Source organism: Streptomyces sp. NPDC018045 (assembly GCF_044327445.1).
Lineage (GTDB): Bacteria > Actinomycetota > Actinomycetes > Streptomycetales > Streptomycetaceae > Streptomyces.
In genome coordinates this window covers 223,512-280,090 of sequence record NZ_JBIRFL010000007.1, presented here as the reverse complement: position 1 = coordinate 280,090, position 56,579 = coordinate 223,512, and the positions used below count along the sequence as shown (strand labels likewise).

The 56,579-nt window shown below is 69.3% G+C and carries 50 protein-coding genes, 1 tRNA gene and 4 pseudogenes (2 of these 55 cut by a window edge); 26 read left to right on the top strand and 29 right to left on the bottom strand.

The annotated features are described in order from the left end of the window. Window positions 1-34, top strand: partial view of an NUDIX hydrolase gene (locus ACH4EB_RS19630; RefSeq protein WP_398348795.1) — the 3' end only. 410 nt of this gene lie to the left of the window's left edge; only the last 34 of its 444 coding nucleotides appear in the window; the start codon falls outside the window, past its left edge; it ends in the stop codon at window positions 32-34. Window positions 35-254: 220 nt separating this feature from the next. Continuing rightward, window positions 255-677, top strand: coding sequence for an Hsp20/alpha crystallin family protein (locus ACH4EB_RS19625; RefSeq protein WP_398348794.1), 423 nt, complete (start codon window positions 255-257; stop codon window positions 675-677). Between the two features lie 123 nt (window positions 678-800). Here the strand turns inward: ACH4EB_RS19625 and ACH4EB_RS19620 are convergent, their stop codons facing one another. Then, window positions 801-1,622 carry a class I SAM-dependent methyltransferase gene (locus ACH4EB_RS19620; protein WP_398348793.1) on the bottom strand — a complete coding sequence of 274 codons (822 nt, stop codon included), beginning with the start codon at window positions 1,620-1,622 and terminating at the stop codon, window positions 801-803. Between the two features lie 310 nt (window positions 1,623-1,932). Between ACH4EB_RS19620 and ACH4EB_RS19615 the strand changes: the two genes are divergently transcribed. Beyond that, window positions 1,933-3,381 (top strand): glycosyltransferase, encoded by a 1,449-nt coding sequence (locus ACH4EB_RS19615; RefSeq protein ID WP_398348792.1) that lies wholly within the window; start codon window positions 1,933-1,935, stop codon window positions 3,379-3,381. After that, complete coding sequence (locus ACH4EB_RS19610) at window positions 3,374-3,874, top strand: YbjN domain-containing protein (protein WP_398348791.1); 501 nt, start codon at window positions 3,374-3,376, stop codon at window positions 3,872-3,874. Before ACH4EB_RS19615 ends, ACH4EB_RS19610 begins: the two co-directional genes overlap by 8 nt. A 277-nt stretch (window positions 3,875-4,151) precedes the next feature. On the opposite strand, the gene ACH4EB_RS19605 is transcribed toward ACH4EB_RS19610, so the two are convergent. Further along, window positions 4,152-5,405 (bottom strand): alpha/beta hydrolase family protein, encoded by a 1,254-nt coding sequence (locus ACH4EB_RS19605; RefSeq protein WP_398348871.1) that lies wholly within the window; start codon window positions 5,403-5,405, stop codon window positions 4,152-4,154. A 221-nt stretch (window positions 5,406-5,626) separates the two neighbouring features. Between ACH4EB_RS19605 and ACH4EB_RS19600 the strand changes: the two genes are divergently transcribed. Then, on the top strand, window positions 5,627-6,388 hold the full coding sequence (locus ACH4EB_RS19600) for a phosphoglyceromutase (protein WP_398348790.1): 762 nt from the start codon (window positions 5,627-5,629) through the stop codon (window positions 6,386-6,388). Window positions 6,389-6,562: 174 nt separating this feature from the next. Here ACH4EB_RS19600 and ACH4EB_RS19595 read toward each other — a convergent pair whose 3' ends face one another. Next, window positions 6,563-6,691, bottom strand: coding sequence for a hypothetical protein (locus tag ACH4EB_RS19595; RefSeq protein ID WP_398348789.1), 129 nt, complete (start codon window positions 6,689-6,691; stop codon window positions 6,563-6,565). A gap of 154 nt (window positions 6,692-6,845) precedes the next feature. Continuing rightward, complete coding sequence (gene phoU, locus ACH4EB_RS19590; protein WP_398348788.1) at window positions 6,846-7,523, bottom strand: phosphate signaling complex protein PhoU; 678 nt, start codon at window positions 7,521-7,523, stop codon at window positions 6,846-6,848. 235 nt (window positions 7,524-7,758) lie between these two features. On the opposite strand from phoU, the gene ACH4EB_RS19585 reads away from it, so the two are divergent. Then, a complete protein-coding gene (locus tag ACH4EB_RS19585; RefSeq protein WP_398348787.1) occupies window positions 7,759-9,063 on the top strand; it encodes a sensor histidine kinase in 1,305 nt (434 codons plus the stop codon). Then, on the top strand, window positions 9,060-9,740 hold the full coding sequence (locus tag ACH4EB_RS19580) for a response regulator transcription factor (protein ID WP_018540121.1): 681 nt from the start codon (window positions 9,060-9,062) through the stop codon (window positions 9,738-9,740). The genes ACH4EB_RS19585 and ACH4EB_RS19580 overlap by 4 nt, the downstream gene beginning before the upstream one ends. 442 nt (window positions 9,741-10,182) lie before the next feature. Here the strand turns inward: ACH4EB_RS19580 and ACH4EB_RS19575 are convergent, their stop codons facing one another. After that, entirely contained in the window at window positions 10,183-10,851 is a 669-nt protein-coding gene (locus ACH4EB_RS19575) for a DUF461 domain-containing protein (protein WP_398348786.1), read from the bottom strand. A 794-nt stretch (window positions 10,852-11,645) separates the two neighbouring features. Here ACH4EB_RS19575 and ACH4EB_RS19570 point away from each other — a divergent pair. The 6 genes from ACH4EB_RS19570 (at window position 11,646) to ACH4EB_RS19545 (ending at window position 19,090) form a co-directional block, all read left to right on the top strand. Further along, a complete protein-coding gene (locus ACH4EB_RS19570) occupies window positions 11,646-12,128 on the top strand; it encodes a CarD family transcriptional regulator (protein WP_003953493.1) in 483 nt (160 codons plus the stop codon). Between the two features lie 418 nt (window positions 12,129-12,546). Then, window positions 12,547-13,332: a 2-C-methyl-D-erythritol 4-phosphate cytidylyltransferase gene (gene ispD, locus ACH4EB_RS19565; RefSeq protein ID WP_398348785.1), complete on the top strand. Its 786-nt coding sequence runs from the start codon at window positions 12,547-12,549 to the stop codon at window positions 13,330-13,332. Further along, window positions 13,325-13,825: a 2-C-methyl-D-erythritol 2,4-cyclodiphosphate synthase gene (gene ispF / locus ACH4EB_RS19560; RefSeq protein WP_398348870.1), complete on the top strand. Its 501-nt coding sequence runs from the start codon at window positions 13,325-13,327 to the stop codon at window positions 13,823-13,825. Before ispD ends, ispF begins: the two co-directional genes overlap by 8 nt. Window positions 13,826-14,260: 435 nt before the next feature. Then, window positions 14,261-15,655: a cysteine--tRNA ligase gene (gene cysS, locus ACH4EB_RS19555; protein WP_398348784.1), complete on the top strand. Its 1,395-nt coding sequence runs from the start codon at window positions 14,261-14,263 to the stop codon at window positions 15,653-15,655. 380 nt (window positions 15,656-16,035) lie between these two features. After that, window positions 16,036-16,992: a 23S rRNA (guanosine(2251)-2'-O)-methyltransferase RlmB gene (gene rlmB / locus ACH4EB_RS19550; RefSeq protein WP_398348783.1), complete on the top strand. Its 957-nt coding sequence runs from the start codon at window positions 16,036-16,038 to the stop codon at window positions 16,990-16,992. 442 nt (window positions 16,993-17,434) lie between these two features. After that, on the top strand, window positions 17,435-19,090 hold the full coding sequence (locus ACH4EB_RS19545) for a DoxX family membrane protein (protein ID WP_398348782.1): 1,656 nt from the start codon (window positions 17,435-17,437) through the stop codon (window positions 19,088-19,090). A gap of 340 nt (window positions 19,091-19,430) precedes the next feature. Here ACH4EB_RS19545 and ACH4EB_RS19540 read toward each other — a convergent pair whose 3' ends face one another. From ACH4EB_RS19540 to ACH4EB_RS19530, 3 genes are all read right to left on the bottom strand, one after another. Continuing rightward, window positions 19,431-20,159, bottom strand: coding sequence for an NDP-sugar synthase (locus tag ACH4EB_RS19540; RefSeq protein WP_398348781.1), 729 nt, complete (start codon window positions 20,157-20,159; stop codon window positions 19,431-19,433). A 30-nt stretch (window positions 20,160-20,189) separates the two neighbouring features. Further along, window positions 20,190-20,609: a hypothetical protein gene (locus tag ACH4EB_RS19535; protein ID WP_031004864.1), complete on the bottom strand. Its 420-nt coding sequence runs from the start codon at window positions 20,607-20,609 to the stop codon at window positions 20,190-20,192. A 294-nt stretch (window positions 20,610-20,903) separates the two neighbouring features. After that, a complete protein-coding gene (locus ACH4EB_RS19530; RefSeq protein ID WP_398348780.1) occupies window positions 20,904-22,040 on the bottom strand; it encodes an ABC transporter ATP-binding protein in 1,137 nt (378 codons plus the stop codon). A 177-nt stretch (window positions 22,041-22,217) separates the two neighbouring features. Here ACH4EB_RS19530 and ACH4EB_RS19525 point away from each other — a divergent pair. Then, window positions 22,218-22,291 (top strand) — tRNA-Thr (locus ACH4EB_RS19525). Window positions 22,292-22,342: 51 nt separating this feature from the next. Here ACH4EB_RS19525 and ACH4EB_RS19520 read toward each other — a convergent pair. The 10 genes and pseudogenes from ACH4EB_RS19520 to ACH4EB_RS19475 all read right to left on the bottom strand — a co-directional run bounded on the left by ACH4EB_RS19520 (window position 22,343) and on the right by ACH4EB_RS19475 (window position 31,682). Beyond that, window positions 22,343-23,452, bottom strand: a pseudogene (locus ACH4EB_RS19520) (tyrosine-type recombinase/integrase). A gap of 68 nt (window positions 23,453-23,520) precedes the next feature. Then, a complete protein-coding gene (locus ACH4EB_RS19515) occupies window positions 23,521-23,721 on the bottom strand; it encodes a helix-turn-helix domain-containing protein (protein ID WP_398348779.1) in 201 nt (66 codons plus the stop codon). A 416-nt stretch (window positions 23,722-24,137) separates the two neighbouring features. Then, window positions 24,138-25,990 (bottom strand): annotated as a pseudogene (locus ACH4EB_RS19510) (DUF3987 domain-containing protein). 227 nt (window positions 25,991-26,217) lie between these two features. Next, window positions 26,218-26,619 (bottom strand): hypothetical protein, encoded by a 402-nt coding sequence (locus tag ACH4EB_RS19505; RefSeq protein WP_398348778.1) that lies wholly within the window; start codon window positions 26,617-26,619, stop codon window positions 26,218-26,220. A 4-nt stretch (window positions 26,620-26,623) separates the two neighbouring features. Continuing rightward, window positions 26,624-27,229 carry a hypothetical protein gene (locus tag ACH4EB_RS19500; protein WP_398348777.1) on the bottom strand — a complete coding sequence of 202 codons (606 nt, stop codon included), beginning with the start codon at window positions 27,227-27,229 and terminating at the stop codon, window positions 26,624-26,626. 8 nt (window positions 27,230-27,237) lie between these two features. After that, window positions 27,238-27,422: pseudogene (locus tag ACH4EB_RS19495) on the bottom strand (hypothetical protein). A 30-nt stretch (window positions 27,423-27,452) separates the two neighbouring features. Next, the gene (locus tag ACH4EB_RS19490) at window positions 27,453-27,704 is read right to left on the bottom strand and encodes a hypothetical protein (RefSeq protein ID WP_398348776.1); all 252 of its coding nucleotides are present in this window, start codon (window positions 27,702-27,704) and stop codon (window positions 27,453-27,455) included. A gap of 99 nt (window positions 27,705-27,803) precedes the next feature. Continuing rightward, a pseudogene (locus tag ACH4EB_RS19485) lies at window positions 27,804-30,001 on the bottom strand (cell division protein FtsK). A gap of 531 nt (window positions 30,002-30,532) precedes the next feature. Further along, a complete protein-coding gene (locus ACH4EB_RS19480) occupies window positions 30,533-31,435 on the bottom strand; it encodes a hypothetical protein (RefSeq protein ID WP_398348775.1) in 903 nt (300 codons plus the stop codon). A 13-nt stretch (window positions 31,436-31,448) separates the two neighbouring features. Beyond that, window positions 31,449-31,682, bottom strand: coding sequence for a hypothetical protein (locus tag ACH4EB_RS19475; protein ID WP_398348774.1), 234 nt, complete (start codon window positions 31,680-31,682; stop codon window positions 31,449-31,451). Window positions 31,683-32,482: 800 nt separating this feature from the next. Here ACH4EB_RS19475 and ACH4EB_RS19470 point away from each other — a divergent pair. From ACH4EB_RS19470 to ACH4EB_RS19450, 5 genes are all read left to right on the top strand, one after another. Further along, entirely contained in the window at window positions 32,483-33,271 is a 789-nt protein-coding gene (locus ACH4EB_RS19470; RefSeq protein ID WP_398348773.1) for a GntR family transcriptional regulator, read from the top strand. A gap of 2 nt (window positions 33,272-33,273) precedes the next feature. Further along, window positions 33,274-34,032 (top strand): glycosyltransferase family 2 protein, encoded by a 759-nt coding sequence (locus ACH4EB_RS19465; RefSeq protein WP_398348772.1) that lies wholly within the window; start codon window positions 33,274-33,276, stop codon window positions 34,030-34,032. A gap of 656 nt (window positions 34,033-34,688) precedes the next feature. Further along, complete coding sequence (locus ACH4EB_RS19460) at window positions 34,689-35,906, top strand: putative T7SS-secreted protein (protein WP_398348771.1); 1,218 nt, start codon at window positions 34,689-34,691, stop codon at window positions 35,904-35,906. Then, window positions 35,903-36,574: a hypothetical protein gene (locus ACH4EB_RS19455; protein WP_398348770.1), complete on the top strand. Its 672-nt coding sequence runs from the start codon at window positions 35,903-35,905 to the stop codon at window positions 36,572-36,574. The genes ACH4EB_RS19460 and ACH4EB_RS19455 overlap by 4 nt, the downstream gene beginning before the upstream one ends. A gap of 2 nt (window positions 36,575-36,576) precedes the next feature. Continuing rightward, entirely contained in the window at window positions 36,577-37,302 is a 726-nt protein-coding gene (locus tag ACH4EB_RS19450; RefSeq protein ID WP_398348769.1) for a hypothetical protein, read from the top strand. Between the two features lie 69 nt (window positions 37,303-37,371). Here the strand turns inward: ACH4EB_RS19450 and ACH4EB_RS19445 are convergent, their stop codons facing one another. After that, complete coding sequence (locus ACH4EB_RS19445; RefSeq protein ID WP_398348768.1) at window positions 37,372-38,295, bottom strand: FkbM family methyltransferase; 924 nt, start codon at window positions 38,293-38,295, stop codon at window positions 37,372-37,374. 45 nt (window positions 38,296-38,340) lie between these two features. Beyond that, a complete protein-coding gene (locus tag ACH4EB_RS19440) occupies window positions 38,341-39,102 on the bottom strand; it encodes a GntR family transcriptional regulator (protein WP_398348767.1) in 762 nt (253 codons plus the stop codon). A 412-nt stretch (window positions 39,103-39,514) separates the two neighbouring features. Between ACH4EB_RS19440 and ACH4EB_RS19435 the strand changes: the two genes are divergently transcribed. After that, on the top strand, window positions 39,515-39,670 hold the full coding sequence (locus ACH4EB_RS19435; protein ID WP_398348766.1) for a GntR family transcriptional regulator: 156 nt from the start codon (window positions 39,515-39,517) through the stop codon (window positions 39,668-39,670). 276 nt (window positions 39,671-39,946) lie between these two features. Here the strand turns inward: ACH4EB_RS19435 and ACH4EB_RS19430 are convergent, their stop codons facing one another. After that, complete coding sequence (locus ACH4EB_RS19430) at window positions 39,947-41,176, bottom strand: amidohydrolase family protein (RefSeq protein WP_398348765.1); 1,230 nt, start codon at window positions 41,174-41,176, stop codon at window positions 39,947-39,949. A 1,076-nt stretch (window positions 41,177-42,252) separates the two neighbouring features. Here ACH4EB_RS19430 and ACH4EB_RS19425 point away from each other — a divergent pair. Together ACH4EB_RS19425 and ACH4EB_RS19420 are read left to right on the top strand one after the other, a co-directional pair. Continuing rightward, window positions 42,253-42,492: a hypothetical protein gene (locus ACH4EB_RS19425; protein WP_398348764.1), complete on the top strand. Its 240-nt coding sequence runs from the start codon at window positions 42,253-42,255 to the stop codon at window positions 42,490-42,492. Window positions 42,493-42,841: 349 nt separating this feature from the next. Beyond that, complete coding sequence (locus tag ACH4EB_RS19420) at window positions 42,842-43,387, top strand: hypothetical protein (protein ID WP_398348763.1); 546 nt, start codon at window positions 42,842-42,844, stop codon at window positions 43,385-43,387. A gap of 754 nt (window positions 43,388-44,141) precedes the next feature. Here the strand turns inward: ACH4EB_RS19420 and ACH4EB_RS19415 are convergent. From ACH4EB_RS19415 to ACH4EB_RS19400, 4 genes are all read right to left on the bottom strand, one after another. Then, complete coding sequence (locus tag ACH4EB_RS19415; protein ID WP_398348762.1) at window positions 44,142-45,884, bottom strand: hypothetical protein; 1,743 nt, start codon at window positions 45,882-45,884, stop codon at window positions 44,142-44,144. Between the two features lie 47 nt (window positions 45,885-45,931). Then, window positions 45,932-46,768: a nucleic acid/nucleotide deaminase domain-containing protein gene (locus ACH4EB_RS19410; protein ID WP_398348761.1), complete on the bottom strand. Its 837-nt coding sequence runs from the start codon at window positions 46,766-46,768 to the stop codon at window positions 45,932-45,934. A gap of 44 nt (window positions 46,769-46,812) precedes the next feature. Continuing rightward, window positions 46,813-47,391 (bottom strand): SUKH-4 family immunity protein, encoded by a 579-nt coding sequence (locus ACH4EB_RS19405; protein WP_398348760.1) that lies wholly within the window; start codon window positions 47,389-47,391, stop codon window positions 46,813-46,815. Window positions 47,392-47,484: 93 nt separating this feature from the next. After that, complete coding sequence (locus ACH4EB_RS19400) at window positions 47,485-49,167, bottom strand: nucleic acid/nucleotide deaminase domain-containing protein (protein WP_398348759.1); 1,683 nt, start codon at window positions 49,165-49,167, stop codon at window positions 47,485-47,487. Window positions 49,168-49,903: 736 nt separating this feature from the next. On the opposite strand from ACH4EB_RS19400, the gene ACH4EB_RS19395 reads away from it, so the two are divergent. Together ACH4EB_RS19395 and ACH4EB_RS19390 are read left to right on the top strand one after the other, a co-directional pair. Next, a complete protein-coding gene (locus ACH4EB_RS19395) occupies window positions 49,904-50,296 on the top strand; it encodes a nuclear transport factor 2 family protein (RefSeq protein WP_398348758.1) in 393 nt (130 codons plus the stop codon). Next, window positions 50,293-51,180 carry a proline iminopeptidase-family hydrolase gene (locus ACH4EB_RS19390; RefSeq protein ID WP_398348757.1) on the top strand — a complete coding sequence of 296 codons (888 nt, stop codon included), beginning with the start codon at window positions 50,293-50,295 and terminating at the stop codon, window positions 51,178-51,180. Before ACH4EB_RS19395 ends, ACH4EB_RS19390 begins: the two co-directional genes overlap by 4 nt. A gap of 318 nt (window positions 51,181-51,498) precedes the next feature. Here ACH4EB_RS19390 and ACH4EB_RS19385 read toward each other — a convergent pair whose 3' ends face one another. After that, window positions 51,499-52,026, bottom strand: a complete 528-nt coding sequence (locus ACH4EB_RS19385; protein ID WP_398348756.1) for a YcxB family protein — start codon at window positions 52,024-52,026, stop codon at window positions 51,499-51,501. A gap of 118 nt (window positions 52,027-52,144) precedes the next feature. On the opposite strand from ACH4EB_RS19385, the gene ACH4EB_RS19380 reads away from it, so the two are divergent. Then, a complete protein-coding gene (locus tag ACH4EB_RS19380) occupies window positions 52,145-52,654 on the top strand; it encodes a hypothetical protein (protein ID WP_398348755.1) in 510 nt (169 codons plus the stop codon). A 590-nt stretch (window positions 52,655-53,244) separates the two neighbouring features. Here the strand turns inward: ACH4EB_RS19380 and ACH4EB_RS19375 are convergent. After that, window positions 53,245-53,763 carry a phenolic acid decarboxylase gene (locus ACH4EB_RS19375; RefSeq protein WP_398348754.1) on the bottom strand — a complete coding sequence of 173 codons (519 nt, stop codon included), beginning with the start codon at window positions 53,761-53,763 and terminating at the stop codon, window positions 53,245-53,247. A gap of 92 nt (window positions 53,764-53,855) precedes the next feature. Here ACH4EB_RS19375 and ACH4EB_RS19370 point away from each other — a divergent pair, with 92 nt between their 5' ends. Further along, complete coding sequence (locus tag ACH4EB_RS19370; protein WP_398348753.1) at window positions 53,856-54,305, top strand: MarR family winged helix-turn-helix transcriptional regulator; 450 nt, start codon at window positions 53,856-53,858, stop codon at window positions 54,303-54,305. An 8-nt stretch (window positions 54,306-54,313) separates the two neighbouring features. Here the strand turns inward: ACH4EB_RS19370 and ACH4EB_RS19365 are convergent, their stop codons facing one another. Beyond that, entirely contained in the window at window positions 54,314-55,708 is a 1,395-nt protein-coding gene (locus ACH4EB_RS19365; protein ID WP_398348752.1) for a hypothetical protein, read from the bottom strand. A gap of 179 nt (window positions 55,709-55,887) precedes the next feature. Then, window positions 55,888-56,579, bottom strand: the 3' portion of a protein-coding gene (locus tag ACH4EB_RS19360) for an MFS transporter (protein WP_398348751.1). Its footprint extends 640 nt past the window's final position; 692 of the gene's 1,332 nt are visible here — the last part of the coding sequence; its start codon lies off the right edge, out of view; it ends in the stop codon at window positions 55,888-55,890.

Sequence of the window (56,579 nt, the reverse complement as noted above, 5' to 3'; positions counted from 1 at the left end):
GGGGGTGGGGAGGGACAGCGAGGCAGCGGGATAGCAGGGGGAGTGAGGTGGCGGGTCGGCGGGAGTGGCGGGCCGGCAGGGCGAGGGACTGTGGGGGCCGGGAGCTGTGGGCTGCGGATCGAGGGGCCCTGACCTGGCCTTTCTCCTGCTCCCGCAACTGTCTTGAGTCGGGGCTTGTCAATTTTCCTTCGCGGGGATATACCAGAGGGCGAAGGGGCATCGCACCCACTGCCTTCGGAAGGAGATGACCCGTGATGCTCATGCGTACCGACCCGTTCCGCGAGTTCGACCGTCTCACCCAGCAGGTGCTCGGGACGACGGCGCGTCCGGCGGCGCTGCCGATGGACGCCTACCGGTCCGGGGACGAGTTCGTGATCCACTTCGATCTGCCGGGGGTCGACCCGGAGACCATCGACCTGGACATCGAGCGCAACGTGCTGACCGTCCGCGCCGAGCGCTCCTCCACCGCCCCCGAGGGCGCCGAGCTGATCGCGAGCGAGCGTACGGCGGGCAAGTTCAGCCGGCAGCTCTTCCTCGGTGACTCGCTCGACAGCGAGCGGGTGGACGCGGCGTACGAGAACGGCGTGCTGACGCTGCGCATCCCGATCGCGGAACGGGCCAAGCCGCGCAAGATCGAGATCGCGGGCGGGAGCTCGCGGAAGCAGATCTCCCACTGAGGCCGACGCCTGCCGGGCGCCGGACGGGCGCCCGGCAGGCAGGGGGCCGGGCCGCGGGCATCCGTCGACGGTGTGGCGCTGGAGCGCGGTGGCCCGGCAGGTGCGGGACCACCTCCCCGCCGCTCACACCGGCGCGACCGCCTCCCACCGGACCGTGACCTCGCCCTGCCGCCACCGCCGGGGCCCGTCGGCCAGCGGCCACGCCGTGCTCAGGGCGAGTACGCTGCGCATCCACCGCTGCCGCGCGCCCAATGACGCATACGGGGCGGCCGCCGCCCACGCCCGGTCGAACTCGCGCAGGAACGTGTGCACGGGCTGGCCCGGCACATTGCGGTGGATCAGTGCTTTCGGCAGGCGTTCGGCCAGGTCGGACGGTGTTTCCAGGGCGCTGAGCCGGGCCGCGAAGGTGACCGTGCGCGGGCCTTCGGGGCCCAGTGCGACCCACACGTGCCGCCGCCCGATCTCGTCGCAGGTGCCCTCCACCAGCAGCCCGTCCGGCGCCAGCCGCGCGCACAGCCGCTCCCACACGGCGGCCACCTCGTCCTCCGCGTACTGGCGCAGCACGTTCGCCGCCCGGATCAGCACCGGCGCCCGCCGCCCCGGCAGCGGCACCTCGAACCCGCCGTGGGCGAAGGTCAGTCCCGGGCACGTGTACGGTGCCGCGGCGGCGACCCGCGCCGGGTCGATCTCGATGCCGACCACCTGCGCGTCGGCCCGGACGGTACGCAGCCGGGCCAGCAGTTCCACGGCGGTCCAGGGCGCGGCGCCGTAGCCGAGGTCCACGGCGACGGGGGCGGGGCCGCGGCGCAGCGCGGCGGCGTGGGTGGCGGCGATCCAGCGGTCCATGCGGCGCAGGCGGTTCGGGTTGGTGGTGCCGCGGGTCGCGTTCCCGAGGGGACGGGAGGACGGGGGAGAGGTGGGAGAGACGGACGCGCTGCGGACCATGTCCTGACCTTATGCGCCCACCGGCCCCAGTCGTCCCGCCGGACCACGGATACCCATCGGCCCCCCCGGCCGCCCCGCCAGACCACGGATACCCATCTGTCTCCCGGCCGCCCCGCCAGGCCCGGCCGCCCGCGCCGCACCCACCCCGCACCCGCCTTGTTCCACCCAAGGGGACGCCCCAAGGTCACGCTTTGGCAAAGTGCCGGGCGGGCGGGCTCGCCGGGAAATGCATGCGCGGGTTCGGTTGTTACGGGCTTCGGAGGCGCCGCACGCCCCGGCCCAGGCCGTACCGGCTAGGAGGTAGCCCGCAGTGAGCCAATACGTGTCCAGGCTCCGCAGCCGTTCCCACGGCCCGTTCCCGGGCCGGTCCGGGCTGCGCCTGCCGGGTGCGGCGCGCCGCCCGCGCCGGGTCGCCATGCTGAGCGTGCACACCTCCCCGCTGCACCAGCCGGGCACCGGCGACGCCGGCGGCATGAACGTCTACATCGTCGAGCTGGCCAAGAAGCTCGCCTCCCTCAACATCGAGGTGGAGATCTTCACCCGTGCCACGACCGGCACGCTGCCGCCCGCCGTCGAGCTGGCCCCCGGCGTCCTCGTACGGCACGTGGACGCGGGCCCGTACGAGGGCCTGGCCAAGGAGGAGCTGCCGGCCCAGCTCTGCGCCTTCACGCACGGCGTGATGCAGGCGTGGGCGGGCCACCGCCCCGGCCACTACGACCTGGTGCACTCCCATTACTGGCTCTCCGGGCACGTCGGCTGGCTCGCCGCCGAGCGCTGGGGCGTCCCGCTCGTCCACGCCATGCACACCATGGCCAAGGTCAAGAACGCCGCCCTGGCCGCCGGCGACACCCCCGAACCCGCCGCGCGCGTCATCGGCGAGACGCAGATCGTGCGCGCCGCCGACCGGCTGATCGCGAACACGGAGGAGGAAGCCGGCGAGCTGATACGCCACTACGAGGCCGAGCCGGACAAGGTCGCCGTCGTACACCCGGGCGTCAACCTGGACCGCTTCCGCCCCACGGGAGGCCCCGGCCGTACGGACGCCGCCACCGCCCCCGGCCGTACGGACGCGATCACCGAACCCGGTGCCCCCGGCACCGACCAGGACACCTCTGCCTCGCGCTCCGCCGCCCGCGCCCGTCTCGGTCTGCCGCAGGACGCCCTGATCCCGCTCTTCGCCGGCCGCATCCAGCCGCTGAAGGCCCCCGACATCCTGCTGCGCGCCGTCGCCGTCCTGCTCGACGAGGACCCGTCCCTGCGGTCGCGCCTGGTCGTCCCGGTCGTCGGCGGCCCCAGCGGCAGCGGCCTGGCCAAGCCCGAGGGGCTGCAGAAGCTGGCCGCCCGCCTGGGCATCGCCGACGTCGTCCGCTTCCGCCCGCCGGTCGGCCAGGAACAGCTCGCCGACTGGTACCGCGCCGCGTCCGTGCTGGTCATGCCGTCCTACAGTGAATCGTTCGGCCTGGTCGCGATCGAGGCCCAGGCGTGCGGCACCCCGGTGATCGCCGCCGCCGTCGGCGGGCTCCCGGTGGCCGTACGCGACGGCGTCAGCGGATTCCTCATATCCGGCCACGACCCGGCCGACTACGCCCGCGCCCTCGGCCGCTTCGCCCGCGACACGTCGCTGGCCGGCCGGATGGGCGGGGCCGCCGCCCGGCACGCCCGGTCCTTCGGCTGGGACACCGCGGCCGCCGCGACCGCCGAGGTGTACACCGCCGCGATGCAGGAGCGACGCCGTCACCTACGATCACCTCATGGCTGACGACGACGCGGCACGACAGGTGATCGAGGCGGCTCTCGACGATGCCGGCCTGACGTGGGATTCGCCCACCGACGGCACGTACGTGGTGACCCTGCCCGGCACCCGCAAGCTCTCCACGACCTGCTCCCTGGTCGTCGGCAAGCACTCCCTGTCCATCAACGCCTTCGTCGTCCGCCACCCGGACGAGAACCACGAAGCCGTGCACCGCTGGCTCCTGGAGCGCAACACCCGCCTGTACGGGGTGAGTTACGCGATCGACAAGCTGGGCGACATCTACCTCGTCGGCAAACTGCCGCTCGCCGCCGTCACACCGGACGAGCTGGACCGCATCCTCGGCACGGTCCTGGAGAACGCGGACGGCAGCTTCAACACCCTTCTGGAAATGGGCTTCGCCTCCGCCATCCGCAAGGAGTACGAGTGGCGGGTGGCGCGCGGCGAGTCGACGCGCAACCTGGAGGCATTCAGCCATCTGACCCAGCGCCCGTCGGCCTAACCGCCTGGCCGCCCGGCGCCTTCCCGGGCTGTTCGCGGGGCGTCGGCGTCCGCACGGGCGCCCACGGGGCGTCACCGTACGCATGAGTGCCCCGAGGGCGTCACCGTACGCGGTGGCGCCCTCGGGCCCGGCACCGTAATCGGTAGCCCCTCGCGCTCGTCACCGTCCGCGATGACTCCCTAGGGCCCGTCGTCGTCCGCGATAGCTTTTTGGGGCCCGTCGTCGTCCGCGACAGCTCCCTGGGGCCCGTCACCATCCGCGATGGCCCCTCGGCCCGTCACCACACGAACCGCACCTCGGGAAAGCGGGCGGACGGCCCGTCCAGCAACCCGCTGTCCCGCCCCCGCAGCCACCGGTCGAAGAACGCCGTCACATACGCCCGCTGCGCGGCCACCGAGCGGTCCGGCGCGACCGTACCCACCAGCTTCTCGACGGTCGCACGCGGCAGCCCGGCCTCACGGGCCAACTGCGGGACCAGCGACTGCGCGTCCGTGAAGCTCGCGTGCCCGGCACCGGTGAGGGTGAGGTCCAGGTGCCACCCCGAACTGCGCTCCCACACCGCCTTCCAGGACGCGACCGTGTGGTGATCGTCGCCCTCCTTGCCCATGAGGAGCAGCGGGCGGTCCAGTCCGTCCGTGCCGACCGTGGACGGGTTGGCCGGATCGTCGTCCCGCTGGGTGTAGCCCATCACGCCGTCCATGTTCACCGCGGCCCTGATCCGACGGTCGTCATGCATCGCCTGCGCCGCGGTGAACCCGCCACCGGAGTGCCCGAACATCCCGACCGCCCGCAAGTCCAGCACCCCTCTCAGCATCCGCGGCAGCATCACCGACCGCCCCAACTCGTCCAGCACGAAACGGGTGTCGGCCACCCGTACCGCCGTCAGCTTCTTCAGCAGCGCGACGACCTGCTCCGGGCGCTGCGCTTTCCCGGCCTCCTCCCGCATCCGGCTGTACTCGACCCGCCCGCCCGGGAACTGCACCCCGGGCGCCTCATACGTGTGGTCGATGCTCACGACGACGTACCCACGGGACGCCAACTCGTCGCAGAGCGTGCTGCCGAGCGCGCGCGGATCCGCCGCACCCGGCGAATAAAGAACCACCGGAAAGCCCCGCCGACCTGGCTGCGCGACCGGCGCGCCCAGCCACGCATGCGTACGGGTGGCCCCCCAGTCGGCCGTCCCCTCCGGAATGACCTCCGAGAAGTTGCTCCAATCCGCAAACGCAGCCGCCTCCCCGGGCAACATCTGCGGCGCCCGCGCATACCCACCCGCCGCCCTAGCCGGATAGCGCACACTCACCATCAGCTCCCGGTGGGGCCGGTCCGCCACCCAGGGGTCGCGCCGCCCACCGTCCACCAAGTGCAGGTTCGTCATGCCGACCTGATACGGCCCGGTCGGCGCCGGCAGCGTCATCCGCACCGGAGTCATCCGCGCCGGGGCCCCGCCGCCGGCGCCGGCCTCGGCACGCGCACCTCCCGCGGCCGCCGGAGCCCCGAGGGACAGCGCCCCCACGGCCCCCAGCCCCGCCATCACACAGACACGTCGTGTGTACGTCGTCGTCATCCCGTCTCTCCCCGCTCCGACTCTCCGACCAGCTTTCCGGAGCCGCCCGCGCCGCGCGATGGTGCCGGCACCCCCATCACCGTCCCGGCCCACACGAAGATCCCCGCCTCCCTTGCCCAGCCGCCCCCTCAGCCCCTGAGCGCGGGCCGTGGCGAGCCCATGGCCGGAAGTCGATTACGCTCGAAGGCATGGCCGACGCACCGTACAAGCTGATCCTCCTTCGCCACGGCGAGAGCGAGTGGAACGCGAAGAACCTGTTCACCGGCTGGGTGGACGTCAATCTGAACGAGAAGGGCGAGAAGGAGGCGGTCCGCGGCGGTGAGCTGCTCAAGGACGCCGGCCTGCTCCCCGACGTCGTGCACACCTCCGTCCAGAAGCGCGCCATCCGCACCGCGCAGCTCGCCCTGGAGGCCGCCGACCGGCACTGGATCCCGGTCCACCGTAGCTGGCGCCTGAACGAGCGCCACTACGGAGCGCTCCAGGGCAAGGACAAGGCCCAGACCCTCGCCGAGTTCGGCGAGGAGCAGTTCATGCTCTGGCGCCGCTCGTACGACACCCCGCCGCCCGCCCTCGCGGACGACGCCGAGTACTCCCAGATCGACGACCCGCGCTACGCGGTCATCCCCAGCGAGCTGCGCCCGCGCACCGAGTGCCTCAAGGACGTCGTCGTCCGCATGCTGCCGTACTGGTACGACAGCATCGTCCCGGACCTGGCCACCGGCCGCACCGTCCTGGTCGCCGCCCACGGCAACTCGCTCCGCGCCCTGGTCAAGCACCTCGACGGCATCTCCGACGCCGACATCGCGGGCCTGAACATCCCCACCGGCATCCCGCTCTCCTACGAACTCGACGCCGACTTCCACCCGGTCAACCCGGGCGGCACCTACCTCGACCCGGACGCCGCCAAGGCCGCCATCGAGGCCGTGAAGAACCAGGGCAAGAAGAAGTAAGCCCGCACGCGTAAGCCCCCCCGCACGGCTCTTCACGGAGTCGGCAGCGTGGGGTCTCAGCGTGTATCGACGCAGGTCAAGGTCCCGTCCGGCAGATTGCCGGGCGGGACCTTGGGTGTGCTGCGGTGCGGCCTTGGCGGCCGCCGGGAGTGGGCCGCAACCGCTGCCGGAGGTTCAGCCGCAGCCGCCACCGCACTGGCAGGGGCCGCCGGACTGGCAGCCGCAGGAGCAGCCGGGGCCGCAGGCGCAGTCGCTCAGGCCGGGCTCATGGCCGGTGGGGGTGGGGGCAGTGGAACGCGTCATGACTTGCCTCCTCGGGAGAGGGCATCCGAATGTCGTCCGCTGTCCATTGGATGCCCGCGTGCCGAGGCGCATCAACGGCGCGCGGTGGCACGGCGCGCCGCCGTACGGCTCCTGGCCGGGGCGTACGTGCCGTGCCGTGCGCGGCCGGGTGCTGCTACGCGCCCTCCACCGGGGCAGGCGGGGCGATCTCGTCCGCGTGCTCGCCGGTGACGAGGTAGACGACGCGCTTGGCGACCGACACGGCGTGGTCGGCGAACCGCTCGTAGTAGCGGCCCAGCAGCGTCACGTCCACGGCCGTCTCAATGCCGTGCTTCCAGCGGTCGTCCATCAGGTGCTGGAAAAGGGCGCGGTGGAGGAGGTCCATCGCGTCGTCGTCCTGTTCCAACTGGAGGGCGAGGTCGACGTCCTTGGTGATGATGACCTCGGCGGCCTTGGCCATCAGGCGCTGCGCCAACTGGCCCATCTCCAGGATCGTGGCGTGCAGGTCCCGTGGCACGGCCGTGTCCGGGAAGCGCAGCCGGGCCAGCTTGGCCACGTGCTGGGCCAGGTCGCCGGAGCGTTCCAGGTCGGCGCTCATGCGCAGGGAGGTGACGACGATCCGCAGGTCGGTGGCGACCGGCTGCTGGCGCGCCAGCAGGGCTATCGCCCGGGCCTCCAGGTCACGCTGGAGGTCGTCGACCTTCTCGTCGGCGGCGATGACGGCCTCGGCCAGCTTCAGGTCCGCGTCGAGTATCGCCGTGGTGGCGCGCCCGATCGCGGAGCCGACGAGCCTGGCCATCTCGACGAGGCTCTCGCCGATCGAATCCAGCTCCTCGTGGTACGCGTCCCGCATCAGTGACCTTCTCTCGGTTCGGGTGGTGACGTGTCGCTCGGGGTGGTGAAGTGCCATTCGGCTTGACGGAGTGGGGGCCGGAATCCCCACGCTCCCACGTTCCGGCCGGAACGCGACCGGTTCTGACCTCCGGAATGAACCAGTGCCGACACCGAGGTGAACTCTGGGCGACGTATGTTCGAGCAGGCCCTCGAACGGCTGGGGAAGTGTCACAGGCGACGCATAACCTGGAGTCATGAACGTGGACGCGGCCGTTGCCGCAGTGGCAGCGATCGCCGGACTGTGCACCGGCGTCTTCGCCATGCTGGCGTTCCGCTGGAGCGAGCGGGAGCAGGCCAAGCCCACGCGTACGTCCCTGCACACCGACGCCGTCCTGCCGCCCGGCGTGGACACGGTCCTGTCGGTGCTGCGCTCCTCGGCCGTCGTCCTGGACGAGGCCGACGCCGTGGTCAAGGCCAGCTCGGCCGCGTACGCGCTGGGCTTGGTGCGCGGCGGGAAGCTGGCCGTCGAGCCGATGCTCCAGATGGCCCGCGACACCCGCCGCGACGGCGAGATACGCCAGGTCGAGCTGGACCTGCCGCGCCGGGGGACGGGCCGGGGCGGCGACGCCCTGGCGGTCTCGGCCCGGGTCGCGCCCCTCGGCTCGCGGCTGGTCCTGCTGCTGGTCGAGGACCTGACCGAGGCCCGGCGCATAGAAGCGGTACGGCGCGACTTCGTCGCCAACGTCAGCCATGAGCTGAAGACCCCGGTCGGCGCCCTGTCCCTGCTGTCCGAGGCCGTCATGGACGCCAGCGACGACCCCGAGGCGGTCGAGCGCTTCGCCGGCCGTATGCAGAACGAGGCGACCCGCCTGACCAACCTCGTCCAGGAGCTCATCGACCTCTCCCGGGTGCAGAACGACGACCCGCTGGAGGACGCCGAGCCGGTCCGGGTGGACGAGCTGGTCGCGGAGGCGATCGACCGCTGCCGCCAGCAGGCGGGCAGCAAACAGATCACCATGGCCGCCGCCGGCACCGCCGACCTGCACGTCTGGGGCAACCGCGGCCAGCTCGCCGCCGCCCTCGGCAACCTCGTCGAGAACGCCGTCAACTACTCACCGGCCCGTACCCGGGTCGGCATCGCGGGCCGCCGTGTCCCGGCACATGGTGGCGGGGGTACCTCCCAGGCTTTCGGCACGGGGGCACTGATCGAGATCGCGGTGACCGACCAGGGCATCGGGATATCGGAGAAGGACCGGGACCGCGTCTTCGAGCGGTTCTACCGCGTGGACCCGGCGCGCTCGCGCGCCACCGGCGGGACCGGCCTCGGCCTCGCCATCGTCAAACACGTGGCCGCCTCGCACGGCGGGGAGGTCACGGTATGGAGCGCTGAGGGACAGGGCTCCACCTTCACCCTGCGTCTCCCGGAGGCGGGTGCCGTGCGCGACCGCGCGCGTACCGGCTCCGGCTCATCGGCGGAGGGCCTCGACGACGAGGACCGCCCGTACGAGACCTTCAACGATCCGCTCCCTGCTCACCCTGCCCCGGAGGTCCTTCCGTGACCCGAGTGCTCGTCGTCGAGGACGAGGAATCGTTCAGTGACGCCCTGTCGTACATGCTCCGCAAGGAGGGCTTCGAGGTCGCCGTCGCGGCCACCGGCCCCGACGGCCTGGACGAGTTCGAGCGCAACGGCGCCGACCTGGTCCTGCTGGACCTGATGCTGCCGGGCCTGCCCGGCACCGAGGTCTGCCGTCAGCTACGCGGCCGCTCCAACGTCCCGGTCATCATGGTGACCGCCAAGGACAGCGAGATCGACAAGGTGGTCGGCCTGGAAATAGGAGCCGACGATTACGTCACCAAGCCCTTCTCCTCCCGCGAGCTGGTCGCCCGGATCCGCGCGGTGCTGCGCCGCCGCGGGGAGCCCGAGGAGGTCACGCCGCAGGCCCTGGAGGCCGGCCCGGTCCGGATGGACGTGGACCGACACGTCGTCACGGTCTCCGGCGGCAAGGTCGACCTGCCGCTGAAGGAGTTCGACCTCCTGGAGATGCTGCTGCGCAACGCGGGCCGGGTCCTGACCCGTATGCAGTTGATCGACCGGGTCTGGGGCGCCGACTACGTGGGGGACACCAAAACGCTGGACGTCCACGTGAAGCGCCTGCGCGCCAAGATCGAACCGGACCCGGGCGCGCCGCGGTACCTGGTCACGGTCCGTGGCCTGGGGTACAAGTTCGAGCCGTAAGCCGTATGCCGTGCCCCTTGAGCCGTGATCCGTGATCCGTGATCCGCGTTCCTCGGGCCGTGAGCCGTACGGCCAAGCCGCCGATCCGTGGCAGGTGCCGACGCCTGGGCGCATAGGCACCGGAGGGCGAGCGGTGCGAGGTGCGTGCCGTACGAGAGCGCGCCGTTGCGCCGTACGGCCTGCGAGGCGGGCGTACGGCGTACGGGGCGCGGCTTACGAGCCACCGGGCCCCGTCGGCCCGGCCGGTGCATGGCGCCGGTCCGGCCGGCGGGGCCCAAGCCGTCGGCCGGACCGGCATACGCGAGCGACGCGGTGTACGCCGACGGCGCGGTCCACACCGACGACATGGCATGCGTGAGCGCCGTGCGGCCGGATCACTCCGGTCCTCCGCACGGCGCTCACGGTGGTGCTGCGCTGGTGCTCTGCTGCGCCGCTACGGGCGTCAGCGGCCCGCCTCGGGCGACTGCGGCGTGCCGCTGTTCGGCGTGCCGCTGGCGCCGGCACCGGCCGTGCCGCTCGGCGTGGCCGTCGCCGACGGGCTGCCGGACGGCGCGGAGGGGCTGCCGGACGGGCGGGCCGAGCCGGACGGCGACGGCACCTCGCTCGGGCCGTAGTCCTTGAAGTAGCTCTTGGCCGGGACGACGAACGCCCGCAGGGTGACCTTGCCGGCGGCGCTGAAGTCGAAGGTCACGGACTGCGCGTCGCCGTTCTTCACGGACTCGCGGCCGCTGTCCAGTACGGCGGACGCGTTGTCCTTGCCGCCGATCACGACCGAACCGCCGGCCGGGACCACGATCGGTCCGGAGCCCTTGGCGGGCGCCAGCTTGGCTTCCTTGTTCGTACCGTTGACCTTGATGGACTCCAGCGTCTGGTCCTTGCTGCCGTTGTTGAAGACGGTCGCGGTCACCACGGCCGGGCCCTGGGCCTCCGGGTCGGGCTGGGTGACGACGGCGGCGTTCTGGATCTTGAGGTCGCCGACGCTGGTTGCGGCGTGGTCCGGCTTGACCTGGAGCGTCTGGGCGTCGTTCCCGGCTCCGCACGCGGAGAGCGTGGCGATCGAGAGCGTGAGAACGGTGGCGGCGAGGACGCCGCGTCGAAGGCTGCGGCTCACGGCGGCGGCATCTCCTTGGACGAACTACGGCGGCCGAACTTCGAGCCCGGTCGCGGATGGGCGGCTGGGCGGCCGTGCGCGGTCGCCGTACCGGCATCCGCGTAAAGCCGCCCTAAGGGTGTGTCAGCGCCGCTAGGTTACCGAGCCGTCCCCGGGCCGCCGCACCCGACCCGCCCCCAGGACGATCACACCCTCCTCACATCCCGCTCCGGCCGGTCCTGACGGGCCGCGGCGGTCCGTCGCCGTACGTCCGATTGCCGCACTTCATCCGCCGGCACGGAAGTTCCCGGACCCGCACCGCGGAAGATCATGACCGGGCTCCTGGAAGAAACCCGAATATCCGGCAAGCGGCTGTTCGGGTGAAGCCCGGCCGGTTTCCCCGGAGGTAAATCGGCATTCGCAGGGAATGCGCCGGCTTCCCGGAATTGATCACGTGTGGCGGCCGACGCGCGACGGCCGTACGGTGTTCGCGAGGCGATCACCCGGTGATCAATTCATGAAACGGTGGACACTTGCTCTCCGGAACCGAACGGAGTAGCGGAACTGTGGCATCCGGATTCCGGCAAAACAGGACGTAAGGTCACCGCTTCGGGTGCTTCCGGGCGTGTGACGTACGCGTTTCAGGCTGCGCGCGAAGCCCCTCCGACCTGCGAATTCCTGCACCCGGAGGGCTGTCGAAGCACGATCCGGCCGCTGTTGTCAAGCCCCGAGATATGCCCTGACCTGCGAAAACGCCATTCAGAACGGCCCGTTCCCGTGTTAGCATGGATAGCCACGGAAGGGGTACCTGTCACATGACGTTCAAGGTTGGCGACACCGTGGTCTATCCCCATCACGGGGCCGCGCTGATCGAGGCCATCGAAACTCGCCAGATCAAAGGCGTGGACAAGACCTACTTGGTGCTGAAGGTCGCCCAGGGCGACTTGACTGTTCGTGTGCCAGCGGACAATGCGGAGTTCGTCGGCGTACGCGATGTGGTCGGCCAGGACGGGCTGGACCGGGTCTTCGAGGTGCTGCGCGCACCGTATGCCGAAGAGCCGACGAACTGGTCCCGTCGTTACAAGGCAAATCTGGAGAAGCTCGCCTCGGGTGACGTGATCAAGGTCGCCGAGGTCGTGCGAGACCTGTGGCGCCGTGAGCGGGAGCGCGGCCTCTCCGCCGGTGAGAAGCGCATGCTCGCCAAGGCCCGCCAGATCCTGGTGAGCGAACTCGCCCTCGCGGAGAACACCAACGAGGACAAGGCCGAGGCTCTGCTGGACGAGGTCCTCGCGTCCTGACGACGTACGAATGCCGCGGCGCCCGAGTGGCGGCCGACTCCGGCCAGGAGCGGTCAGTTGCCGGGCGCTGCGGCATATCTGCGGCGACATGTCCGATGTGCCTGCACGATTTGCGCGCGGTGCCCGCACGACACGTGTACGGCGCACGCTCGTGCGCAGGCACACGTGCGGAAGCCGCGTACCACTACCGAACCTTGTGATCGTTCCCCGTGGTGACCGCCCCCGTGCTCGTCCCCGAAAAGATCCGCCGTCGCGCCCGCCTGTGGCGTGCCGGGCCCGGGCATCTGTCCCGACCGGTGTCACGGAAGGGTCCGGATCGGGGCGTCGCGCCCGGCACACTGCGGCCATACCCATGTCGGCTCAGGAAACAAACCTGTCTGCGCTAATTCCGGGGTCTCCCCGGGCTTCGGAGCGACCGATGTCAGACGTATCCCCAGATTCCGCCAACCCCTCCGGCCCGCCCCGGCTCCGTACCGCGGCCGTGATTCCGGCCGCCGGACGCGGCGTACGGCTGGGCCCGGGCGCCCCCAAGGCACTCCGTGCGCTGGGTGGCACTCCCATGCTCGTCCACGCCGTCCGCGCGATGGCCGCCTCCCGCGCCGTCTCCGTCGTCGTGGTCGTCGCCCCGCCGGACGGCGCCACCGAGGTCCGCAACCTGCTGGACCAGTACCCGCTGCCCGAACGCACCGACCTGCTGGTCGTCCCCGGCGGCGAGACCCGCCAGGAGTCCGTCCGCCGTGGCCTGGAGGCGCTGCCCGAGGCCATCGACGTGGTGCTGGTGCACGACGCCGCCCGGCCCCTGGTGCCCGCCGACACGGTGGACTCGGTGGTCGCCGCCGTACGGGACGGCGCCCCGGCCGTGGTCCCGGCGCTGCCGCTCGCGGACACCGTCAAGCAGGTCGAGCCGCGCACCGGCGAGCGGGCCGGCGAGCCGGAGCCCGTGGTGGGCACACCGGAGCGTGCCCGGCTGCGCGCCGTACAGACGCCGCAAGGCTTCGATCGGGCGACTCTGGTCAAGGCGCACGAGACCGTCGCCCTCCAGGGTGACGGCGCGACCGACGACGCCGGGATGGTCGAGCAGCTCGGCGCCCCCGTCGTGCTGGTGCCCGGACACGAAGAAGCGTTCAAGGTGACCCGACCGCTGGACCTGGTCCTCGCCGAAGCCGTACTCGCCCGCAGGAGGGCCACCGATGGGTATGTATGAGCCGCAGATGGTGCCCCTGGTGGGCATCGGCACCGACGTGCACGCCTTCGAGAAGGGCCGCGAACTTAGGGTCGCCGGCCTGCTCTGGGACGACGCGGAGAGCGACGGGTACGGCCTCGCCGGGCACAGTGACGGCGACGTCGCCGCGCACGCGGCCTGTGACGCGCTCTTCTCGGCCGCAGGCGTCGGCGACCTCGGCGCGCACTTCGGCACCAGCCGCCCGGAGTACTCCGGCGCCTCCGGGCTGACGCTGCTGTCCGAGGCAGCCCGCATCGTACGGACCGAGGGCTTCGTGATCGGCAACATCGCGGTGCAGGTCATCGGCGTCCGCCCGAAGGTCGGCAAGCGGCGCGCCGAGGCCCAGAAGGTCCTGTCGGAGGCGGCCGGCGCCCCGGTCTCGGTGTCCGGCACGACATCGGACGGCCTGGGCCTGACGGGCCGGGCGGAGGGGCTGGCGGCGGTGGCTACGGCATTGGTGATACCCGTCCGGTAGGGGCCGGGCCCGGTTGCCGGGGGCTGTCGGGGCGGCTGTTCCGGGACAGTGGGCTCCGGTTGATCTCCGGGTGGTCTCCGGGTGGTCTCCGGTTGGTCGGTCTGTGGCCGGGGCCGGTGGCTTGGAGCGGGCGGCGTGGGGCGCGGGAACTCCTTGCCGCGTACGGGAGTTGAGCAGGGTGACAGGGGCACCCGTGCCGGTCGAGGCGGCCCCGTGCCCGCGCCGGAAGGAGCTGCCGTGCCCACCACATCCGAAGGACCGGCCGCGCCGGAAGGGCCGGTCGCGCCCGCCGTGCCGCCCGAGCCCTTCAAGAGCCGCCCGGCGGCCCGTCGCGGGGCTTGCGCGCATCGCGGCCGCCCGGGGGAAATATCACGCTTCTGTGTCCGTGGCCCCGGGGGTCGCGGGGCACTGTCCGGTTCGGACTACCCTTGATGCGTGACTATTCGGCTGTACGACACAAGCGCCCGGCAGACTCGCGATTTCACCCCGCTCACGCCGGGCTGTGTCTCGATCTACCTGTGCGGCGCGACCGTACAGGCCGCCCCGCACATCGGGCACATCCGGTCGGGACTGAACTTCGACATCATGCGCCGCTGGTTCCTGCACCGCGGCTACGACGTGACGTTCATCCGGAACGTGACGGACATCGACGACAAGATCATCACGAAGGCCGCCGACCAGGGCCGCCCGTGGTGGGCCATCGGTTACGAGAACGAGGTCGCCTTCAACACGGCCTACGACACGCTCGGCTGCCTGCGTCCCACCTACGAGCCGCGCGCGACCGGTCACATCCCCGAGATGATCGAGATGATGCGGGGCCTGATCGACCGCGGCCACGCCTACGCCGCGGACGGCAACGTCTACTTCGACGTGCGCTCCTTCCCGGCCTACCTGGAGCTGTCCAACCAGGAGCTGGACAACCTCCTCCAGCCCTCCGGCGAGAACGAGACCGGCAAGCGCGACCCGCGCGACTTCGCCATGTGGAAGGCGGCGAAGCCGGGCGAGCCGAGCTGGGAGACCCCGTGGGGCCGCGGCCGCCCCGGCTGGCACCTGGAGTGCTCGGCCATGGCGCACAAATACCTGGGCGCCGCCTTTGACATCCACGGCGGCGGCGTCGACCTGGTCTTCCCGCACCACGAGAACGAGATCGCGCAGGCCAAGGCGTACGGCGACGACTTCGCCACGTACTGGTGCCACAACGCGTGGGTGACCATCAGCGGCGAGAAGATGGCGAAGTCCCTGGGCAACTCGGTGCTGGTCTCCGAGATGCTCAAGCGCTGGCGCCCGATCGTGCTGCGCTACTACCTGGGCACCCCGCACTACCGCTCGATGATCGAGTACAGCGAGGAGGCGCTGCGCGAGGCCGAGTCCGCGTTCGCGCGGATCGAGGGCTTCATCCAGCGCGTGGTGGAGAAGGCCGGTCCCGTGGAGCCCGCCGCCGAGGTGCCGCCGGCCTTCGCCGAGGCGATGGACGACGACCTCGGCGTACCGCAGGCGCTCGCCATCGTGCACACCACCGTCCGCCAGGGGAACTCCGCGCTGACGGCCGACGACAAGGAATCCGCCGTCGCCCGCCTGGCGGAGGTACGCGCCATGCTCGGCGTGCTGGGCCTGGACCCGCTGGACGAGAAGTGGTCGGGCGGCGGCACGGACCGCGGCGAGGACCTGCACGGCGTCGTCGACTCGCTGGTCCGGCTGGTCCTGGAGCAGCGCCAGGCGGCCCGCACCCGCAAGGACTACGCGACCGCCGACGCCATCCGCGACCAGCTCCAGCAGTCCGGACTGGCCATCGAGGACACGCCTTCGGGCCCGCGGTGGTCACTGTCCTGAGCCGGGCCCTGGACCGCCGGTGCCGGACCCGCCGGCGGACCTGCCGGTTCCTGTCCAGCCGGTTCCCGCCCTGCCGGCCCCCGCTCTGCCGGGCTCGTACTGAATACCGGCAGGTCGGGGCGGCGAGGCGGGCCGTCGGGCGAGGCAGGGCAGCCGGTCGAAGGCCGTCGTTCCGGACGGGACCGTCGGCCGATCGGGCTCCCGGTGCGCGTACCGGCGGGTGCCGGTTGGCCGTACCGGCCGCCTCCGGGCGACACTTCTAGCAGACACGCATCATCTGCCTGAGGCACGCACCGAGCGTGCACCGGGCACACCCATCCGTACGTACGTATCCACTCCACGTCGCGAGACGTCGAGAGCAGTGAAGAGACAGGTGACCCATGGCCGGCAACAGCCAGCGCAGGAACCGCCGCACGTCCAACAAGAAGGGTATGCAGGTCGGCAGCGGTGGCCAGCGGCGCCGGGGCCTGGAAGGCAAGGGCCCGACCCCGCCCGCGTCCGCACGCAAGGGGCATGTGAAGAACCGCATCGCCAACGCCAAGACCAAGCAGGCGGCCAACCGGCGCCCGGCCCCGCGGCGCGGTGGCGCCAAGGGCACCTCGGAGCTGGTCGTCGGCCGTAACCCGGTCTTCGAGGCGCTGCGCGACGGCGTGCCCGCGACGACGCTGTACGTGCAGCAGTTCATCGAGAACGACGAGCGGGTGCGCGAGGCGCTGCAGCTCGCCGCCGACCGCGGCAACATCAACCTGATGGAGGCGCCGCGCCCCGAGCTCGACCGCATCACCAACGGGCTCAACCACCAGGGCCTGGTGCTCCAGGTGCCGCCGTACGAGTACGCGCACCCGGAGGACCTCGCGGCCGCCGCCTTCGACGACGGCGAGGACCCGCTGATCGTCGCGCTCGACGGCGTCACCGACCCGCGCAACCTCGGCGCCGTGGTGCGCTCGGTCGCCGCGTTCGGCGGCCACGGTGTGGTCGTGCCGGAGCGGCGTGCCGCCGGTATGACGGCCGGCGCGTGGAAGACCTCGGCGGGCACGGCGGCCCGTACGCCGGTCGCCCGTGCCACGAATCTGACGCGCGCCCTGGAGGGCTACCAGAAGGCGGGCATGACCGTCGTGGGCCTGGCGGCGGACGGCGAGATGGAGCTTCAGGACCTGGCGGCGCTGGACGGCCCGGTCGTCATCGTCGTGGGCAGCGAGGGCAAGGGCCTGTCGCGGCTGGTCGGCGAGACCTGCGACGTCCGCGTACGGATCCCCATGCCGGGCGGCGCGGAGTCGCTGAACGCGGGTGTCGCGGCGGGCGTGGTGCTGTGGGAGGCGGCGCGGCGGCGCGCGTGAGTCGTCGCCGTCGCCGAGGACGGTGCCGGTGCCGGTGAGGCGTGGCGTGGCGAGCCGCCGAGGGCTGCGTGGCTCCGCGCGGCTCGGGGGGCGGGCGAGGACGAGGCGACGGGGTAGTGAGGGCGCGCGGGCGGGAGCCTCGTGCCGCGCGCACGCTCCCGCCCCTCCGTACCGGGTTCTCCTCGCTACCGGACGACCCGTCTTCCCTTTCGTGGCCGCCGCCCTCATCCACCGAAACCGCCCGCCTCTCCAGCCGTACAGGCGTGCGAATGGTCATCCGGAAGGCTGTTCGGCGGCGCGGGCGGGAACCGTGCCGCCGGGGCATCGGGGCGGCCCTGCGGAGGTCACCCGGAGAACCGGCGGTGCTCCCGCGTTCCCTTGACGGGCCTCGGACAGATCGGGGCGGTCAAGGCAGTGTCTTAAACGCGGGTCACTCGGTTAGATGAGCGTGGACACCAGAACACCCCGCACGCCTACGGGGGGACGCTCGCCGGGCTTCGATGACGAGCCGGTGCTGAGCTCGGTCAAGGTGCCGTGCGATCCCGCGCAGGTCATTGTCAATCACGCCAGCTTCCGCGTGCAGCTCGCCGCGCCCGCCGCGAGCAGCAGCGCCATGGCCGACACCGCGCGCATCCCCGTGGTCCGGGAGCCGGCGGGCGGCAGACGCCGCGCACCCGTGGTGTGGAGCGGCCGCACCGAACCGGGCGGCACCACCGCCGCCACCAGCCAACTTCTGCGTGCCGTGCGGAATTCGGGCCGGACCACGGTCACCGCCGACCGGAGCGACGACATCGGCACCACGACCCAGGTCCTGCCCCGGGTCCGGATCGACGAGGAGCCGCCCCGCACGGGCGCGGGCTCCGACGGCCCGGCCTCGACCGTCGTCGGCCAGCGCGGCCCCGTGGACGCGGACACCACCCTGCTCAAGGGCGTGCGGCCGACCACCGGCGCCTACGACCACTACGACGACGCGCCGCCGTACTCGGACGAGGAGATGGCGGCGTACGAGCGGTACGGCGACGGGGCCGGCCGGCGCGGCGGCGACACGATCCGGCACGCGTACTACCCGGGGCGCCGGATGAACCTCGGTGTCGTACTGCTGCCGTTGCGCGTCTTCCTCGGCTTCATCACCGTGTACGCGGGCATGGGCAAGCTCTGCGACCCCGTCTACTTCGACGGCGGCGAACGCGGCTCGATGGTCAAGTGGCTCCAGTCGCTGCACCCGTGGTCGCTCGTCGCGCCGCTGCGCGACTTCGCCCTCTCGCACCCCGTGGGGGCCGGTCTGACCGTGGCCTTCCTCCAGGTCGTGGTCGGCGTGCTGACCATGTGCGGACTGTGGCAGCGGGTCGCCGCCTCGTTCGGCGCGCTGCTCTCCGCGGCCCTCCTGATGACGGTCAGTTGGCGCACCGTACCGGTCTACGACGCGCCCGACATCATCTACCTCGCCGCCTGGAGCCCGCTGGTCATCGCGGGCGCGCCGGTCTACTCGATGGACGCCCGGCTCGCCGGCGAGGCATGGCGACGGCTGGGCCCGCGCGTCGAGCTGTGGGACCTGCGGCGCCGGGTACTGCGCCGCGGTGCCGTCCTGACGGCCGTGGTCGCCGGGCTGACGCTGCTGGTCGGGTCGCTGCTGGGCGGGGCCGTACGGTCCGCCTCGGTGCCCTCCGTACCGGAGCCCGGCGAGCCCGCGACGAACAACCTCCCCGGCTCACCGCTGCCGCAGCAGTCACAGCCCGGCGGCCCGAAGGCGCAGCACGGCCCCGGGCACCCCGGCAAGGCGCCGAAGCACTCCGGCAAGCCGTCGGCCGGCGCCTCGCGCAAGGCGGGTTCCCCGAAGCCGAAGACCCCCTCGGCCCCGGCTCCCGGCACGGCACGGGCCACCGGCAGCGTGAGCGGATCGGCGCAGGACTCCGGCCGCTCTTCCAGCGGCGCGCCGCCCCGGCAGACCGCACCGACCCGGGCCCCGGCGACGACCCCCCAGGCACCGTCCGTCGGCGGCACCGCCGGGGGCACCAACGGCGGCGCGAGCGAGAGCGGTTCGAGCAGCTCCAGCAGCGGCAGGGGACGCGGGGGGACGCTGGGCGGGTTGCTGGGGTGAGGGGTGGGCCCCAGGAGCTCTACGGGGCTCCTGGGGCCTTGCCGGTCCATGACCCGGCCCGGTCCCTCCTGGCCGCTCGCATACCTTTGAACCCCGCCTCAGCCCCTGCGGACTGCACACCGCGGCCACACCCTGAATGCAGACCAACGAACCGCCCTCACGGCATCGGCCGCGGGGGCGGTTCGTTGTTGGGGGCGTGGCCGGCGTGGAGGAGGAGTGGGCGGAGGGGCGCTGGGGCCGGATTCCGGCCTTCGCCCCGGCTCCGGCCTTCACCCCGCCCCTCAGCCTGACTTCCACCCCGGTCCTGGCCCGCAACCCCTCGCCCGCGCGCCCCTCACCCTCAACCCCTTTGCTGCGCGCCGAGTTCCTTGGCTGCCTCGGTGAGGTCCTTGGCCGTGTCGATGGCGCGCCAGTAGGCGCCGTTCGGCAGCGGGAAGCCGGCCAGTCGGCGCTCCCGGGCCAGGCGGGGGAATGTGGTGCGCTCGTGGTCCCCGCGCGCGGGCAGCAGCCCGGTGAAGGCGGCGGAGAAGACGTACACACCGGCGTTGATCAGATAAGGGGAGGGCGGCGACTCGATGAAGTCGAGGACGTGGCCGAACTCGTCGGTTTCCACGGCGCCCCAGGGGATGCGCGGCCGGGCCAGCGCGAGGGTGGCGTCCGCGCCGCGCTCGTGGTGGAAGTCCGCCATCTCGCGCAGCGAGAAGCGGGTCCAGATGTCACCGTTGGTCGCGTACCAGGGCTCTTCGGGCCGGGGCAGCGAGGCGGCGGCGTACTTGAGACCGCCACCGCGACCGAGTGGTTCGGTCTCGACAACGGTCGTGACACGCAGGGGAAGTTGTGCCTGGGACAGCCAGTCCTGGAGCACCTCGGCGAGATGACCGCAGGAGACGACCGCGTCCGTGACGCCCTCGGCGGCCAGCCAGGCGAGCTGGTGGCCGATGATCGGGGTCCCGGTGCCGGGGATCTCGACCATCGGCTTGGGACGGTCGTCGGTGTACGGGCGGAGTCGCGAACCCTGGCCTCCGGCCAGGACCACGGCCTGCGTGGGGTGCGGGTACGGGGCTGTCATGGGTCGCACCCTATGCGGTGCGAGCCGGGCTCACTGGACGGAGGCGACGCCGGTGGCGAACGACGTATCGCAAACCGGCCGGGACCAGGCCTGCGCTCGGTGCGCCGCACCGCCGTACTTGGCGACCGCGGCACGGCCGAGGGCGCGCGCGATGGCCACGCAGTGCTTGGCCAGCGAGGGGCGCTTGGTCGTCTCCTCCTGGAGGTGGGTCAGCGCGACACCGGGGTTCTTCTCCTGGAGTTCCACCAGGAGGCGGTCGCGGAGCACGTCCTGGGGCGCCCGGGAACCCGCCTTGGTGGAGGCGTTCTCGGAGGACGCGGTCAGCATCTGCGAGTCCGTACCCGGCGACGCCCAGGGGACGCGGGTGACCGCGAGCGTCCCGGACAGGACGAGCACGACGGGAAGGACAAGGGCGAGGGTTCGGCCGATACGGCGGGCTGCGGAGTTCACGGGGCGATGGTAGCGAGTAGTGATGATTTGGCGACATTTAGTCACCGAATCGAGGGATGTTTTCGCTCGATGTGCGCGCGTGATGTTGACGTACGGGCTCGAAATGACGGCTCTGCCGGGGTATTTGTCGACAAGGCGCGTACGGTGACCCGCACGCGAAGCGGCGGCGCCGGCCCCGGAGGACCGACACCGCCGCACGCAAAGCGAACCGGGCCGCTCAGCCATTCGGCCGCCCGTCTCGCCCTTTCCCTCAGCCGCTGAAGCACCCGGCGGCTGAGGGAAGGGACGACTCGCTCAGTCGCTCAGTCGCTCACCCGTCGACGTGGAGAAGACGTGCGTCTCGCCCGGCCGCGGCACGACATGCAGCTCGGTGCCCTTCTCCGGCACCTGCCGGCCGTTGACGCGGACGACCAGGTCCTTGTGCTCGTCACCGACGACCGCGGACCCGTACACGTACCCGTCGGCGCCCAGCTCCTCGACGACGTTGACGGTGACGGCCAGGCCCGCCGGAGCGTCCGCGGCCTCCTTGGAGAGCGACTGGGCCGCGCCGCCGTTCTGCTCGACGATGTCGAAGTGCTCGGGCCGGACGCCGACGGCGACCGTACGGTCACCCTTGTCGGCAGCCGCGGCCAGCGCCTCCCGGCTGACCGGCACGACGCTGTTGCCGAACTTCACGCCGCCGTCCGTGATCGGCACCTCGACCAGGTTCATCGCCGGTGAGCCGATGAAGCCCGCGACGAAGAGGTTGCTGGGCCGGTCGTACATGTTGCGCGGCGAGTCGACCTGCTGGAGCAGCCCGTCCTTGAGGACGGCGACCCGGTCGCCCATCGTCATGGCCTCGACCTGGTCGTGGGTGACGTAGACCGTCGTGATCCCGAGGCGGCGCTGCAGGCCGGCGATCTGCGTACGGGTCTGAACGCGCAGCTTGGCGTCCAGGTTGGACAGCGGCTCGTCCATGAGGAACACCTGCGGCTCCCGGACGATCGCCCGGCCCATCGCGACACGCTGCCGCTGACCACCGGAGAGCGCCTTCGGCTTGCGGCCCAGGTACTCGGTCAGGTCCAGGATCTTCGCCGCGTCCTCGACCTTCTGCCGGATCTCCGCCTTGTTCACGCCCGCGATCTTCAGGGCGAAGCCCATGTTGTCGGCGACGGTCATGTGCGGATACAGCGCGTAGTTCTGGAACACCATGGCGATGTCCCGGTCCTTGGGCGGCAGGTGGGTGACGTCCCGCTCCCCGATCCGGATCGAGCCGCCGTCGACGTCCTCCAGCCCCGCCAGCATCCGCAGCGACGTGGACTTCCCGCACCCGGAGGGCCCGACCAGGACGAGGAACTCGCCGTCCTCGATCTCGATGTCCAGCTTGTCGACGGCGGGCTTCTCGGAACCCGGGTAGATCCGGGTCGCCTGGTCATACGTGACCGTAGCCATGATGTGTCCCTTCACCGGCAGGAACGTGCCGGACGATCCGAGTAAAAGGAGTGGTGTAGTCCACTGCTGCGGACTGCCCGTGACGCTACCCGGGCCGACGCCCGGTGTCAGTAGCCCGCGGGTCACGAAATAACGGCGCCAGGTAGGCTGCGTGCCTGGGTACACTGCACCAGGCACGCCTCCTTAGCTCAGCCGGTCAGAGCAACGCTCTTGTAAAGCGTAGGTCGTCGGTTCGAATCCGACAGGGGGCTCAGAGAGAGAAAAGCCCCAGGTCGCCATCGGTGACCTGGGGCTTTCTGCTGCTACTTGATCCGGCGACGGCGCCGGGCCCGTGCGTTCTTGGTGCTCGTGGTCTCAGTCCTGGTCTCAGTTTTCTCGGTTTGCGGCCAGAGCGCCTCACCGATTCGCCGCGCGGCCTCCTGCGCCAGTGGGTCCGTCGACTTCACGTAGCGGCGGGTCGTACTCAGGTGGGTGTGACCCATGATCTCCATGATCGTGCGCATGCTGACCCCCAGCTCGTTCAGGATCGTCCCGCCTTTCCGCTCAGGACACGCGCTGGCGTGCTTCGTGCAGTTCTTGGCACACGGTTTCGGGCAGCCTCGCTAGTAGCTCCTGTGCCGCATGCAGTCGGCCGGGCAGGCGTCGAAGCGGTGCCGGCGTGCTCCGCACGCGTGCGGGTTCGCACACCCGTGCCGCCAGGTAAGCCGCTGGAGCTGCCATTCCGTACGGCACTCGCCGGTGTCCGGGTCCAGGTACGACCAGCGAAGCCCCAGTGTCTCGCCCTGCCGGACGGCGAGACCGATACCGAATCCCCAGCGCAGGGCGGTACGTCGCTTGGCTGCTGTCCGCAGGAAGTCCTTCGCCTGCTCCTGCGTGAAGGGGTTGGCCTCTGTCTCTTCCACCGAGGGAGCGTCTACGAGGGTGGCGACATTGCGCCCTATGAGCTCGCGGCGATGGGCGATCTTCAAGGCACGCGACAGCGTCCGGTGAACCTTGAGTACGTGAGAAGGGGCGTGCCCCTGGGCCAGCAGGTCGGTGTAGAGCTGGTCCAGGTGCTCGGGGCGGAGGCGGTCAAGGCGGTGCTTACCGATGTGCGGATTGATGTCGTTGCGCGTCTTGGACCAGTAGTCGTCCCAGGTTCGCGGCTTGATCTTTCGAATCGCGATCGTGTTGAGGTATGTCTCCATCCACTGCTCGACGGTCGGGATTCGCCCGGCCTTGGGTGCCCGTCCCTCGTCGCGGAGCTTTTCCAACTCCTTCACCTTGCGACGTACCGCGGCTTCGGTCTTGGCACGCCGGTGACGCCGGTCGGGGCTTCCGTCGTTCTTCACGCCCATCGTCACGCGGCCATGCCACCAGCCGTCGCTACCCGGGTAGATGGACGATTCCATGTTCGGCCTGCGAGGGCTCACTCCTGCTCCTTCAAGGCGCCGGCGACCCGGGACACGGATGCGCCGGGCCGTCGTTCGAGGCTCGCGTATCAGGCGTGCTGAACTTCGAGGTTGGCCGCGTACCTTTCGAGGTCGGCCACGCGGATTCGGCGCGAGCGGCCCCGCTTCACGTAGGGCAACTCGCCTTCAGCCATGAGCGCGTAGATGGTGGAACGACCGAATCCCAGGGCCTTGGCCGCCTGTTCCGGGGCGTAGAGGAGCGGGATGACGGGCGTGGGGGCGCTATTCATCGGCGGGACCTCCATGGCTGTCCGTACGGTGCTCGGCGAGTCGACCAGGGTGAGGTTCGGCGGACGTTGCGTAGAGCCTCCTTGCGTTGTGACGGGGATGGGCGGCGCCTCGCGGTTACGGGGTCGCCGCAGAAACCGCGGAAACCGCAGAAAGGCGGTGGCGGGCTGTCTGACCTGCTGCGCTGCGGGTGTGCGGGTGGGGCCCGCAGAAAGCTGCGGAATCTTCGCAGAAATGGCGGGAGGGACGCGGCGTCCGCCGGAGCTGGGCGACTCAGTGGGTTTCTGCGGGACTTCCGCGGGTTTCTGTGGCGGGTGAGTGCCAGGGCTGTGTCGGACGCTTTGCCCCTGGTCAGGCCGTAAGCCGCGAGGGTTTCTGCGATTCTGCGGTTTCTGCGTGCTCGGCGCTGGTCCTGCACTCATACCTGCCCCTCCCGGACCTGCGGACGGATGCGGTAGCGAGGCGTCGGCGGGCGCCCACGCTTGCCGGCCCGGGGCGGGGTTTCGATGCGGAGGTAGCCGTGTTCTTCGAGCAGGGCGACGGCGGGCTCCAGACCGGCGACGGTGGGGAACTCGGAGCGGGACAGCTTGGCGAAGAGGTCGCGGCGGCTGACGCTCTCCCAACCGTTGGCGGCCAGGGCTTCGAGGAGAGTGCGGGCGCGAGCCTGGGTGGCGTCGGCACCCAACAGGTCGAAGACGGTCAGGGCATGGTCGGTGAAGTAGTCGGCCAGCTCGATGGCGGCCGTCATCGTGGCTTCGCTGATGGGCTTGCCGTACGCGCCATCGAGGTGTTCGGCCAGGCGCAGGAGGCCGGCGATGCGGGCGGTGACGCCGATGAGCTGCCTGCCCATTTGCCGACGTGGCCCAGCCGTCCGCCCTTGGCGCGGAGCTGGGGCTCGATGCGGTGCTCGAAGGTCTTCAGCACCCCGTCGGCTTCGGTGGCGAGCTGGAGGACGGCGGGGTCGGTCCAGTCGGCGAGGGACAGCGTCAGGGTGGTGACGTTGTGCTCGTAGCGGGTCGCGACAGGTTCGGGGACCGGGTCGGGGCTGATCGTTCGGTAACCGACCAGGGGCTCGGGCAGGGCGTACAGGAAGCGGGCGAGCAGGCCGCGGCCGTCGAAGCCGCGGTTCTTGCCGATGTCCTCCAGGACGGCGGGCTGGACGGCCAGGCCCATGGTCAGGGCGGGGCATCGACGTACTCCTCGCGGCTGCGCCTGTCTACCCGGAGACGGTCTCCGGCATGGCCTTCGAGGAAGACCTCCATGTTGGCGGTGCCGGAGTAGCGGCCGGCGGTGATGTCGAAGATGCCGCCCTCCGCGGACATGACGGCCAGGCGCCCGCCCTGCTCGGCCAGCAGCGTGGCGATCACTTCGGGGGTGGCATCGTCGGCGAGCAGGCGGGGGCGTGCGGGGACGGTGAGAGATTCGGCTGCTTGGGCCAGGCCGATGGCTTCGGCGACCAGGCCGTCCTTCTCCGGCCCGGCGGCTGAGGCAGCTTTGGCTGCGGCCTTGTCGGCGGCTTCCTGGGCCATTTTCGCGGCGAGTTCCGCCTCGACGATGCGCCCAGCGGCCTCGGCCACGAGCAGCTTCTCCGCCTCGTAGAGCGGACCGGTCGTGGCGGAGAAGACAGCCGACTTCCGGTTGGCCGGGCCGAGCGCCACGACGACGAAGAGGTTGGTGGGCTCGCGCCAGCGCCCTCGTACCTGGACTACCGTGCGCCCGCCTGCTGCCGCCGCGAGGACCGAGAGCGCCAGAGCGCCGGCCAGGTCGGGCGGGGTCTGAGTCTCCTCGGCGACGGCTGCTACGTACTGCGCGAGCCAGTCAGGGAAGACGCGGGTCGGGAAGCCCGGGAGCTCGGGCCGGTGGCTGAGGGGAACGGGCTCCGACCACGTGTCGGGGACCGTTTCGGTGCCCAGAGCCAGGGCCGCGCGCAGATCCTCGTCCGTGGTGTCCGGCGTCATCCCGGCCTGCACGATGCGGGTACCGGCCTCGATGCTGCGGCGGGGCTGAGCCTTGCCGCGCACGATCTCGGCGTAGTACGCAGCGTTGGCGGCCGTGGGCACTGCCTGAACCAGGGTGTGCAGGTACGACTTGCCGCCGCCCTTGGCCAGGACACCGGTCCGGTCCAGGTAGTGGGCGAGGGTGATCGGGTCGACCGCCTTGCCCTGGCCGTGCAGGTCGAGGATCGACTGATGGATGGTCTCGTGGGCCGGACGGTAGTGGTCGGGGGGCCATGACCGCGCTGACCTCGGCGATGACATCCGGGGCGAGCATCATGGCGCCGACGACCGCCTGTTCCGCTTCGAGGTCGTTCGGCGGCGCGTTTTCGATGGGGGCACTACCGCCGCGCATCGGCAGCACGGTGCCGTACTGCGCAGGCGGGGGGCTCAGGTGTCATGCTTGGTGCTCCTGGTTGGTCCTTCGGGACGGTCAGGGAGAGCCAGGGCGGCGGTGTGTCCTTGCACGGGAGTGCCGCCGCCTTGGCGTGTCCAAGGAGTGGTTCAGCAGGTCATGCGGAGCCAGGCCGCGTACTCCTGGCGCACGTACGGGCGGAAGCTCGGGTGCCAGGGCGGGGAGTCCGGCGGGATCGGTTCGTTGGTCGTGCCGAGCGGGCCGCCGCCGCGCTCGCGGTCGTACTGGGCAAGCCGGTGAGCTGCCTTGGCCGCGGCGGCGTTGGATTCCGCGGCGTCCGCCGGCGTGCACTCCGCCGATTCCCTGAGCGCGATGCGGTCCAGGAGGGCGGCCTTGCGGAGCCAGAACTCGCGGCTCAGCCCGGTGCCCGAGGGGCGGGCTGCCACCTGGTCGGTGACCCAGCGCATCTCGGCGAGGATGGTCGGCGCGTCGTCGTACGCCGGGATGGCGTCGGGGGTGTCCGGACCCGTGCTGTGGTGCGGGTTGGGCATGTACTCAGTCCTCCGTGATGCAGACGCTGGGCAACTCGGGAAGCCCCGCCTGGGCCAGAGCTGCGGCGTTGAAGTCGGGGAGGGGGGCACGGGCCGTTATGGCGGCGGCGAGACTGTCCGCGTAGGCGTGCTGCTCGCGGGCGACGGTGATCTGGGCCTGGCCGCGCATCGCTTCGACGCGTTCGACATGGGCGTGGTCCTCGCGCTTCTCTGTGAGGCGACGCTCGTACGCGGTGGCCTCTCGGCGGTCCACGCGCCAGTGGCGGTGGGCGAGGGCGCACGCGATCACGGTGGCGATGGCCCACAGCAGCAGCGGCAGCGACCAGCCGTCGGAGTACGCGGCCACCCCCGCCAAGGCGAGAGCACCGGACGCGCCGAACGCGGCTCCCGTGATGATCGGGTCGCTGCTGTAGCCGAGGGCGGAGACCGCGCCCGCCGCAGCGGCAGCGCCGGCGAGAACGCCCATCAGCCAGGCGTTGCCGACGGAGTGCTCGGCGCCGTTCGCGTTCCAGATGCGGGCCAGGGCGCAGACCGTCGATGTGCCGACGACAGGCGCCGCCTTGGGCGCGGCCGCGGCGAGCCAGTGCCGCGCGGGAGGAGCGGGGTGCACGGCGTCTCCTAAAGGTTGCGGATCGCGCCGACGACAGCGTTGGTGAGCTGGTTCATGGGGCCGGCGGCGCCCGTCGCGGGGAGAAGCCGAACATGACGGCGATGAAGGCCGCGCCGTAACTGAGCGACTTCGAGCGGAGCAGGAAGAACAGCACGAGCCCGAACAGGGCGACGAGCGAGACGGTGATGGCCATCGAGGTTCCCTTCGGCGGAGCGGTTCGTCGTCAGCGCGTGCCGTCGCGGTGGATGCGGACAGCGAGGTTGTAGAGGTGGCGGCCGACGTGTATCCGCTTGCGGTCGCCGCGGCAGCGCCGACAGACCTTGCCGGGCCTCAGCCGTCCCCTGCGGTCGGGCTTGAAGTGGAAGCCGAAACCGCTGCACTTGCGGCAGTTGCCGAACGGGCTGATCGCGCAGAGCACGGCGTAACACAGCGTGAAGGAGAGGATGAGGGTGATAGCGGCCAGAGCAGGGGTCATTACGGGCCTCCAGGGCCGTTTCCGGACATGAGAGGGAAGGCCGCAAGGGACTAGTGGCCTGATCAGGGATTGTTTTGATCGCTAGCGGGGCCGCTGGACCTAGCAGGGCGGGCCGCTAGGTCCAGCGACGTTCCACGGCTGGCTCGCGACTCGCGATCCGTCACGCTCAGCGACTGCTGCGGTGACCTTGGCGCGCTCGATGCCGCGCCGGTTGGCCTTCCGGCCGTCCGCGGTCTGCCCCAGACCTGACCCTTCGGGACACCGAACGGCTTGAGAGCTGCGGTGAGTTGTTCTGCCTCCCACCCGCCGTAGGTATCGGGGCGCAGCTCCGCGAGGCGGGCCACCACGACCTCGTTCCACAGCTTGGGCTCCTCGGCCTTCGTGACCGCGAGAATGTCCGCGAGCAGCTCGAAGGAGGCGGACGCGTCGGCCGCAGGATCTTCACCGAGGGCGTGGCCCGACAGCGTGCCGGTTTCCTTGCGCAGCTTGTACGCGCGCAGGGCGATGACGTCCGCGGTGGGCGCGTCGATGTAGACGTCGCGGACGATACGAGCGTCCGCGCCTTCGCCGACGAAGTAGCAGATGCCCTTGTCGGTCCAGGCCAGCATGTTGGCGCGGATGCCGCGCTTGTACGAGCCGGTGCCCAAGACCATGTCGTTCTCGATCTGACCCATGACCTTCAGGCACCACCGCACGGTGGCGTTCGCGCTGATGCCGGTGGGCAGCGACTTCGAGTCCGGCCGCTGAGTGGCCAGCAGCAGCGTGATCCCGAGTGCGGGGCCGCGCTTTACGAGGTCGGTGCAGATCTCCTCGAACTCCGCCCCGTACTTGGGGTGTTCGAACCACACCTGGCACTCGTCGGCGCCGACCACGATGGGGTGCAGCCCGTACTGCTTCATGTTGGCCAGCGTCGAGGTGACCTTCGACTCCGGACAGATGTCCTTCGGCAGGTTCCGCAGCACCTTGGCCCGGCGCCTCAGCTCGGTCCGCAGTTCCCGCAGGTCCGCCAGGGCGTACGCGATGTCCTGCTCGTCGTCGCCGGCCCGGTAGCGGTGCGCGTTGCGGCCGAGGGCGGATAGATCACCGGTGCCCTTCAGGTCGTACGCGTGGATCTCGGCGCGCGGGTCCATGCCGGCGATGAGCAGGAGCAGCCGGAGGAGGAAGGTTTTCCCCATCCTGGGGACGGCGCCGACGATGCCGGAGATGCACATCAGGGATTGTGCGACCCAGCGTCCGCGCTGATCGGTGGCGAATGCCTGCGGCGCGAACAGGTCGACCGGGCCACCGGACAGCAGCGGCCATTTCGGCTGCTGGGCCTTGTTCATGTCCTGGTCGCCGACCCACAGCACCAGGCGCCCGGTGTGCTCGTCGGGTACGGCCTCGGGCCACACGCAGCCGAGCGGACGGCGCAGGCCGGAGGCGAGTCGGTCCCGGCGGTCCATGACGTCGGAGACGGTGACGCCGTACGGGAGATCGCCCTCCGCCCTCCACCCGGGGCCGTCCCGGGTGATCGGCGAAGTGAAGACCATGCCGGGTCGGCCCTTGGCGACCGCCTGGTTGATCTGAGAAATGCTGAGGGAGGCCAGCGCCCGGAGGACGATGTCCGAGGTCAGACGCTGCACCTTGGGCATCTCGACGGCGCGGGTGGCGACCGGGACATCGGCCGCGGTTCCTACCGAGCCCAGCGCCAAGATCAGCGCCGACACTGACACCAGTTGCAGCCACCCTGGAGCCGGCACGTACAGCTTCAGTGCCGCACCGAGCCCAACGAGGGCGGCCAGGAGCGCGAGCAACGTACGCATCCGTACGCGGCCGTCGCGCTGGCGGGAAAGCTTGAGGTACTCGACGGCGTCCTCACGCTGAACGGAAGCGGCCCGGACCGGCTCGCCTTCCGCGTCAGAGACCCATCGCAGCGTGCCGGCGATGAACTTCGCCGTGCCGCGAGGCGACTGGAGGACGAGCTTTCCGGCGTAAACCGGGGACCGCAGGCCGTGGAAGCCGATCAGGTGCCCGTAGTGTGCGGACATCCACTTCAGCGCGGTGGCGAACTCCTGCTGGCTCTTGAGCCACAAGGGGACGATCGCCCGCCTCTTGGCGCCCTTCAGCCGTCCCAGGTAGCCGGGCCCTTCGGGCTGCGGGCCGTCGACCATGATCGGTTCGCCCGCCGGCGCGGGCTGACTCTCCTTCTCTGCGCCAGGTCGCTTACTGGTGATGTTCACGACCTCGGCAGGGTCGCGATCGGGTTCGTCGTGCTGGTCGCTGTGGTCAGTCGTCACCACATCGGACACGATGTGCATCGCTCCTCCATTGCTGGGGGAGCGGCAGAGCCCGGTGGGAAACTTTGAACGGTAGACCACCGGGTTCACGCCGATGGACGTGTTTGTTGCTGGTTTATCGAGTGACTGGCTGACTGGCTCTACGTCCGGGCCCCTGGGCCTGGAGCTCTGCGGGCGCCTCGGCCGCGCCACACTCGGCTTCGAGAACCGAGAAGATGACCGTCTCCTCGAAGCCGGCTTCTTCTTCGAGGCGCCGCCGGGCCGCACGGACACGGTCGCCGCCCCACGTTTCGCCGAGGCCGTACCTCTGAGCGAGCGCAATCGGATCTGGCGTACGGTCGTCCAAGATCGCTGCTGCAGCCTCGCATTCGGCCTTCTCTCGCTATGCCGCTCGGACTTGGCGCGGCACGCGCCCTTCACTTTTCGAGCCGGGGTCATCGGAATTCGAGGCAGCCGCGAGACCGCCCTTCGAGCCATCGTTCGTACTGTTCCGATGGTGCTTGGCGCGGCTGCGCTGAGCACGCTCACGCCGCTCGGCAGTAGCTTCCCGCTTCACGCGTTCGGCCTCTTCAGCAGCCCTGGCCTCGGCTTCCGCCTTGATACGCAGAGCCTCACGCTCAGCAGCACGATCCCGCTCGGCCGCCTCGATTTCCGCATCGACGCGCAGACGCTCCGCTTCTCGCGCGCGGCGCGCTCTTCCTTCTCCTGCTCGATGCGGGCCAGCTCGCGAGCCTTCTCGATCTCCGCCTGCTGCGCCTCGCGAGCCAGACGTGCGGAGTGCTCGCGCGCCTCGCGTTCCGTCTCACGCTCGTCCTGTCGCCGCGCGACACGAGCCGCTTCGCGAGCCTGCTCGCGCTCGGCTGCTTCGGCTCGCTCGCGCTCTTCCTGCGCCTGCCGCTCGCGGGCGGCACCGTCGGCGGCGAGGGCGTCTTCCCATGCGCGGATCGTGGTGCGGTGAGCGGCCGTCCTGGCAGCGAGGTACGTGCGGTACCCGGCGGACGCCTCGGCCAGGATGATCAGCAGGAACGGAGCCACCGAGTGAAGCAGCAGACCGCCGGCATCCGCCTGCTCAGGGACAAGCCGAAAAACGCCATCCGGGTACAGGGACTGCCAACAGTTCATGATCCAGGTCGACAGCCCTGCGAACCAGCGCAGGACGAACGGCCACCCGCTCGCCCGGTAGTCGCCCTGCTCGGCCAGGACCCCGTCGACGTACAGGACGGTGAGCAGGGCCAGCGAGGCAAGCGGGTCGAGCATCCAGGCCACCCAGCCCGGTACGTGATGCTGGACGGCGAACGTGGTGACGTTGACGCAGGTGAAGACCAGCGCCCCGAACCCCAGCACCAGGAGGGAACGGGTCACCAGGCGCCCGACCTTCTCCAACTGCTCGATCGCTCGGCGAGCCGCTACGGCCTCCGGCTCCGTCACTGCGGTCAGCGGGCTGAGTCCTTCCAACGGAACCGTTGAATCAGTCGGGGGCGTGGCCACCCGTCACCTCCCCACCCTTGGGGCCGCACTCGCACTCCTCCGCGGGGGCACCCTGCCCGATCCAGCAGGCGCAGACCGCGAACAGCGGACCGACAGCGACGGCTTCACCCGGCAGGAACCTGCACCGGTCGCACTTCGATGCGGCCGGCTTCACCTCGGCATCCAGGGGCGTGAAGTCGTACTCGGTCTCCTCGTAGTCGAAGTAACCGTTCACAGGGGAAGTCCTTCCGCGTACGTCGTGTGTCGGCCGACGACGCGGACGCTGCCGCTGGGCGCGGCGCCCAGCAGGTCGGGGCGTCCGCCTCGATCGCGGCCACGGTGATCCGGGTGACAAGGTCGAGCAGCTCGGGGTCGTCGGCGAGGATTCCGCGAGCCGCCTCCAACCGCGCCGCGCGCTCTTCCGGGCTCTTGCCGTCGACCGCTGTCGACGCCGAGCCACAGCTCAGGCGGCGTGCCGAGGGACAGCTCTACGTCGTCGATGACGAACTGGTGGCTGCCGAACCGATGCTTCATGGGTGCTCTCCTGATCTGTTCGGACTGGCAGGGAGACCCGGGGCGACGGCGTTGTCCTTTGCACGGGAGTGCCGGCGCTCCGGCAGATCTGTGTGGAGCAAGGGGGAGCAAGCCGCGTGCCGGCATCAGCCAGGACTGCGGCGATCGCTCGTTCGTGGACGAGTGGCCATGGCCGCCGGCGCCTCCGTGAGGGGGCGCCAGGGCCAAAACCACTGGTACGGGCACGGTCTGCTTGCCAGGCGCCGTGCCATTCAGTTCTCAAGGAACGGACGCTTCCTTCGACCCCGTTTCGCGGAGGTCTCCGGGCGCGCGCACTGCGGGTTCGCGCGGCTCTGCCGGTGCAGGCAGGCATGGGCGAGCGGCACAACAGATCTTGAAGACCTCTTGTCCTCTACTCCTCTTAAGGAGCGGTCATGAACATACGGCCCGCTCCTGATGTCGTCAACTCCTCTTGAGGACTTATGCTGAAACCGTCCAACGATCAGGGACGGTGAGCACCACATGGCCAAGAAGTACGAGCGGATCGCTGACGAGCTGCGTCAGCACATCCGCGCAGGCCATCTGAAGCCGGGAGAGCGTCTGCCGGCGGAGACCACACTCGCGAAGCAGTACAAGACCAGCGTTCCGACAATGCGCGACGCGCTGGGCGAGCTGCTGGCCGAGGGGTTGATCGACAAGCGGCACGGAGTCGGCAACTTCGTCCGTAAGCCTCCGCAGCGCGTGGAGCGCACCAACGAGCGTCACCAGTGGGAGAAGGACCGGGCGCGCGCGGCGCAGAACGAGCGAGAGCAGACCGGCGCCACCGAGCACGACACCGGACTCACCGTCTCTGATCTCGTCTTCAAGGCCCGGTACCGCGAAACGAAGGCCGACGAGGACCTGGCCGCAGCCTTCGCCGTCCCCGTAGGCACCCGGCTGCTCGAACGCGTCTACCGCACCTACCCGCGTGACGGGGACGCGGCCTTCAGCCTCGTGTGTTCCCACCTCGTCCACGACGTGGTGGCGGCCAACCCGGACCTCCTCGACGAGTCCAACGAGCCCTGGCCGGGTGGCACGCAGAGCCAGCTGCACACCATCGGCATCGAGCTCGACCACATCGTCGAGCGGATAACGGCCCGGCCTCCGACATCAGAGGAGGCCGAGGAGCTCGGCCTCCAGAAGGGCGTCTCCGTGATCGTGCTCCGCAAGATCTCCATCGACACCGAGGGACGGGTGGTGGACGTCTCCGACGTGATCATGCCCGGCGACCGCACCGAGCTGGTGTTCACGACCCGTCTGGACCGGTGGTGACAATGACGAACCTCATCACCGTGATCACGGCCGTCCATCCGCCGGCCGCGAAGTACCTGGCCGACGCGTACAAGTCGCTGACCGAGCAGCAACTGCCCGACGGCTGGGACTGGCAGTGGGTGATCCAGGAAGATGGCGAGACCGACGGTGTAACGCCCCACCTGCCCGACGACCCGCGAATCTCCTTCGGCCAGGGCCGACAGGGCCGCGCCGCGGTCGCACGCACCCTGGGCCTGTCCCGCGCCGAGGGCAAGTACGTCAAGGTCCTGGACGCCGACGACATGCTGACCCCGGGCGCCCTGGCACGCGACCTCCAGGCCCTCACGTCCGACTCGACGCTCGGCTGGGCCACGTCCCGCGTGTTGGACCTCCTCCCCGACGGCTCCACCGTCGGCTTCGACCAGGACCCACCCGAGGGCCCGATCGAACGCGGCGCCGTTCTCCAGCACTGGAAGGCCCACAACTACCGCGCCCAGGTCCACCCGGCGACCCTCTTCATGCGCCGCGACCTGCTCCTGGCGCTTGGCGGATGGATGGCCCTGCCGGCGAGCGAGGACACGGGCCTGCTGATGGCCCTGAGCGCGGTCAGCCGCGGCCACTTCTCCGCCGAGACGGGGCTGCTGTACCGCAAGTGGCCTGGGCAGGCGACTAGCCAGGCGGCCCACGTTCAGGAAGGTGAGCGGGAGGCTCGGTTTGCGGTTGTGGAAGCACGGGCTCGGGTTTTGGCGGCGATGAAGGATTGGCGGTACGGGGCCGCATAGACACGACTTGAGAGCGGCTGCGGGGGTGCCGAAGCTCCCCGCAGCCGCTCTTCGCTATCTGGTCGCCGAGCCCGGAACCCGACACGACAATGCCATGTCGCGATGGTGGTTCGACGGTGCTCGGAACAGGCTGGATAGCTGCACCACGGCCTCAGTGGCGCCACTACCTCCGTTAAGGCGTGGTAATGGTTGGCCCTCCCCGCCGTGCCGGGATCTCGTCGCTGTTAGGCTGCTCTGCCTGTACGGCAGATAGGCGCAGGAGTAAGGGGGAGGGCTCTCTTGCCGGGGACTTTCAAAGTCGATGTGTACGAACTCGGCTCCATCTCGCGAAAGCTCGACGAGAGCGTCACCGGGATGCGGAACGTGACGCGCAAGATGGACCAAGCCACCGCAGGGCAGCTGGGGCACGACTCCTTGGATTCCGCCTGTTCGGACTTTCAGTCGAAGTGGAAGTATGGAATCGGGCAGATCGCCGGACTGGCGAACTCGATACGCGGGTCAGTGGAGGCCACTGCGGAATCGTACCGAGCTTGCGAGACGGGAATTCAGCAAGCGTTCGCCAAGGGCCTTGAGGGAACTTCTCCCGGTTCCTCGTCGCCGCATTCAACATCCGGTGCCACGTCCCGAGTCTTCGGGTAGGCAGGTAGGGAGGGCTCATGAGTGGCGGTGGGAAGATACCTTCCGAGGCTGCGGGGTTCCCGGGCATCGGCTTCGATCCGACCCCCGGCAACCTCTCGGCGGTGCGTGCACTCACGGATCAGTCGTTCGAGGCGCACAGAAACCTGAGCTCGGTCTGGCAGACCCTGAACTCCATATCCCGTGGCGGAGATGCGTGGAAGGGAGTTGCCGCAGACGCCTTCTCCGCACAGGTGAAGGAACTGCCGAAGCTGGTCGACTCCGCGACGCAAAGCTTCTATGACTGCGGTTTCCATCTGAACGAGTGGTCCGCGAAGCTGAGCAGCATGAAGTCCCGGTCGGCGGACCTGGAGGCTCGCGCGGTAACCGCACGGTCTCGTGTGCGGGACGCGGAGGGGAACCCGAACCTGGGACTGGCGGGGCAGACATTCGACACCGATGAAGAGCTGCACAGTGCCGAGCAGCGGTTGAACCAGGCAGTAAAGGAGCTTGATGCTGCCAGGAACGCCCTCAACACCCTCATCGAGGACGCAAAACGTCTCAAGCATCAGCATGACGAGGCAGCGGAGAAGATCGCCGAGGCCGTACGCAAAGCCTCGGAAGAAGCTCCCGACGAACCAGGGCTGCTAGATCGAATCGGTGACGCTATCAAGTCGCTCGCCGAGGCCAATTCCCTTCTGGCGCACCAAGCCTGGGATTGGGTGAAGAACCACGCCAATGCCATCGCTGCTGTCGGTGATGTCCTGTCGACGGTCAGCGCCATACTCGGCGCTGCCGGAGTGGGTATCGCTGCTCTCGGCCTCGTCTTTCCTCCCTCTGAGATCGTTCTCGGCCCGCTGGCCGCGGGCCTGGAGGTCACATCGTCCGGCTTCGCGGCGGGGGCGCTCGTGTTCCACGGAACAGCTCGCATGGCGGGCGGCGAAGACGTCGTGTCGAACCGGACGCTGGCGCAGGATGCGCTGGGCACGATCCCGTTCGGTGGCGCCGTTCGCGTCGGAGGGAAGCTGGGCACCGCGATCTTCAAGAGCCGTGCGGCGGACGCGGCCTCGAACTTCGGGCTGGTCGACTCCTGGGCAGGTCTATTCGGGGACCCATCAGTGTTCGAGAACTTCAAGCCGACGAACCGCCGTCAGGCCGTGGAGATGGGAATTCCCGGCGGCGGCCCTCTTCTGGTTGCCATGGAGAACGCGTGGAAGAAGGGCAGCGCGAAAGACCAGGAAACCACTGACGGCGGGTGAGCGAAGAGATGAAGGACGAGGCGGCGGTAGCAGCACGATTCGACGGACGCCCGACTGTCGAAATCGTTTTCACCGGGTTCGGGGCGATGCGAGCTGATCAGTTTACCTGGATCGGCGCGGAGTTGGGCTATGCGCTCAGCGCGGATGAGCCTTACGGACGAGGGCAGCGTCGTTTGCTCTTCACTCGCGACGACAGTCCGGCGGCCCGGCAGCGTGTCCAGGCGGCCCTGGAGCGCGTGCAGGCGGCCGGCTCGTGGAGCGCCGTCGCTCAGCCTTGGCCAGGAGCTGTACCCCACGGTCCGTCCGCGGCCACCGACTCGCCGCTGATCCCCCCGGAGCGCGCTGCGCGTGCGCAGAGGCAGGTCAAAGCCTATGAGGGGTGGCATCCGGCACAGCTCATCAGCGTGTGCTGCGTCTTCGCCGCAGGATTCTTCGCGCTGGCGTGGGCCGTTCGCGAGACGGTGCCGGCCACGGTGGGCTCCTGCCTCGTCGGCCTTCTGTGCCTGGCCGCAGCCGCCCTCGGCCCGCGGTACACGAGGCGCTGGCATCAAGAGAACCTGCGGCTGCTTGAGCGTTACCGCCGTCAGCAGGCAACCCAGTTCCCTGTCCCGCCCCCTTCCCCTCCTCCCCCTCCCGCAGGGCCGCACAACGACCAGATGGGAAGCTAGAGTTGGAGTTCATCGCACCTGCGGGCTTCACGGAAATCCCCATAGGGATGACTGCCGAAGAAGCGCGACAGGAACTGTTCACGCGCGTGTCACGGGAAGCTCTCGAAGCGAGGCCCGCGGCCTACGAGAACCTTGTGAGCAACCTGCAGAAAGTGTCGCAGGCACTCGAAGAGTCCGGGACGCTGTACGCCGGTACCTGCCTGCGCGCCTACGAAGGTGAACTGTCCCTCGGCACCTTGCTTGTCGCGGTGACGCCCTTCGCCTTCGGGGATGCGGCAATCGCGGCGGACGGCATGGTGCGCGCTCTCGTCGCCGCGCGGGGAGATTCCTGGGCCGGAACGGTATTCGACACCCCGGTCGGTCCTGCCGCGGTGCTGACGGGCGTGAACGGCTTCCACATCCCCGCTGAGACCTCCGCATCGGGGGAAGAGCTGACCCTGCCGATGGCAGAAATGCAGGTGTACCTGCCGGTGCCAGAGGGAGTGGAGGGCCAGGAGCAGTGTCTCGTCTCCTTCAACCTCACGACGCCGTGCGAGGGCCATTGGGACGCGTACTGCTCCGACATCGTGGCACTGCTGAACAGCGTGACGTTCGACGAGCCGGATCACACGTTGCCTGAGGCGAGCCCTCAGCCCACCTCACCGAGGACACCTGTGGGCCCCCCAGAAAAGCCCTCACCCGGCCAGACCCACGCTGATGGCAAAGCACCCGCGACACCCTTCGGCTGAGCCTATGGCGGAGTCGAGTAGCTGACGTGCTGGCGTGCCAGCGCGATCACTGCTCCGCCCCCCTGGGGCCTACGGCAGGTATTCGGCGTCAACGCGGGAGAAGAGCAGTTCGCTCTCCTCGGTGATCGGCTCCCGCCACCGGATCGGCACCTCTGCTTCGCGTCGCAAGGCCGCCGGGTAACGGCTGGCTGCGTAGTCGTTCGGAAGGCGATACATGTGGAATCCGTTCGCCCGCAGTGCGCCCAGCAGTTCCTCGGCCGATTCCCCGAGTTCGAGCATCCGCTGCGGTGTCACCTCGATGGCCAGCTCCGCGTCGGGCCGAAGCTGGTCGAGCAGCGGGACCAGCCCCCGCACAACGGAGCCTTCAGCCCCTTCCACATCGATCTTGATCACCCGCGCTCGCGCGATCTCCTCGGCACTGAGGACGTCCGACAGCGGCTGAGCAGCTACTTCGAAGGTGGATTCGGCCTCACCGGCATACGGCACGATGCTGTTGGCGCCCATGTTGTGCGAGCTCGCGAGGATGAAAGTGAGCATCTCCTCGCGGTCCGAGATCGCGGCGTTCACCGCACGAACGTTTTCGCACCCATTGATCGCCGCCTGCTTGAGCAGCACACGGTGGTAGTCAGGGGACGCCTCCAGAGCGACCACAGCCCCCTTCTCACCGACCAACCGCGAGGCCAGCAAGCTGTAGTAGCCGACGTTCGCCCCGACATCCACGAAAACGTCACCAGGCCGGAGCCGACGCTCCAGCCAACGCGTCAGGTGCGGCTCCCACACCCCGAAGACGTAGATGTACCGCTGAATCAGGTCCTGGGTGTCGGTGACGAACGTCGCGCCGAAGCGCGTACGGGCCCTGCGGATGCGCGGATGGTCGCGCAGACCGGCGTTCAGGTAGGACTCCACGATGCCGACCTTGCCGAGCGTGCCCGGGGCGTAGCGCACGTACCAGCGGGAGAGGTCGAACTTGAACTGCGTGAGGAGAGAAGTCACCTGAGCCCCCGAAGAAGTTGAGCTGGCCGTGCGGATCGGATCACCCTACGTATGGCGCTTGATCGGCACCTCGTAAACGATCTCGCAGTACGCATCCGGCACGACGATGTCCGCCGTTTCGACCGGCCGGCCGTCCTCCGAGATGTACGTACGCCGAATGTGCGTCACCAGCGCGCTCTTCTGGATGCCGAGTAGGTTCGCCTCCGCAGCGGTGGCCCGCCGGGGTTCCGGCTGTTCGACGGCATGAGTGATCATGACGCCGATAGCGGCCATGCGCTCGATGACACCTCGGCCGGTGTACGGACCGCCTTCGGGCAGCACCACGATCGTTCCCTCAGTGATGCTGTACGGCTCCCAACTGGTCGACAACTGCACCGGCTTCCCGTCGGCGAGGAACTCGTACGCCGTGCGGACGCACAAATCTCCCTCGGCGATACCGAGGCGCGACGCGATCTCGCGCGGGGCCGGAACCTTCGCCTCGGTGCTGTGCTCCCACGTACCGCGCTTCCCGAGCCCAGCCATGTCAGCGCGGAACGGTGACCCGTCGCGCTGCTCCCGCGACCAGGACCGGACCATGCGCAGCCGCTGGCGAGGCTCCGCCACGTAGGTGCCGGATCCAGCTTGCCCTTCCAGGAGGCCCTGAGCGATCAGGAGTTCCTGCGCGCGGCGGATGACGTTGTCTCCTACCCCGTACTCGCCGGCGAGCTGTGCGCGCGACGGGAGCCGATCACCGGGGGACCAGTCGCCGTTGGCGATGCTCTGCCGGAGCCGGTCAGCGACGGCGAGGTAAGGAGGCTGCTCAGGCATGTGGCAAATCTAGTCCACTAGCTCTAGCCTAGTTAACCAGTTTCACAGTGAGTGATTCATCTGCAACGGAGGACCCGTCGTGCCTGCACCCGCATCCCGAGCGCAGGAAATCGCGGCACGGCTCACCGCGGCTGGTTACGAGCCGCACGTTCATCGTCGCCTCACCCGGATCCACGTCGTGACCAAGGTGCCCGACGAGCCGTCCCCAACACGCTGGCAGGCCCTCCTTGCCGCATTAGATCGCGCTGACCGATTCGGCCTCCGAGGCGACGAACACGGGCTCACCGGGTGGGCCCTCGTCTGGACGATGCCGGGTCGGACAGCTCCCAGCAGACGCGACGAGGACATGGACCCGTGAACACCGGCAAGAGGAGATTCCCTGCATCCGAGCCCGAGGAGGCGATGACCCCGCATGGCTAATCGGTATGAGCAGATCGCCGCGGACATGCGCAAGCAGATCGAGGACGGGGCCCTACCCGCCGCCGCGCGATTGCCTTCCGAGAGCGCCCTCGCGCTCCAGCACCGTGTCGGCTTGCCGACCGTGCGGCACGGTGGTGGAGACGGCTGACCTGGTGATGTCCGGGGACCGCGTGGCGGCGGCGTACTCCACGCCGTGCGTACGTACGCGCCAGCCCTGCTGAAGTATCACCATGCGGGGCGGCTGTACCGGGACAGCCCACCGGTGCGGCCGCCTCGACGGTCAGCTCCGCTCGCTTCGGAGCTGAATCAACCGGGCGCCCGTCGGTCTGAATCCGCAGGCGTCGAAGTTGGTCCGGAGTAGCATCCGCCGACCAGGTGCTTGTTGCGTTGCCGCGAGAGCGAACCGGCACCTGTTCCTCGGCCGTCACCGCGTCTTGTCGAGGTCCAGGTCGAGCATACGGATCGCGTTCCCACGGAGGACCTTGTAAGCCACGTCCGGAGGCAGGCCGGCCACGTGCTCCGCGGCCACCTTTTTGGTGTGCGGCCAGGTCGAGTCGACGTGTGGGTAATCGGTCTCGAAGGTGGCGTTGTCGACGCCGACCGTTTCGATCGAGGCGATGCCGTGCTTGTCGCGGAAGAAGCAGCAGAAGATCTGCCGGTAGTAGTACGTGGAGGGCGGCTCGGGGATCAGATCGCGTACGCCGCCCCAGGCGCGGTGCTCCTCCCACACGTCGTCCGCGCGCTCCAGGGCGTACGGGATCCAGCCCATCTGCCCTTCCGCGTACGCCAGCTTCAGCCGAGGGAACTTGACCAGGACGCCACTGAAGAGGAAGTCCATCATCGACGCCATGGCGTTGTTGAAGGACAGCGACGCTTGCACGGCTGGGGGAGCATCGGGCGAGGCGGCCGGCATCTGCGACGACGAACCGATGTGCATGCACACCACCGTCCCCGTCACCTCGCACTCGGCGAAGAATGGATCCCAGTAACCCGAGTGGATACTCGGCAGCCCCAGGTAGGTGGGGATCTCGCTGAACGTCACGGCCCGCACCCCTCGGGCAGCGTTTCGCCGAATCTCCTGCACTGCCAGTTCGACGTCCCACAACGGGATCAGGCAAAGGGGAATCAGCCGCCCGCCGCTGTCCCCGCACCACTCTTCAACCATCCAGTCGTTGTACGCGCGGACGCACGCCAGGCCGACTTCCTTGTCCTGGGCCTCGGCGAACGTCTGCCCGCAGAACCGGGGGAAGGTCGGGAAGCACAGCGACGCCTCGACATGGTTGAGGTCCATGTCCGCGAGGCGCGCCTTCGGGTCCCAACAGCCACGCCGCATCTGCCCCCTGGTGATGCCGTCGAGCGTCATCTCGTCCCTTGAGAAGCCGACGGCCGCGATGATCCGCTTGTACGGGAAGAGATCTCCCTCGTACCGCCACCAGTCGGTCAGATGGCCGGCCGGATCCGTAGTGAACTTGTACTTGCCGCCGACGTACGCCAGCTCGCCGATTCCGGCGGTGAACGGCTGCGGCCCGAGCTCGCGGTACTTCGCGGGCAGCCAGGCCTCGAAGAGGTGCGCCGGTTCGATCACGTGGTCGTCCACGCTGATCACGCGGGGGATTTCGATGGTTTCGGTGGTGCCGTTCGTCTGGCCAGTCATGAGGCCCCTCTCAGCGGTCGCCGCATCGGCGACTTACCTGACGACCCGTCAGGTCGAGGGTATAGACGTCCTGTACAAGCAACAAGCCGTCGCGGATACCGCCTTCTCGGTGGCGGAACGCCACCGAGCGCTACCGGGTTGGAGGTCCGGAGCCCTGAGGTGAGCCTGGCTGGCCGGAGGCCGAAAAGGCGAAGGGGGCTGGCAGGATTGCCACCGATCACTCCGCTAGTTAACTAACTTTACCTTGCGTGATCGATTCGTGCTGAAGCTGCCGTCTGACACCGCCGAGCACCGCGTACGACCTAACGGTGATCAGGCCTCGCGAATCACTCAAGTCCCAAGCTTCCTGACACCTGAACGACAGAGACCCCCGCGGCCGCGGCGAACGGCCCGGGGGTGTGGCCAACCTGAGAGTGCAGGTCAACATGCCGCACCGTACCGCTCGCTTCATCAAGTCGCTCCTTCAGTGGCTGCTCCCTAGCCAAGGGCGCCATCGCGCAGGCGCTACCCGATTCCTCCCTGCCGCGGACCCCGTACTGACCAGCCGCCGGCCCACCCGCCATGCCCTGCCGCTATGAGGCGAAGACGTTGCCCTCATCCGCCCGTACCTGATCGCGTACGAACAGCAGGAAAAGGAACGATTACAGCGGCAACGTCGCCGAGCTCTGTGGTTGGCCGTCCACGGCGTCGACGTGGACCCGTACCGGATTCACGGTGTGCAGGTGGCGCCATGAGCACCGCATCGGGGCTGCGGCTGCTTCCCTGGTCCGGCCCGGACGGGCAGCAGTGCTACGTAGCGACGAACGGTTCCCCCGGCTTCGTCTCGCGCCTGGCGGACAGCATGGAGGAGGTACAGCTCAACATCGGTGAAGAGATCCTCGGCCACACCGACCGGTTGCTGGACGACCCCAAGGCGTCGCCGGGCGAGCTCCGTTTCCTGGCCCGTCGGCTGCGCGAAGCCCTGTCCGATGCGCTACGAGTCGCAGACAGCCGCGGTGAACGCATCCTGAGCAGGACGATGACGACGACTCCGACGACGACCTTGGGATCTCCCCGCGGTCGGCAGGGGAGCCGACATGAGGTCGACCTACCGCTTCACCGAGTGGACGCTGAGTGCCGCTCCCGACACAGAGATCCGCTACTACGCGAAGTGCCTGAAGTGCTTCGCCCAGTCCACCGACACCAACACGTCCGATGAGGCACAGCTCTGGTGCCTGAAGCACGCAGGTCTGTCCACGTGCACCAGGTACGAGCTGATCGCGTTCCAGTACTTCAACGCTCGGCCAGACGACAGCCCCGCCGACCGACCCGCCTAAGACCGACCGGGGGCCGGCGAGCTGGTACGGGCCTGGCCGCCCCTGGTCTCCAAACCTCTCGGTGTGCCTGCTCGACGGCCCCCGACACCGCCGAGCGTCGTCACCGAGGCTCCACCGGCCGAGAGGCGGTGTCGGCTGAGCCCGGCAGCGGCAGCCCGGTTCCCAGCCCTAGCTCCACTGGGAACCGGGCTGCACATCGTTGCGTCCCACGCGCGTACCGATTGCCTGTCTACCCCCGGCGCAGGCTGACACCACCGCGCCCCACGCGGCCCTCCGCACTCATAAACTCCTCAACACGACAACACAAGTTCCGTGTCCGGGGGTTGGCTTGGGGACCACTGAGCAGTTCGTGACGATCGCTGCTGTGCTCCTGGGCGCGATGAGCTCCTACGTGGCGAACTTTCTCATGGAGCGGAGCCGCAACAGGTACCAGCTCAGGACCCGGTGGGACGACAAGAAGCTCAGCGCCTACGAGAGCTACATCGACCGCATGCGAGCCTGCATCTTCCTGGCCGCCCAGCTTTACGAGCAGCGCGAAGGGATGCGGGAGGTGGAGAAGCCGGAGCAGGAACTGCTCGCGGACGTAGCGGAGGCCGGACGCCTCCGAGGCCGATTCGAGCGCGTCATGCTGCTGGGCGGCGACGACGTAGTCGAAGCCGCCCACGAACTCAACGCCGTAGCCCTCGAAGTCGACTGGCAGGCCGCAGGTAAGACGGCCGGCACCTTGCAGCAGTGGCGAGACCGAAACCGAGCCGTTTTCCGCGCCATCAACGACTTCCACGAAGCGGCCCGTGCGGACCTGGGCGTCCAGGGCAGCGTCAGCGGCAGCAAGCATCCAGAGCGCGACTTGCTGCTACCGCCACCTCGGCTGGCACGAGACAACGCCGACACGTGAACAGCGCCGGCTCGTGTGAGTCGATGTCTACCGATGGATCAAGCACTCGAATCCCCGTATCGCTGCGTCCGGACCCGCCACGCGAACGGGTAGGCCCAGGAGGCGTTAGTCGGGCCGTAACGGCCGCCGATTCCTGCCATCACGTCATAGCTCCAGCAGGGCCGGGATGGCGAGGGTCCAGTTCGTGCCCCTATCCGCGTGACCCGTCACGGGAGTGACTGCCCTGCTGCGCCGTGCCAAGCTTCCGAGACTGGTCGAATACGTGTCGACGTCGCCGGTCCAGCCCAGGAAGCACGCTTCCCCTCGCAGGTGCAGTCCTCACCGGACCCTTTGGGCGCCTGTGGCCTGTGGCTCCGCGCAGGACCGAAACACCCTCCGGAGCCGCGTACATAGCTCCGCTCTGAGCGAGTCGCTACGGCTACCAATGAGGCATGGCCGCCATAGCGTCCTGGTCTCACTTCTGGTCTCCATTGCCCGCGCTTCTATAGCGGTCCGTGGACGTGCGCAGCGGAATGCGAGTAGACCTGACCTGGACGGATGGACCACGACAGACGCCGCCGGACCGCAATCGGACAACTTGTGAAGCGTAGGTCGTCGGTTCGAATCCGACAGGGGGCTCTGAGAGTGAAAAGCCCCAGGTCGCGGCTGTGACCCGGGGCTTTTCGCTTTGCTTGGTGCGGTGCCGACGGTGTGCATGGGGTGAGCGGTGGTCGGCACGTACTGGGCGGCTCCTCCCTCAGCCGAGGTGATCAAGTCAGCCGAGGTGATCAAGGCGAAGCTGTACGGCGTACACGCCGTCTGGGCCCCCGGCTGTCAGATGTCCGTGGGCATCGAGGGTGAGGGCGTTGCAGCGATAGAGCAGCGGCAGGGTCCGGGCCGTACCGCTCAGGAGGTGCCACAGGTGGAGTTCCCCGTCGTTCCAGGCTGCGGCGAGCACGGGGCCGACGGGCGTGTTGGTGGCGGTGAGTGCCGTGACGAGGGCTGGTCGTTGGTCGAGGGGGGCCTCCATCGGGTCCTGGGACGTTTCCCACAATCGGATCGTGCCGTCGGAGCCTGAGCTGAAGACGAACGTCATGTCTTCGGCTGCGACGTGGACGCAAGTGACGGCGCGAACAGGGGTGTTGTGGAGTCGGCAGGACCGGGGAGCCGGCTGGTACTCAGCCAGGGACCAAAGGTGGATGGCACCGCTGCTGTCGCCGATGGCCGCCAGGGGCGACTGGTGGCACGAACCGAGGGCCGTAGGCATGAGGTTCCCGGGCCCTCGCAGGTTCTGTCCGTGGTGATCGGCGATGTTCCCCAGGACGGTGGCAGCCGTGCCTTCGGCGTCGGCAGACAGGACGTGCAGCGGTCCGTCCTCGTCGAGGACCAGCAGAGCGTCACGGGCAGCCCCTGCCAAACCAGCGGGGCGAATGCCTGCCGGCGAGGGCAGCGGGCCGCTGCGCCGGCCGGTGCCGGAGTCGTGCGTCGACAGTCGGCCGAGCGGGTCCGCGATCACGAGTGGGGCGTCGTGGCCGGAAAGCAGGCACTGGGTGGCAGCGGAGAGGCCGTGCTGTGCCCACGTGGCGGTCCAGGTGTGTTGCTCAGTCAGCGGGCGCAGGTACTCGCTGAGGGCGGGGCTGGTGCCGAGGGAGGCCGCGCGCAGCAGGGCGGCCCGAGTGGTGTCGTCGTGTTCGACCGCGGACAGTTGGGGGGCGGCACGCTCCCAGATCGGCCGAAGCCCCGCGGGAGCGGCGACATTAGGGGCACGGAGTGCCGCGGTGATGGCGGTGGCGGAGCCGTGGATCAGGAAGCCGGGGTCGGCGAGCAACGACGAAACCGCCCTGCCGTCTCGTTCCTCAAGAGCGGCATCGGCGATGTGCTCGCGGGCCTGGCGGGAAGCCTGGGACCAGATCGGTCTGCCGTCAGGTGTCGTGGGGACGGTGGCGCGCAGCGTGATGAAGTCGGGTGCGCCGTCGGTTGGGGGAGTGGTACCGGGAAAAGGGGTCGGGCCGAGGTCCACGACGTCATGTTCCTGGTCAGCGAGGAGTTCGCTCTCGCCTGTCTCCGCGATGACTCGGACGTGGGGGAGTGCCAGAAGCGGCAAGAGGAGGTCGTCGAGGATGCCTTGCGGGCTCGCCGCGGGCTGTTCGGCGGGGCCGCGTCCGGCGAGGTGGAGGTCAGGCAGCAGGAGGAGAAGCGGCCGTTGGTCAGCGGCGACGCGGTCCAGCAGGCGGTGCGGGGGCACCGGCCCGTAACCGAGTTGGCGCCCCATCTCCCAAGCTGCGGCCTCGGCGATCATTCCCTGAGCAGGAACGGTGGCATGGGCCGTGGTCGAGGAGTGAGAGGCAGCCCCGATGAGGAACCAGGCCAGCAGGTGACTCTTACCGCTGGCGCGTCCTCCCCGCAGCACACACAGGCGAGGGAGACCGGCGTCGGCCGCGGCCACCCACTGGACGAGTGCGCGGCCGGCGGCCGCGCCGTGTGGGTCGAGCGGCGGCCACGCCGTCATGTCAGGCATCCGAGCACCGCTCGTCATGGTCACCGTCCGGCGTTCCTTCCTGAGGGCTACTGCTGGGGAGGTTGCGCTGCGGCTTCCCGCAGGAGCCGGATGCCTTCGGTACGGGACTCGGCGCTCTCCCCGTAGGGGAAGTTGTGCGTCAACTGAGCCTCGGGGAACGTCTGGGACAGCCACAGCGAGCAGTAGTGGCCCGGCATGAAGCACGCCTCCAGCTCGGTGTGCACCTTGAGGACCTGCTCCGGCTCGACGCCTGATCCGCTCAGCACCGACCACAGCCGCTCCTCCGGGTGGAGGCTGATGCCACCGGCCCGGGTCACAATCTGCGGTTCGCCGCCAGCGCCCACATACTCGAAGGCGGCGTACCACTCGGTGCCGGCGGTGTCGCGGATGTCGTCCAGAACCAGCGGCCACCAGTGCTCCCGCCCGGCGAAGGCCGAGGGGTCCACCTCGCGCAAGCGACGCTCCGCGGCTGCGTACGCCTCTGCGGCGGCCTGTGGTTGGTCCGTGCTGACCATGGTCCGCAGAGCTGTGTCCAGGACGAGAAGGGACTGCGCGAAGTCTTCCGGCGAGGCGTTCACGTACCTCGTCGGCTCGTCGTAGTCGAGCATCACCGCCCGTACCACGCCTTGGGCGTCGGCGCACAGCTCGTAGCCGCGGTCGGTACCGAGCCGGGCCAGCAACCGGTGCTCCTCCGAGGCCAGTTCACGCCCCGCGTACTGGGCATAGGCGCCCAGCGCGACGGGGTCGTCCACAGCGGTGGAGAAGTAGGGGCCCACCTGCCAGGGCACGGCCACCTGCGCCAGCCGTCGGACACTGCCGGGCGTGCTCGGCGGATCGTCCGCCGACGCCGGCCCGAAGTGCCGCATCTCGCCTTGGGCCGCCATGGACAACTCCTAGATCAGTGGTGCGGTCGCGAAAAGTGGGTGGGTTACCTGGCGTCCGGGTCAGAGACCCATTCCAGGATGTCGTGCCAACGGGAGTGGGGGACGTCCAGGGCCGCCGGGTCGATCTCCCGCATCCGCGCGGTCAGGCGCTCCCCGGCTTCCTCGGCCTCCCCGTAATCGAGGTCTTCGTTCACTTCCTCGTCGTAGTGCGGACGCTCGACCTCAAGCAGGTAGAGGAAGTGGGCGAAGGAGTAGAGGTTCTTGTTGAGCGGGTAGACCTCGTCCTCGTCCTGGGGGAGGCACAGCACGGTACCGGTGGCGACGTCGAGGGCGATGTCGTCGTACGGGACCATGCCGAGCAGGACCCAGTCCGCCGCGTTGTCGGGCAGGTTCGCCCAACGGTCGTTCAGGTCCTCGTAACACGCGCCGACCTTCTTGAGCCCAGGCATCGACCCGTTGATCAGGTCGAACCACGGGTTGGCGCGGACCGGGAGCCCCACCTCACGCAGGAAACGCAGGCTGGGTTCGTGCTCGATGCCTTCCAGCATCTCCTCCGGCAGGGTGACCAGTTCGTCTGCGCCGAACTTGCTTTCCAGCGTTGTCCTGTCGATGGGGGTCGTCATGTGATGCCCGGGTCCTTTGCGCTTGATGAGAGTGAATTGATTTTATCATTCGCCCATGAACCATTTTGAGTGATTTCGCTTCGCCGTTATGGGCTATCCCTTTGCTCGTAGTCGGTCCAGATAGTCCCGCACTTCCTTGTTCATCGCTTTTCTGCCGGCCGGCGAATCATCTGCGGGATAGTCGAAACTGTGGGTTGTCCGAACGTGCGAAAGACGTTCCTTCATCCACTCGGCGCATCTTGGACCCGATGTGCACGGCCCGCGCTCCGTGTATAGCTCCTGCATGCGGCCCCCTTGTCCATCTCTCAGGACGGGGAAGCCGATCATCCGTTCCGAGTGCCGGAAGCCATTGCTCCTGCTCACCAGGATGAAGTCCCCCTGCCCATGGGCTCCATCCATGCGTGCCGCAGCGTAGTTGTTGGGGGTCCCCGGCTTCCCTGGCTTGGGACCGTAGGCACCATCCGCGTGCCGGGCAAGCTGCGTGGCCCGGGACAACTCCGTACTGCCCGGGTCCACCCGCGTGGAGGGTTGCCTCGGGCGTGGTTTCGGCTTGGCCGGATCCAGCTTGACGAGCGGCTCGCCGCTCTGCGGCCGACCGGCATTGTCCCCATCGAACTTCAGACCGATGCGCTTCTTGTCCTCGTCGGTCAGCTTGTCCTTCGTCCCGTCGGGGCGCAGGCGTGTAACGGACCCGTCATCGCCCAACAGGTACGTGGGTGTGCCCTTGTCCTGCTTGCGGAGCTGGGCGATCGACAACGCGGTGTCGTCGTCGTTGGACTGGTGGTTCTTCTTCATCTGCTTGACGCCACGGGACATGTCGTCGTCGAGATGCTTGGCCGTCCTTTTCAGGCCGTCTTCCAGTCCGTCGATGACCTTGTGCAGCATGCCGTTGGCGGCATCAGCAATGGCGTCCTTGCCCTTGGTGCGGTCATGGTGGCCCTTGGCCTTGCTGATTTTTCCGCCGGCCTTGTGCCGGAAGGTACCGCCCGCGCTCTGCAGGCCGCTGACGGCATCGTCGTGTGCGCCAGGGTCAAAACTGAACCCGGTGCCGGCGCCTCCTCCGCCCGCGCCGCCGCTGCCGCCCCCGGCGCTCAGCAATTGCATTCCGCCCGCGGACTCCTTGGCTCCCTGTACGCCCTGCTTGAAGCCGTCCTTTCCGGCGTCGACCGCATGGCCGACATTCACGCCCTTCTGCATGCCGAGAGCGTTTGCGCCGAGCTGGATCACCAGGTCGCCGACCATCGCCGTCAGGGCTTCTTCGACCGGTGTCAGGGCGATGCTGACCACGTGCTCGGTGACCTGTTGGCAGACTTCCTTGAAGAGGCGTTTGACGATGACGCGGGTGGCCTGGGTCGCCGCGAGGGCGCCGAGTTCGGACAGGCCGAAGGTGAAGGGGGCGGCGGCCTGGGCGGCGATGACCTCGGCGGCCAGAATCCCGAGCTGGACGATGGCGCTGAGCTTGGCCCCCTCGATCAGCACGGCCACCCCGTCGAGAGCGGTTGCGGCCAGCTCGCCGCAGTGCGCGAGCTTTGTCAGATGGGTGCCGTTTACTTTGCTCCAGTGGGCATTCAACGCTTCAGCGGCCTTGCCGCCGCCGGCGGAGGAAACCAGAGCCTGGATCGAGTCGTGAGCGTGGCTCGCGCCGTCCTGGATGTCGCTGGAGAACTCCCGCATGGCCGTCGCCATCTCGCGGTAGTCGTCCTCATCCACATTTGGCCAAGAGATCCCGATCAGGTCGAGAATCTCATCCGCCCACCCAGGCAGCACCACACCCATGAGCAACCCACCCCCGTTGTCCACTCCTTGAGCTCAAGAGAAGACGTTCCCATTGATGAAACGGTTCCTCAAGGGGCGGGTGGGGGGATCGGGGCGCCCTCCCGCTGAGAGGCTGCTATTTATGCGTATTGCGCACCGAATCGGGTGGCTTAGAGGGAACCGCCGTGAGGGGATTTCCCGTATGTGAGGCCGGGAAGGTGGGGTTCGTCGGCGCGTCTGGGGTCTGAGTGCCTCTACGAAGATCTGAGCATCGGCTTCACAGCACGTGAGAAATGTGCCGATATGTTCCTCGCGGACTGCGGACTGCGGACTGCGGACTGCGGACTGCGGGCGAGGGGCTATGGAGTAGAGGTGGACGATTCGTACCACGGTCCGTACGCCTGAGGGCGGCGGAAGGTGTTTGTGAAGCAGCGTCGGCTGACCGCCGGGTGCTGAGCCCCCTGCCGGGCAGGGGATGTAGGAGTGCAGAGCTCCTTCTAGTCGGCGCACGGGTCTGTTTCCGCTCTCACCGCCGCATTCTGATACTGGAACCGGGCTGTCACTTCCACCGCGACAACCGGAGTCCGAACTCGCTAACCCCTTCTGACCTGCGGGTTTTCGGCAACCCGAGTGCCGCTGCCGGAGCGGGCCGGGCAAGTCAAGACTTACGTCTTCGTGCATTCTTCTCTACGTTGAGCGTGCGGCTGGAATCCGCCAGAGGTGCATTCGGCGAGTAGCAGTGAAAGCAGGTCTTGGCATGGAAAGAAGTGTCGGCGAGAAGGCGATCAAATGCCTGCGGCATCTGGAGGTATGCGACTTCGACGGTGTGCGGAAGATGTGCGCCGACACGGCAACCGTATGGCATAACGACGGCAAGGGGGAGCAGTCGATCGACGAAAAGCTGGAGCAGCTTGGGCTCCTTGTCTCGTCGGTCGGTTCGCTCCGGTATGAGATCGTCCGTCAGTTCCAGGGGTCGCATGATGTACTTCAGCAGCAGATACTCCATCTGTCGCTGCTCGATGGATCGCGCCATACAGTGCACGCCACGATGTACATGCGCTTCGAAGGGGGCCTCATCGACCGTATAGAGGAATACGTCTATGCCATTCCGGTCGGCGACGCGTTTCCCTTCGAAGGGGGTCGGAAGTGATCTCCACCCGTATCACGGAAGGTCGGATACCGGTGCCTGGAGGGGAGGTCTGGTACCGCAGAATGGGGCGTGGTGGTGTGCCGCTGCTTCTGGTGCACGGCGGGCCTGGATATCCCAGCGATGTGCTTTTTGAGGCGTTCGAGCCGCTGACCAGCGAACGCGAGGTCGTCTGGTACGACCAGCTCGGGGTGGGGCGTTCGGACCCGGTCGACGATCCCTCGCTGCTGACGGTGGACCGCTTCCTCGACGAACTCGGAGCGGTGGCCGGAGGGCTCGGTCTGGACAGGGCACATGTCTACGGCCACTCCTGGGGAGCCATGCTCGGCCTCCAGTTCGCGGCGCGGCGAGCGCCGAAGTGGACGAGCCTCATCTGCGCCAACGGGCCGGCGAGCGTGCCCCGGTTCACGAAAGAGGTCCGCGAACTGCTGGCCGGGCTCCCGGGGGACGTACTGGACCGTACCTACGGACGTGAACTGCGCGGCGAGACGGACCACCCCGACTACTGGACCGCGCAAGAGGAATACCTGCGCGCGTGCGTGGTGCGCACGGCTCCGGTCCGGCTCGATCCGGAGCTGATGAGCCTTATGACGTTCCGGACGCTGATCGGGCAGGCGGACTATCACGTGACCGGCACCCTCAAGGACTGGGACATCTTCGATGAACTCGAAAGAATCAGGATTCCGACGCTCGTCCTCGGCGGGGAATTCGATGAATGCGTCCCCTCGCACCTCGCCGACATCGCCGCACGCATTCCGGACTCCGAGCACATTACGCAGTCGGGAGCGGCCCACATGGGCTATCTGGAAGAGGAACCGCTCCGTAGCGCGTACGTCGGCATCGTCCGGGACTATATGGCACGGATTGAGGCCCGTGATGCCCCGTGATGCTCCGTTCCCCTTCGGGGTGTGCCCCTCGGTGGGGTTGAGGTCGGGTGGGTGGGGCGGCAGTTGGCAGGCGGTGATGAGCAGGTCGCGGTCGCCGGTCCGGGGGGGAGCTCTTACGTACCCCGGCGATCACCGAGTTCGACTCGCCCGGGACGCACCGCTCGGCGGCCCCGTCCGGATGCCTTCAGGGAACCGCCTGCACGCATCGCCCAGGCCGCCGCCCTGCGCGTGCGTCTGAGACGCATCGGTGCGCTGTTCGATCCAGGCGGCGGTCCCTGTCGGCGTGAGGCCCAGCTCGATACCCTCGTTCGCCCAGGTTCAGGCGCGGGTCAGGTGCTGGTCGAACAGGGCGCGCAACCGGTCGGCGTCACCGGGGCCGGGTGCCCCGCGCTTGGGCAGGATCGTCAGGCACGAGGCGTTCTTGTCGCCGCTGAACAGGACGAAGGCCTGCGGCGTTTCGGTGTAGCGGGCCATGGCTTGCCAGGTGAGGGTGCTGGTCTGCTGCTGGTTGGTGACGGTGATGCCGCTTTCGTCCACCACCGTGTGGCACGCGCCCCCGGCGTCCGCCAGCCGGTAGAACTGGCGGGCCTGTAGACGCGGCACGAACAGCAACACCAGCAGCATGGCCGTCGGCGTGACCAGGAGTGGAACATCGACGGTTCCGTGCACCAGCCAGGACGCAATGGTGAAGACGAACAGCAGCACAGCGATCAGGGCCATCAACCACCTCATCCGGCGCCCGGCCGGCGCGGCCCGCATCCGTGCTCGCAGAGCCTCGCGGAAGTCCTCGATCGTCGCCCGGTACGACATCTCAACCCGCGTCCCGGCCTGTTGTTCCGCGCTCACGCGCCCCCCTGTGCAACGAATAATCCTGACGAAAGTGTATCGGCCGGGTTTGGTGCGTGTTGTCGCAGGCGCCGGGGCGCGAAGGTTGGTCCTGGTGGAGCCTGCGACACTCATGCGGGTGAGCATGGTGGATGTTGTGGTTCGTTTCGCCCAGAGCGGTCGTATCGGGCCGGTGCGCTGCGGTGTCGAGTGGAGTGCAGTAGCCGAAGTCATGGGGCCGCCGTGGGATACGGGAACCTCGGTCGGCGGTGATGGCCTTCCGTACCTGTACGCATACGGCGGACTGGAGATCGGCACCTGCCACTCCATCTGCCAGGAAATCCAACTCGTTTGTCTCCAGACAGGCGCCCTCGCCGTGGAACTGCCCGCCCTGGGCAAGGCCCCTGCGCAGACTCTGCCCGGATACCCCACCTACAGCCAGATCATCGCCGCGCTGGAAGCGGCCGACTGTCAATGGGAAGACTTCGCGCCGCTGACCTTCGACGAGCAGCGCACAATTCGGGTCACCTCCTCGGGGGTGCTTCTCGGCTTCGAGATCCCCGACACAGGAGAACCCACGCTGTTCATCGCGTCGGTCTCAGCTCGGGACCACGCATGCGGACGCACGAACCATCCGGCGCCGGCGTGATGGGCATGGCGTCACCGCGGGTCGTCACCCGTATCGGTGCCGCCCACCGGTGAACCGAACCCCGGTGAACCGAACCCCGGTGAACCGAACCCCGGTGAACCGACGCCCGAAAGCTGATCAGGGCCGCCCGCCTGGAGCCGCCCGTCGCCGAGACTCCGGTAGCCGCGGCCTACTTCCTCTCGGGAACGCACGGAGCTTCCACCGGCTCCGTCGCCGTCGAGGTCGGCCCGTAGCCGACACGTGGTCAGGCCGCTTGGCGCGCCACGCCGGGTGTCCATGATGACGGGTGACCGGGCAGCCTCCCGTTCCGGTACGGGGAGCGGCCCCCGGTGCCGGGTCCGCGCCTGCGAGCTGCGTCAGCCCGTGTACTGCGGCGTCATCCGGTCCGGGCTGTCCCGTCCGGCGACCCGGCTCACGGACGCCCTCCAGGCGCTCGCAGGCGGCCACCGCCTCCCCGCCCGCCGGGTTGACCGCGACGACGATGCGCGCCGGGTCAATACCGCGGAAGCCGGCCGCGCTGATGCGGTCGTCGGTGATTCGCAGCCACCGTCATACGTCGCCCGGCCCGGCCCCGGGGGCTGGTGGCCTGGTCAGTTGGTGCGGAGGGACCAGCCGTCGGGAAGGTCGCCGGGGGCGGTGGAGATCACCGAGTCGTCGTCCGCGCCGACGTGCTCGAACAGCGTGATCTTCGCGAATTCGGGGACGACGTAGATGGGGTAGGCCGGGCCCTGGTCGCGGTAGGCGCGCATGGTGTCCAGGTGGTCGTTCTGGTAGCAGACGGTGCGTTCGCCGTGCCGGCGGATCCAGTCCGGGAAGAAGATGACGCCGTGCAGGCGGCGCTTGCCGGGCATGACGTTGACGGCGACGGAGGTGCCGGTGGGTTCGGTCCACGACACCTTGTAGCTGTCCTCGTCGAGCTGGACGAGGTCCACTTCCTGGTCCTTCACCCATCGGCCCCCGACGTGACCGCTGTGTATGCGGTAGTCGATGGTGTGGTCGTTCTTCACGTACATCTCGTACTGCCAGCCGTTGGCGTACGTGTAGATGAAGCGGTGGCCGACGATCCCGGAGAGGTCCTGGGCGGGGGCGGGGTCGGCGACAGTGGTCATGGGTGCCTCCTTGGGCGAGGGTTCGAGGGACTTCCTTCATTTTGCAGCAAAACTGTTTTGTTGCAAAATGTTAGGTGGGGCACAATGGGCCCATGGACACCGCGACCGAATTCGGCCGACTCCTCGGCCCGCTGCGCCGGGCCGTACTGCGCACCCGTCGCTCCGAGGGCCTGCCCGACCTCCCCGAGGCCCAGATCGAACTGCTGCGGGTCCTGGCCGAAGCCGGCACCGTCACCCCACGCGAGGCCGCCTCTCAGCTCAAGGCAGCCCCGTCCACGGTCAGCAACCTCATTCGCACCATGACCGCGGCGGGCCTGGTCGAGCGCACCCCCTCTCCCACCAACCTGCGCACCGCCCACCTCACCGCCTCCCCCAAGGCCCTGGACATGCTCGACCGCTACGACCGCACCAGTACGGCCGCGCTGCGCCGCGCTCTGGACGGCCTGCACCCGGAAAGCCGCGAGGCGCTGGAACGGTCGCTCCCCGCGCTCACCGAACTGCTCACCGCCCTGGAGGCACAGGCCCCCGCCGGCCAGGGATGACGGCGCGGTCAGGCCGCCGGGCGCGCGAGGTCGTACGGGCGGGGGTACGGGGCGGGGCGGTAGCGGGTGTAGCGGGCCGGGGAGTCGGGGTCGGCGGTGCGGGACTCGGTGTTGAGGGCCGCGGGTGAGGTGTCGCTCCACCGGCCGGTGCGCAGGCGCTTTTCGAGTGTGTGCAGGGCGGCGATCCGTTCACCCGGGGAGAAGGTGCAGTGCCCGGGGGCGTCGACGTAGGCCTGGCGCAGCAAGGCGGTGCGGCCGGAGGTGGTGACGGCCTGGCGGTAGGCGCTCTCGGACTGGACGGGGATCAGGCCGTCACCCGTGGTGTGCACGTCCATCTGTGGTTTCCGGAGGGCGCCGGTGAAGGTGACGTTGCGGGTCATGTAGCGCACGGCATCGCGGTCGGCCTTGATGCGGGGCGCGTTGGCCAGGGTGCGCAAATCACCGCTCAGGGAGCGGCCCGCTGCCTTGTAGAGGACCTTGACCTCCTGATAGTTCGCCGAATGACGCAGCATGGCGGCGTAGTCGACGCCGGTGTTCCACGACATGGTGCCGCCCGCCCGCGCTTCGGCCTCCTGCCGCCAGGCGAAGGCGGGATGGCGGACGAGGCCGCTGATGGCCTCGTACTGGTTGGCCTGCGCCGTGGCGTGGTCTGATGGGGCAGGGCGCGGCTGGGCGGGGTCGTTCCAGGCGGGGATGTTGTGCAGGGCGGCGGCGAGCGCGATACGGGCGCGGCCCGCCGGGGCGGTCTGGGCCTTGGAAAGCACGCCGGCCAGCTTCTTCGCGGAGGCGGTGGCCTCGGCAGCGTCGGCGAAGCCGGTCAGCGGGATGGCGGCATTCGGGGCGAGCAGGGAAGTGAGGGCGAAGACGGGGTCGAGGGTGGAGTTCCAGTTGGCGACGCCGCCTTGGACGAGGCCGCACAGGGACAGTGAGCCGTCGATGCGGTCGGCGTGGCGTTCGGCGATGGCGGTGGTGACCAGACCGCCGTACGACTCGCCCCAGGCGAGGGCGCGGCGCGGGGCACCGACCTTCCCGGTGAAGGTGGTGAGGGTGTCGAGCTGGTCGGGTACGGCCTGTTCGACGGCCCACCCGGTGGTGGCGTAGGAGGAGCCGGCCAAGGCGTATCCCTGGGTGAGCAGCAGGGCGTGGGTGGCGTCGTCGGGGGCGTCGACGGCCGGGTTGGGGGAACCGGCCGGGCGGTAGCCGTGGCTGAACAGCAGCACGGTCCCGTTCCAGCGGTCGGGTACGTCGATCACGTAGGCGGCGCCCGAGGCGAGGGTGCCTTCGAGGTGGCGGGCGGGGCGGGGCGCGGCGGTGGCGGCGGGCGTGGTGAGCCCGGTGAGCCCGGTGAGGAGGAGCGCCGCGAGCACGACGGCGCGGACGGATGACTTCGTACGGGGCCACACTTCCGTACGTGGCAACGGTCTCGCACGGGGCACCACTTCCGTACGTGGCAACGACCTCGTACGGGGGAACAACCTCGTACGCGGGAACATCGGCGTACGCGGAGACGTCCTCAGGGATGGAGACGTCCTCAGCGATGGGGACACATTCTGAGGTGGGGACAACCCCAGAGACGGGGGCATCATTGCGTGGCTCCTTCCGGAGTGTGCGGAGCAGGTGAGGAGGCGTCGGTGAGCCGGCCCCGGCTCGTCTCCGCGATCCGCCACACGCTGAGGGCGGTGACGGCCGCGGCGAGGGTGAGCAGAAGCGCGACGGGGACGGTGCTGTCGTAGGCGTGGACGAGGCCGCCGGCGATGAGGGGGGACAGACCGCCGCCGAGCAGCGTCGCGGCCTGGTAGCCCAGGGAAGCCCCGGTGTAGCGCACCCGGGTGTCGAACATCTCCGTCAGCAGGGCGCCCAGGGGCCCGTACATCGTGGACTGGGCGATGCCGTGGCCGATGACGCAGGCCAGGATCAGCAACCCGGGGCTGCCGGAGTCGACCAGCGCGAAGACCGGGAACGCCGTGACCGCCGAGAGGACGGCGCCCGCCGCCACCACCGGGCGGCGACCGAAGCGGTCGGACAGGACGGCGGAGCACGGCAGCACCACGAGCGCCGTGGCGGAGGCGAGGGTGACGCCCAGGAGGACTTGCGGCCGGGTGTAGCCGTGGCCGACGGCATACGAGATCAGGAAGGTGGCCAGGATCGACTGCGCGGCGAAGGGGGCGATGCCCGCGCCGGTGCCGAGCAGCAGCGCGCGGGGGCGGCGAAGGACGTCCAGGAGCGGGAGCCGGGACGCGTCGCGGCGCTTCTGGACGGCGGAGAACAGCGGGC

Bases quoted from the DNA above. Each gene is read 5' to 3' on its own strand.
- ACH4EB_RS19425 (WP_398348764.1), top strand. From the start codon at position 42,253: ATGAGGTCGACCTACCGCTTCACCGAGTGGACGCTGAGTGCCGCTCCC.
- ispD (WP_398348785.1), top strand. From the start codon at position 12,547: ATGTCAGACGTATCCCCAGATTCCGCCAACCCCTCCGGCCCGCCCCGG.
- ACH4EB_RS19490 (WP_398348776.1), bottom strand. From the start codon at position 27,704: ATGACCCCTGCTCTGGCCGCTATCACCCTCATCCTCTCCTTCACGCTG.
- ACH4EB_RS19465 (WP_398348772.1), top strand. From the start codon at position 33,274: ATGACGAACCTCATCACCGTGATCACGGCCGTCCATCCGCCGGCCGCG.
- ACH4EB_RS19415 (WP_398348762.1), bottom strand. From the start codon at position 45,884: ATGCCTGACATGACGGCGTGGCCGCCGCTCGACCCACACGGCGCGGCC.
- ACH4EB_RS19620 (WP_398348793.1), bottom strand. From the start codon at position 1,622: ATGGTCCGCAGCGCGTCCGTCTCTCCCACCTCTCCCCCGTCCTCCCGT.
- ACH4EB_RS19515 (WP_398348779.1), bottom strand. From the start codon at position 23,721: ATGAATAGCGCCCCCACGCCCGTCATCCCGCTCCTCTACGCCCCGGAA.
- ACH4EB_RS19410 (WP_398348761.1), bottom strand. From the start codon at position 46,768: ATGGCGGCCCAAGGCGAGATGCGGCACTTCGGGCCGGCGTCGGCGGAC.
- ACH4EB_RS19395 (WP_398348758.1), top strand. From the start codon at position 49,904: ATGGAAAGAAGTGTCGGCGAGAAGGCGATCAAATGCCTGCGGCATCTG.
- ACH4EB_RS19625 (WP_398348794.1), top strand. From the start codon at position 255: ATGCTCATGCGTACCGACCCGTTCCGCGAGTTCGACCGTCTCACCCAG.
- ACH4EB_RS19540 (WP_398348781.1), bottom strand. From the start codon at position 20,159: ATGACAGCCCCGTACCCGCACCCCACGCAGGCCGTGGTCCTGGCCGGA.
- ACH4EB_RS19405 (WP_398348760.1), bottom strand. From the start codon at position 47,391: ATGACGACCCCCATCGACAGGACAACGCTGGAAAGCAAGTTCGGCGCA.
- ACH4EB_RS19610 (WP_398348791.1), top strand. From the start codon at position 3,374: ATGGCTGACGACGACGCGGCACGACAGGTGATCGAGGCGGCTCTCGAC.
- ACH4EB_RS19375 (WP_398348754.1), bottom strand. From the start codon at position 53,763: ATGACCACTGTCGCCGACCCCGCCCCCGCCCAGGACCTCTCCGGGATC.
- ACH4EB_RS19505 (WP_398348778.1), bottom strand. From the start codon at position 26,619: ATGCCCAACCCGCACCACAGCACGGGTCCGGACACCCCCGACGCCATC.
- phoU (WP_398348788.1), bottom strand. From the start codon at position 7,523: ATGCGGGACGCGTACCACGAGGAGCTGGATTCGATCGGCGAGAGCCTC.
- ACH4EB_RS19370 (WP_398348753.1), top strand. From the start codon at position 53,856: ATGGACACCGCGACCGAATTCGGCCGACTCCTCGGCCCGCTGCGCCGG.
- ACH4EB_RS19470 (WP_398348773.1), top strand. From the start codon at position 32,483: ATGGCCAAGAAGTACGAGCGGATCGCTGACGAGCTGCGTCAGCACATC.
- ACH4EB_RS19435 (WP_398348766.1), top strand. From the start codon at position 39,515: ATGGCTAATCGGTATGAGCAGATCGCCGCGGACATGCGCAAGCAGATC.
- ACH4EB_RS19430 (WP_398348765.1), bottom strand. From the start codon at position 41,176: ATGACTGGCCAGACGAACGGCACCACCGAAACCATCGAAATCCCCCGC.
- rlmB (WP_398348783.1), top strand. From the start codon at position 16,036: ATGGCCGGCAACAGCCAGCGCAGGAACCGCCGCACGTCCAACAAGAAG.
- ACH4EB_RS19605 (WP_398348871.1), bottom strand. From the start codon at position 5,405: ATGGCGGGGCTGGGGGCCGTGGGGGCGCTGTCCCTCGGGGCTCCGGCG.
- ACH4EB_RS19440 (WP_398348767.1), bottom strand. From the start codon at position 39,102: ATGCCTGAGCAGCCTCCTTACCTCGCCGTCGCTGACCGGCTCCGGCAG.
- ACH4EB_RS19530 (WP_398348780.1), bottom strand. From the start codon at position 22,040: ATGGCTACGGTCACGTATGACCAGGCGACCCGGATCTACCCGGGTTCC.
- ACH4EB_RS19460 (WP_398348771.1), top strand. From the start codon at position 34,689: ATGAGTGGCGGTGGGAAGATACCTTCCGAGGCTGCGGGGTTCCCGGGC.
- ACH4EB_RS19545 (WP_398348782.1), top strand. From the start codon at position 17,435: ATGAGCGTGGACACCAGAACACCCCGCACGCCTACGGGGGGACGCTCG.
- ACH4EB_RS19400 (WP_398348759.1), bottom strand. From the start codon at position 49,167: ATGGGTGTGGTGCTGCCTGGGTGGGCGGATGAGATTCTCGACCTGATC.
- ACH4EB_RS19570 (WP_003953493.1), top strand. From the start codon at position 11,646: ATGACGTTCAAGGTTGGCGACACCGTGGTCTATCCCCATCACGGGGCC.
- ispF (WP_398348870.1), top strand. From the start codon at position 13,325: ATGTATGAGCCGCAGATGGTGCCCCTGGTGGGCATCGGCACCGACGTG.
- ACH4EB_RS19600 (WP_398348790.1), top strand. From the start codon at position 5,627: ATGGCCGACGCACCGTACAAGCTGATCCTCCTTCGCCACGGCGAGAGC.
- ACH4EB_RS19595 (WP_398348789.1), bottom strand. From the start codon at position 6,691: ATGACGCGTTCCACTGCCCCCACCCCCACCGGCCATGAGCCCGGCCTG.
- ACH4EB_RS19585 (WP_398348787.1), top strand. From the start codon at position 7,759: ATGAACGTGGACGCGGCCGTTGCCGCAGTGGCAGCGATCGCCGGACTG.